We start from the raw sequence: 57,671 nt of genomic DNA, 5'->3' as shown, positions 1-57,671 counted from the left end.
GAAAAAATGCTGAACGAGTGGTGGAAAGAAAAGGAAGCAACGGGTATAAAGCTGGTCATAGCTCCCCATGAAATTCATAATAGCCATATTGCCGCTATCATTCAGCTGTTTCCGGAGGCCATTAAATACTCAGAATGGCAGCCCGGTGCTACTGCCAACGTAATGATTATCGATAACATTGGTATGCTTACCACCTTGTACCGCTATGCTACCATCGCTTATGTCGGCGGCGGTTTGGCCAAAGGCGGCATCCATAATATACTGGAACCGGCGGTATACAGTAAGCCGGTGTTGATAGGTCCGGAGTTTGAAAAATACTTTGAAGCCGTAGAACTGGTAGCCGCTGGTGGTGCTGTAGTGGTGAAACATTCCAGGGATCTGCAGGCAGCTGTGGAATTATGGCTCCGCGACAAAGGAGCGTATGCTAAAACCGCCGCCATTGCAGGAGATTACGTGGTGGCCAATACCGGTGCCACGCAAAAAGTATTACGTTATATTCAGGAAAACCGCTTTTTAAGCAAAGAATAGAAGTGTTGTACCAGGTGGTGGTCATCTTCCCAGCCCTGTATAATCTTTATTTCGCGTTGTATCCAGTAATCTGCTTCCTGCAGGTTGCCGCATTCGTTAATAGTTTTAATCGAACGCTCATAAAGGTCCTTGTCACCCCGGAAAAGCTCCTGGATGAATTGGTACTTGTCGTTGATGCCGATAGCTGCCCGGAGGTCATTAATGGGCAGTTCTCCCAGCTTTTGGGCTACTTCCACCTGTTGTTGACGCAGACGGTCGTTTAAGGATAGTCCGTTATTGCCTGCCAGCTCGTTCAGATCTTTTCTGAGTTCGCCGGTATTAACGGTTGCATGGCCATTTCCATTACCATTAGTTGGTACATCGTCAAAAAGAGTAGCTGGTCTTGACTTTTCTGTTACCGGTTGATTTGCGGCCAGTGTAGGTATTGGTTGTGCTGTCACCACCGGTTCCGGTTTGGGAGGTGCCAGATCCGCTGCAGGTGGCACTTCTGCGGCCGCCGGGAAAACGGGTTCCGGTGTAGCCGGAGGTGTAGGCTGCCCCGTTGCGCTGGCTGCCGGTGCTGATATTACCGGAGGTACCGGCTGAACGGCTATTGGTTCGGGTACTTCGGGCAATGTTTGGTTAGCGGGAGCATTGGTAAAAGATTCCTGCGCTTTCGCGGCCCGGGTATTTATATCTTCTGATGTGGTAATATTATTAAACGTAGGATTTGTATTTAGCCTGGCAGCGCGGGTGTTGATGTCTTCTGCTTCGGGCTGCGCTGCTGCTGGTATGGGTGTTTCCCGGATATTGCCTGCTGGTTTAACGGGTACTTCGGGAGCCATCTGGGATGGTTTTACTTCTATTGGTGCGGGTACTTCCGGCTGTTTATTTGGTGGTAATGTTGTAGTTTGCGCCGCAGTAGCTGCTGGTATATTTTCGGCCATCGCAGATTGTGATGGCATAATGACAGCGATATTGCTCTGGGAAGATTGCACCCGCTGCTGATGCTGCTTGTTACGTGCATGCAGCACTTCTGCCTGTAGCAATTGCGCATAATACGAAAGAGCCGAAAGGTCCGCGCCGGAATTTTTTAATTCCTGTAGTTTCTCAATTAATGCATTAATTTTTTCCATGCCTTAATTGTTAACGGGTTAGTGATAGAAATATTTTATTTTCATAAAATTAGAATATTTTAATTAATTAATAATCAAATTAGTATAATATGTTTATTGAACCTTCTCTTGCAGGAGGACGGAGGGGCTGGATTGAAGTAATTTGCGGCTCTATGTTTTCGGGAAAAACCGAGGAACTGATCCGCCGGCTGAAACGGGTGCGTATTGCCAATTTAAAAGTGGAGATATTTAAACCCGCAGTAGATACCCGTTATGATGAAGGTAGTATCACGTCTCATGATGAAAATAAGATCATTTCCACTCCAATAGAGAATTCCCAGCAAATATTACTGCTGGCGCAGGATGTAGATGTGGTGGGCATTGATGAAGCCCAGTTTTTTGATGATGAGTTGCCGAATGTATGTGACCAGCTGGCATTGCGTGGGATACGCGTAATCATTGCAGGGCTGGACATGGATTTTACAGGCAAACCGTTTGGGCAAATGCCTTTCCTGCTGGCCAAAGCAGACTATATCACCAAGCTGCATGCTATTTGCGTGAAGTGCGGACATATTGCCAATTATTCTTATCGTAAATCCGCTTCGAAAGAAACCCTGTTACTGGGAGAGAAGGATTTGTATGAGCCAAGATGCAGGCATTGCTACTACGAGAACGTTCCCTGATATATGAAGATATAAAAGCGGAAACCCCGTCTGGTATGATACCAGACGGGGTTTCCGCTTTTATATCTTCATCTGTTAGAGTTGTTGCTGTTTTACTTTAAACGTAAATTTCTTTTGTGTCAGGTAGCTGAAAACAACGACCAGTGCAGTAGTACATATTTTTCCTACAGTAGGATAAAAATGGAACTGCTCTACAAATACTTTCATTAACACATAGTTCAGTACAATGCAGATGCCCACCAGCACGAAGTAACGGAACAATTGTACCCGTCCGCGTAAGTTGGACTCTGAAAACACCACATATTTACTTAGCAGGAAGCCGGTAGGGAAGGTAACCGCCATAGACATGAACAGAGCGGCAATATGGGGCCCCATGTCAAAAAGGCCAAAATGCACGATTTGCTGACGCAGTATGAAATTGTAACACACAAAATACAGGAGAATATCCAGCACGGTATTACCTCCGCCACACGCCAGGTAGCGGAAGGTTTGCCAGGGCATCACCTTCGAAAAGGGCTGGTAAAAGAACTTAAGAATCTGTAAAATGGTGTTGCGTAACATCATAAAAATTGGCGCAAAGTTATACGTTTTCCTGTTTTTAGGAAATACTTTAACGAAAGTTAACAACTGTTATAGCTTTATCTTAACATATTCCGTTTTTTCCATGCTGAAACGGAAGGAATATTGCTGATAGCTGCTTCCTGTAAATTTATATTGTTTTGCTGCCATACGTACGCAGCCAGTATGGCTGCGAGTTTATTTACGTCGGCTGATTCCGTTTGTAACGATTGTGGGGTGAAGTACTTACTGATAAAGTTCGTATCAAAGTTTCCTGTGATGAAGGCGGGTTGCTGTAAGGCCCAGTGTCCAAAGGGTAAGGTGGTTTTGATACCTTTTACCTGGTATTCTTCGATCGCCCGCATCAGGCGGAGCCTGGCTTCTTCCCGGTCACTGCCCCAGGCAATGAGCTTAGCGATCATCGGATCATAGTAAATAGGAATATCCATGCCCTGTTCATATCCATCGTCTACCCGCACACCATACCCCTGCGGGCGGATATAGGTTTCCAGTTTACCGGTATCAGGTAAGAAGTTGTTGGCAGGATCTTCTGCACAAATACGTAATTCTATGGCGTGGCCATTGATTTTAAGGCTCTCCTGTGTAAAGGAGAGTACTTCGCCTCTGGCTATTTTGATTTGTTCTTTTACGAGGTCCAGTCCGGTGATCAGCTCCGTTACCGGGTGTTCTACCTGCAGGCGGGTATTCATTTCCAGGAAATAGAAGTTCAGTTCCTCATCCACCAGGAATTCTACGGTGCCGGCGCCATAGTAATTACAGGCTTTGGCTACATCTACCGCACATTGTCCCATGGCCGCCCGGATGGCGGGGGTAAGACAGGAAGACGGGGCTTCCTCTATCAGTTTCTGGTGCCGGCGCTGTATGGAACACTCTCTTTCAAATAAATAAACACAGTTGCCATGGCGGTCGCCCAGCACCTGTATTTCTATATGTCGTGGGGATCCCACATATTTTTCTATAAATACGGCATCATCGCCAAAAGCATTCAGGGCTTCACTTTTAGCCATCCTGATCTGTTCTTCCAGTTCTTCGGGATTGTTGACCACCCGCATCCCTTTACCACCACCACCCGCAGAGGCTTTGATGAGAATAGGAAATCCTGTTTTCTGCACTACTTCCCGGGCTTCTTCTACACTACGTAGAGGCGTTTCCGTTCCCGGCACCATTGGCACGCCGAATTTCTGTGCCGCCTGTTTCGCTGCCAGCTTACTGCCCATCACCTCAATAGAAGCCGCAGAAGGACCTATGAAAGTAATCCCTGCATCAGTGACCTGCTGGGCAAAACGGGCATTTTCGCTCAAAAAACCATACCCCGGATGTATCCCATCAGCGCCTTTTTCTTTGGCTACTGCAATGATTTTTTCGCCCAGTAGATAGGACTGATTGGAAGGTGCAGGGCCTATACAAACGGCTTCATCTGCATATTGTACGAACGGCATGGTACGATCCGCCTCGGAATAAACCGCTACCGTTTTTATTCCCATCTCACGTGCAGAACGCATAATGCGTAAGGCTATTTCCCCCCGATTGGCAACCAGAATTTTGTTCATCGCTACTTTTTATGGAGGGGCTAATATACTTCTTTAAGCGCATAAAGCTGAAAGCATAAAGCAAAAAGCTATTGAAGCGGATGACTTTAGCGAATCTCTTATTGATCATTCGCTTCGATAGCTTTTTGCTTTTTGCTTTTTGCTATCTTTGCGGCGACCATGACCCGAAATAGTTCAATACATCAGACACTCACCCTTGTAAAAAAGGATCTTACGCTGGAATTACGCCAGCAATATGCTTTTTATGGGGTATTGCTCTATATCGTATCCACCGTTTTCGTTATCAACCTGATGATGGGGCGGCCGGAAGATAAGGTATGGAATGCCCTTTTCTGGGTAATACAGCTGTTTGTGGCAGTGAATGCCGTTGCCAAAAGCTTTATGCAGGAAAGCCGGGGGCGTCTTCTGTATTTCTATTCCCTGGTGAACCCGCGTGTGTTTATTGCTGCCAAACTGATCTACAACGTGATATTAATGACCCTGATGAGCCTTATCGCATTGATTTGCAGTATCGCTTTCCTGGGCAATCCCATTATTAATCCCCTCTATTTTATAGGGATGGTGCTGCTGGGGGGCGTTAGCCTATCGCTGTTATTCACCATGCTGGCTGCTATTGCAGCCCAGGCCAACCACAATGCGGCCCTGATGGCCGTAATGGGCTTCCCGCTCATTATGCCGGTGCTGATGCTGCTGGCCAATATCTCTTTATCGGCATTTGTCACCGTATTTCAGCCGGAACTGCCAAAAATGTTCCTGCTGCTGGGAGGAATGGATATCCTCGTAATTGCCCTGACAATGATACTTTTCCCATTCCTGTGGAAAGACTGATATTAGAAATATCAAACAAAAAGCGCACTTCTGTAAAGGATATTTAACAGGGATTTACTGCTGTTGGATAAACTTAAAATCCCCGAAAATCTTTGTGATTAGGTTTAAAACGTGTAGGTTTGCCCCCGAATATAGCTGTTAAAAAATGGCCAGACATTGGTGGAAAGCATTAGCGATACTGCTTCTTATATATGTAATTATCGCTGGGTTCACTGTTAAAATACCTATAATAGGAACCAATGGACAATCATCCCGCGGATTGTTCTTTCACGTACCGATGTGGATATGTATGTATACCATGTTCACCATATCGATCATCAACTCCCTGCTTTATCTGTCGAAATATGATTTAAAGAAAGATGTGATTGCCGCCAGTGCTGCGGGAGTAGGCACCTTCTTTGGCGTATTGGGATTTGCTACGGGAACACTTTGGGCCACTTATACCTGGGGCGGAACGCTCACGGATGATCCCAAACAGATGTGTACGGCCATTGCCATACTGATCTATATGGCTTACCTGGTATTGCGTATGTCTATCCATGACCTGGACAAACGGGCACGCATATCCGCAGTTTTTAACGTGTTTGCTTTTGCGTTATTAATACCACTCACTTATATCATTCCCCGCATGGTAGATTCCCTGCATCCGGGAAGCGCCTCCACACCGGGTTTTGCCTCAAAAGACACGTCCGGCTCCATGAAAATGGTGTTGTATCCTGCTTTTATCGGGTGGACCTTACTGAGTGTCTGGATATTTTCACTGGTGGTACGTTACAAGAAATTACAGCTTAAAAATATTTTTAAATGATCAACAAAGCGTTTTCATTTTGCCTGACCCTGGCCTTGCTATTCATTACAGTGCTGGCAAATGCACAACAGCAGAATACAGAGAAAGGACCAGTCAACGAATTTTTCCGCAGCAATGACAAGATATATGTGATTGTAGGCGTTTTAGTGATCATCTTTTTAGGAATTGTATTATTTCTTATCAGGTTGGACAGAAAGATCGGTAAGCTGGAAGAAAGAGAAAAGAATAATCCGTTATAGCATAAAATCTAATCGTTATACCAAAACAATAATTTATGTCGCAAGATCAGCATTATAGCTTCTTCCAGAGTGTGGAAAAAAGCTTCGACAAAGCAGCTGCGTTCACCAAATGGGACAAGGGTATCCTGGAGCAGATCAAAGCCTGCAACGCCGTTTACCAGATTAAATTCCCGGTGAGAATAGGCGATTCTGTACAGGTAATTGAAGCTTACCGCGTACAACATTCCCATCATAAACTCCCTTGTAAGGGTGGTATCCGCTTCAGTGAAGAAGTAAACCAGGACGAAGTAATGGCGCTGGCATCTCTGATGACCTACAAATGTGCCATTGTGAATGTGCCATTCGGTGGTGCCAAAGGTGGTTTGAAGATCAATCCCCGCAACTATACTCCTTTCCAGCTGGAAGCGATTACCCGTCGTTACACAGCGGAACTGGTGAAGAAAAACTTTATCGGCCCGGGTACAGACGTTCCTGCTCCTGATTACGGCACCGGCGAGAGAGAAATGAGCTGGATCCTGGATACCTACATGAGCTTACGTCCGGGTGAAATTGACGGTTATGGTTGCGTTACCGGTAAGCCCATTTCTCAGGGCGGTGTACGTGGTCGTACAGAAGCTACTGGTTTGGGTGTATTCTATGGTTTGCGCGAACTGTGCAATATCAAGGAAGATATGGACCGTTTAGGTCTGACTACCGGTATTGAAGGTAAGAGAGTAATTGTACAGGGTATGGGTAATGTGGGTTACCACGCTGCCAAATACTTCCATGAAGCCGGTGCTAAAGTAATTTGCCTGATCGAGTGGGATGGTGCTATCTATAACGAACAGGGGCTGAATCCTGATGAAGTACTGATGCACAAAAAAGCGACCGGTTCTATCGTGAACTTCCCGGGTGCTTCCAATCTGAATAAAAATACAGACGGTCTGGAACTGGATTGCGAAATCCTGATCCCGGCTGCACTGGAGAATGTAATTCATAAGCATAACGCACCTAACGTTAAGGCTAAAATCATCGGAGAAGCTGCCAACGGTCCGTTAACACCGGAAGCAGATGAAATCCTGAATAAGAAAGGTGTAATCGTTGTTCCGGATATGTTCCTGAATGCCGGTGGTGTAACCGTTTCTTATTTCGAGTGGTTGAAGAACCTGAGCCACGTGCGTTATGGCCGTTTAGGTAAACGTTTCGATGAGAATATGAACATTCATATACTGCAAACCATCGAAGACCTGACTGGTAAAAAAGTTTCGGATAACGAAAGGAAATTTATTGCACACGGTGCGGATGAAGTGGATCTGGTATATTCCGGTCTGGAAGAAACCATGCACGCTGCACTCCACGAAGTACGCGATGTAATGATGGCCAACCCGCAAATCCATGATATGCGTACAGCCGCTTACGTAGTAGCGATAAATAAAGTAGGTGCTGCTTACGAGCAACTGGGTATTTTCCCTTGATGCACGGCGATAGATAATTTTTGTAGAAGCCTCCGCCTCCGGCGGGGGCTTTTTTATGCAGATGAGGCCCCTCAGGTAAAGGCCGGCAACGCATGTAAGAACCGCCACTTTCCTTCACTGGCTATGTAATTGCCGCAAAAAGTATTGGTACCATTCGTAATTACCAGGTAGGTGGCTGGTATCACCATATTGTAGCGGATCACCTGCTGCATGGTTTGTTCTGTGAGTGGTACATTCATTTCTTTACATTCTACCAGCATCCAGGGTTGCATAGCACGATTGTAGATTACGATATCATACCGCTTCTTCATCTCTCCCAAAAATATTTCCTTTTCAATACCTATCAGGGAAGCCGGGTATTGTAACACCTGAACCAGGTAGTTCAGGAAATTTTGTCTCACCCACTCTTCTGGTGTCAGTACCACATATTTTTTACGATAGCGGTCAAAGATCAGCTCTTTACTGCCTTCTCTTGTAATTTTAAAATCCGGTGGTGGGAAGCTGATAGCGATCAAGTTGCAATTGATTTTAATACTGTTGCGAAGATAGTTACATTAGGATAATATTGCCGTTAGCGAACAAAACCTTATATTTGCTTGTCAAAAGGCTATGAAGACAAAAGAAGAAATTGTAGCTAATTGGCTGCCCCGCTACACGGGTGAGAAACTGGAGCACTTCGGCTCTCACATCCTCCTCACCAATTTCAGTAATTATGTGACCATGTTTGCCGAATGGAACAACGTAGAAATCGTTGGCCAGGGTAGACCTATGCAATGCGCCACTGCAGGCGATATTACCATTATTAACTTCGGTATGGGAAGTCCTGGAGCGGCTACCGTCATGGACCTGCTCTCCGCCATTACGCCCAAAGCCGTATTATTTCTCGGTAAATGCGGCGGTCTTAAAAAGAAAAACAACATCGGCGATCTGATACTTCCTATTGCGGCTATTCGCGGAGAAGGAACCAGCAATGATTATTTTCCACCAGAAGTACCTGCACTGCCAGCATTTGCGCTGCAAAAAGCGATTTCCACCACCATCCGCGATTCCGGTCACGACTATTGGACAGGCACCTGTTATACCACCAACCGTCGGGTGTGGGAACATGACGCAGAATTCAAGGCCTATCTGGAGAAAATCAGGGCTATGGCAGTAGATATGGAAACAGCCACTATTTTTTCTGTGGGTTTCTATAATAAAATTCCAACCGGTGCATTGTTGCTGGTATCTGATCAGCCAATGGTTCCCGAAGGTGTGAAAACAGAAGAAAGCGATAAAAAAGTAACCACCAAATTTGTAGAGCGTCATTTGAAAGTAGGCATTGATTCTTTACAGAAGCTGATTGAAAGTCATCAGACAGTAAGACATCTGCGTTTTTAGAATTGTTGTATCTTCCGGGTATGCTTTCCACGCGGGTAGAGATACAGGACCTGGAAGTTACTTTCCAGGCCGGCCAAACAAGAACAACAGCTGTTAATCAGATTTCCCTTTCTATAGGCAAGGGCGAAATAGTGGGCGTAGTAGGAGAATCCGGCTCGGGTAAATCCGTTACCGCCCTCTCGCTCATGCGGCTGATAGATTTGCCAGGCACCATCTCCGGTGGAAAGATCCTATACCAGGCAGCAACCGATACAGCAGTAAACCTGCTACAGTTGCCCGATGCCGATATGCGCAGCTATCGGGGCAACGAAATAGCCATGATATTTCAGGAACCCATGACCGCCCTTAATCCACTGCATACCTGCGGGGAACAGGTGGGAGAGGTGATCCGTTTACATCAGCGCAGCACACATAAAGTAGCGCGGGAACAGGTGATAGCCCTGTTTGAAAAAGTGAAATTACCTGATCCGGCCGGCATCATGGATCGTTATCCACATGAACTCTCCGGCGGACAAAAGCAACGGGTGATGATTGCGATGGCCATTTCCTGCCATCCCCGGCTGTTGATAGCCGATGAACCTACCACCGCATTGGACGTTACTGTTCAGAAAGCGATCCTGGAATTGCTCCGGGAGCTGCAGCAGCAAATGGATATGAGTGTCATTTTCATTACACATGACCTGGGCGTGGTAGCAGAAATTGCCAGCAGGGTAGTAGTGATGTACAAAGGAAATATTGTGGAAGAAGGAAATGTCAGGGACGTATTCCTGCATCCGCAACACCCATATACCAAGGGATTGCTGGCTTGCCGCCCTCCACTGGATAAGCGTTTGGTAAGACTACCCGTTATCCGTGATTTTATGGAAACAGACTCACATGGACAGATATACGAAAAAGCCGGAGCCATACAGGAGCTGGTGCATTCACTGGTGATTCCGGAAGCTGCTTTGCGTCAACGGGAACAGCAGCTGGCTGCAGCCGCACCTTTGCTGGAAGTAACCGGCCTTAAAACCTGGTTTCCAGTTAAAAGAAGTATTACCGGCAAAGTTTTACAATGGGCAAAAGCAGTAGATGATGTGAGCTTTACTGTAAGAACAGGGGAAACCCTGGGCCTGGTGGGTGAATCCGGTTGTGGCAAAACTACGCTCGGCAGATCTTTATTAAGATTAATAGAACCAACAGCAGGCAGTATTATTTATAAGGGACAGGATGTGCGGAGTTTATCAGCCGGTGATATGCGCGCGCTGCGCAAGGATATGCAGCTTATCTTCCAGGATCCTTATGCCTCGTTGAATCCCAGGCAAACTATTGGTGCCGCTATCCTGGAACCTATGCAGGTCCATGGATTATATGGCGATACCCGCAGGCAAAAAGAAAAAGTACTGGAGTTACTGGAGAAGGTAAACCTTCAGGCTGATCATTATAACCGTTATCCGCACGAGTTCTCAGGTGGACAGCGGCAGCGGATTGTGATTGCTCGTGCACTGGCGGTGGAGCCATCGTTTATTATCTGTGATGAGTCTGTAGCCGCACTGGATGTAAGTATCCAGGCACAGGTATTGAATTTGCTGATCCGTTTGAGAGAGGAGTTGGGCTTCACCTGTATTTTTATTTCGCATGACCTTTCCGTAGTGCGGTTTATCAGTGACCGGATGATGGTGATGCAGCGGGGCAGGATCGTAGAAACCGGGGCGGCAGATGCCGTTTACAACCATCCCGGAAACACTTACACACAACAACTGATTGCAGCCATTCCTAAAGGAATATAATATATAATTATTTGATTAGTATGCTATTTATATCATTTTTTGATGATATAAATAATAATCGGTAGCTTTGCACCTCTAAAATTCATTCATACCGTAATATGAAACTATCACAGTTCAAATTCGATCTTCCTTTAAATCTGATCGCCCAGCACCCTACCAAGACAAGAGATGAGTCACGCTTAATGGTGGTACATCGTAATACCGGCAAAATTGAACACAAAGTATTCAAGGACATCCTCGGTTATTTCAATGACAAGGACGTAATGATAGTGAACAATACCAAGGTATTTCCTGCTAGGTTATATGGCCGTAAAGAGAAAACAGGAGCAAAAATTGAAGTATTTCTGCTGCGTGAGCTGAACAAGCAAAACCGTTTGTGGGATGTAATTGTTGACCCGGCGCGTAAAATCCGTGTGGGTAACAAATTGTATTTTGGCGATGACGAGACATTGGTGGCAGAGGTAATTGATAATACTACTTCAAGAGGCCGTACTATTCGTTTCTTATTTGAAGGCAATGACGAAGAATTCAAACAGGTGTTAGATCAGCTGGGTGAAACTCCGTTGCCTAAGTATATCAAACGTAAGCCGGAAGATGAAGATAAGGAACGTTATCAGACTGTGTATGCCAAGTATGAAGGCGCTGTAGCTGCACCTACTGCAGGCTTGCACTTCAGCCGTGAGTTGATCAAGCGTTTGGAAATTAAAGGTGTTAAGTTTGCAGAAGTAACGCTGCACACAGGTTTGGGTACTTTCCGCCCGATTGAGGTAGAAGATCTGAGCAAACACAAAATGGATGCGGAGTATTTTCACATCGAAGATCACGCAGTGAAAGTGGTAAACAAAGCAAAAGAAGAAAACCGCAAGATCTGCGCTATTGGTACTACTTCAGTACGTGCAGTAGAATCTTCTGTAACTGCCCAAAACCACCTGAAAGCAGCTGAAGGATGGACTAACACGTTCATTCATCCGCCGTACGAATTTGCTATTCCAAATGCGTTGGTAACTAACTTCCACCTGCCTAAGACCAGTTTATTGATTATGACCTGTGCATTTGCAGGATATGATCTGATCATGGAAGCTTATCAGCAGGCGATTAAAGAAAAATATCGCTTCTTCAGCTATGGCGATGCTATGCTGATCGTTTAAAAAATTACGAATTACGAATTATGCATTTCAAATTACACACCCGTAGTTTGAAATGCATAATTCGTAATTCTTTTTTATATGGAATATAAAAAAGTAGCCATCATCGTTGCCGGAGGTTCCGGTACCCGGATGCAGAGCGCTGTTCCAAAACAGTTCCTGGACCTGTCAGGAAAACCTGTATTATACCATACTATAGCTGCTTTCGCCAGCGCTTTCCCTGATATGGAAATTGTGCTGGTACTGCCGGAAGCCCATTTCACTTTTGCCAATCATTTATTGCTGGCTTTTGATCAGTTGCCAACTATTACCATTGTAAAAGGTGGAGAAACGCGTTTTCATTCTGTGAAAAACGGTTTACAGCAAGTGACGGAGCCGTCTGTAGTATTTATACATGATGGGGTTCGGCCGTTGGTATCTACTACGTTGATCCGTGCCTGTTATGAAGCTGCACTCAGCCATGGCAGTGCTATTCCTGTAATTGATATGAAAGATAGTATCCGGGAGATAACAGCCGGCGCTAATGCTGCTGTGGACCGCGATCGTTTCAAAATCATTCAGACTCCGCAAACTTTTCTCTCTGAACTGATTCTGCCTGCTTTTGAACTGCCTTATGATCCGTTATTTACGGATGAAGCTACGGTAGTGGAGCGACTGGGACATCCCGTATACCTGTTGGCAGGAGAGGAGTCTAATATCAAAATTACCAAACCGCTGGACCTTACTATTGCTGAGGCGTTGCTGAAGGAAAGGGGGTAAGTTATATTTCCTGCTACATCCACGAGTATTTTACGCTGCAGCGTATGGGCGTTGTTATTAGCTAATAGTCAGTTTTAAAACCAGCTGCCTTGGCTTTTGCAGTATCTGCAAAGATAATGTCAGCCCTTATTAGCCGGTTAGTAAAGGTATCGCAGTTGCTATGATTGGCGGCACCCGGAAATATTTCTCTGTAGATAGAAACTTCGAAGTATTTAATATTTTGTTTGTGAAGCCAGGTGGCTACGGTGTCGCTGCTGGTAGTGAGTGCTTTGCCCCAGGGATCGTTGCAAAGAGTTTCTTTATACCACATGTGTTGGGAAATAATGGGAGTAGTGGGAGGGTCTGTAATACAGGAGGTGAATGATAAAGCCGCTGTCAGCACCAAAAGAATACGTTTCATAAATATTGGTTGTTGTATGAAAACGGGCAGACAGCGGCTTTTGTTACAGTAAGCTTATTTTGCAGCGGCTGTTTCGGACAGTCCCTTATTTATTTTCGCTAAAATCTGATGTGCTACATCCATTGCCTGCAGGCCATCAATCGCATTCACGACTACTGGTTTGTTTTGCAGGATGCTGTCCCGGAACATTTCCAGTTCCATACGGATAGCATTGGATTGTTTGATTTCCGGATTGTCGATCGCGATGGTTTTTTTGCCGTTGTTGGTTTCGATGTCCAGGGTAAATAATCCTTCGTCTTCCGGTGTTTTCAGTTTGATGATCTCTGCTTTTTTATCCAGGAAGTCGATGCCGATGTAGGCGTCTTTCTGAAAGAGGCGCATTTTGCGCATTTTCTTCAGGGAAATGCGGCTGGAGGTGAGATTGGCTACGCAACCATTATGGAACTCGATACGTACGTTGGCAATATCCGGTGTGTCGCTCATTACGGCTACGCCACTGGCGGAAATGCGGCTTACGGTAGATTTCACGATACTTAGTATGATATCGATATCATGGATCATCAGATCCAGGATCACGCTTACATCGGTGCCACGGGGATTGAATTCCGCCAGGCGATGTACTTCAATGAACATGGGTTTAAGATCATATCCCTTGAGCGCCAGGAAGGCAGGGTTGAAGCGTTCCACATGTCCTACCTGGAATTTGATATTCGCTTCATCCACCAGTTTTACCAGTGTTTTGGCTTCATCCATGGTGTTGGTCATGGGCTTTTCCACGAATATGTGTTTACCGTTCCGGATAGCCTGTTCACATAATTTGAAGTGCAGGGTGGTAGGTGCCACAATGTCTATGGCATCTACGATCTGTATTAGTTCTTCCGCCACGGTAAAGCGCGGAATATTATATTGCTCGGAGATGCTGGCTGCGTTTGCATTGCTTGGATCATAGAAGCCTACAACTTCTACGTCTTTCATGGTGGCCAGTTGAGAGAGGTGTATTTTACCTAAATGTCCTACGCCGAAGAGTCCTATTTTGAGCATATGGAAAATGAATAAATATGTGCGAAAGTAAACAAATATCATCATCTCAGATCATCCCTTCTTCCACGAGGCTGCAATAGCCTGTTTCGGAAACGATGATATGGTCCATTACGTCAATATCGAAGAGGAGGCCTACATCTTTTATTTTGTGGGTAATGCGGATATCTGCCTGGCTGGGGCGTAAACTGCCGGAGGGGTGATTATGGCAAAGGAGTAATTTGGTGGCATTGGCATCGAGGGCTTCGCGGAAAATGATGCGTGGATCTACTACGGTGCTGGTCATGCCGCCGCTGCTCATGCAGCGGTAACGGAGTACCTTATTGGCGTGATTAAGGAACATGACATAGAAGGTTTCATGGCACTGGTCGGCCAGTAAAGGTTTGAAGAACATGGCGGCGTCGGAGCCGTTGTTGATCACGGTTTTTTTGTGAATGGAACCTGCCTGTCTTCTGCGGGCCAGTTCCATGGCGGCTAAAACCGTTACTGCTTTGGCATGGCCCATGCCATTGAGCTGCTGTAGCTGTTTCACGTTTATTTTTCCGAGTTCTGAGAGGTTGTTGTGGGCCAGACGCAGGATTTCTGTGGCCAGTTCCAGGGCAGATTTATTTTTATGTCCTGTGTGTAGTAAAATGGCTAATAATTCCGCGTCACTAAGTGCGGCAGCGCCAATATTTACTAACTTTTCTCTGGGCTTTTCGTTTTCGGGCCATTGACGCATGGCCAGGTGGGGAGCTGGTTTAACGTTAACAAACATGACTTATTCCATTTACTCAAATATACGATCACTCTTCCGGAATTATGCGGCCACCCACCACATTTTTGTCCCATTTTCTCCCGGATCGTTATAAAATTGTTATATTGGGTATCGATCGTTATGGGAATTTTTCGGGGCGATTTACCTTTCCGAATAATTTGATACAATGTAGTTTATAGTTGTTTTAAAACAGCTATATGATTTGTATTTCAAAAAAAATCAGGCTGGTACTCCCAAAAATCATAGTTTTGCAACCTCTTTTCCACTAGTATCTAGTATGCAACCTTCAGTAAAAATTTTCACAGGCAACAGCAATCCGGCATTGGCCGAGAAAATTGCCAAGAAATATGGCAAGGGTCTTAATGGCGGTCTTGGCAAAGTAAAAATTCAGAAATTCAGCGATGGCGAGATCCAGCCTGTATTCCTGGAGAGTATCCGTGGCGACTATGTTTTCCTGATTCAGGGCACCAGTGCGCCATCCGATAATCTGCTGGAACTACTGTTAATGATCGATGCCGCCAAACGCGCTTCTGCCGGCTATATTACAGCAGTCATCCCTTATTTCGGCTACGCCCGCCAGGACAGAAAAGATAAGCCCCGTGTGGCTATCGGATCTAAACTGTTAGCAAATCTGCTTACTTCGGCAGGAGCTAACAGGGTGATAACCATGGATTTACATGCGCCGCAGATTCAAGGGTTCTTTGATATCCCGGTAGATCACCTGGATAGTTCCGCTATTTTTATTCCTTATATAGAGAATTTAAGGTTAGAAAATCTTACCTTTGCGTCCCCTGACGTAGGTAGCACTAATAGAGTGCGTGAGGTTGCGTCTTACTTTAATGCTGAGATGGTTATTTGCGACAAACATCGTAAACGTGCCAATGAAATAGCATCAATGGTAGTGATCGGGGATGTGAAAGACAGGGATATTGTGCTGATTGACGACATCTGTGATACTGCAGGAACACTTTCCAAAGCCGCTAACCTGTTAATGGAAAAAGGCGCCAGAAGTGTACGTGCATTTTGTACTCACCCGGTATTTAGCGGGAATGCGTACGAAAACATCCAGAATTCAGTACTGCAGGAGATAGTGGTATGTGATACCATTCCTATCAAACCGCAGGGGCCGGATTCCAAGATCAAGGTGATTTCAGTAGCAGAGCTTTTTGCGGTAGCTATCCGTAATATGCACGAAAACAAATCGATCACCAGTCTGTTTATTCACAGCCATCGCCGGGGAGATTCATAACGTATTTTAATCATCAATATAAATTGTCTAAACAATGAACACAATAACCATCGAAGGACAACTCAGGAGCGAATTCGGCAAAAAAGCCACCCGCCAGATCCGTTCTGAGGAAAAAGTGCCTTGCGTTATTTACGGGGGTGCAGAAACTGTTAATTTTTCAGCTCCTGCCAAAGCATTCAAAACACTGGTTTACACTGCAGCCTTCCAGATTGCAGAAATTAAACTGGGCGCTAAAACTTACAGATGCGTATTGAAAGATATGCAGTTTGACGTAGTTACTGACTCTCTCGCTCACATCGATTTCATGGAGCTGGTAGAAGACAAGCAAGTAGCCGTTACTATTCCTATCAAACTGGTAGGTTCTTCTGTAGGTGTTAAAGCCGGTGGTAAACTGGTTAGCAAACTGAAAGCGCTGAAAGTAAAAGCTTTACCTAAGCACCTGGTTGAAAATATCGAAGTTAACATCGATAACCTGGAACTGAACGCGAACATCCGCGTAGAAGACGTGAAAATTGAAGGTATTGAAGTTACCAACTCTCCACGTATTCCTATCGCTTCTGTAGTAATGACTCGTCAGCTCCGTCAGGAAGAAGCAACTGCTGAAAAAGACGCTAAAAAGAAATAATTTTTTAGGAATATTTTTTCAAAAAGCCTCTCTACTTTTAGAGGGGCTTTTTAATTTAGAATTGCGAATTACAAATTACGAATTGCGGATTTGTGGGTAGATGGTTAACGGGAAGATATCCGCTATTTATCTCCTCATAAATCCGTAATTCGTAATTTGTAATTCGTAATTCTAACGTTGTAATTGATCTGAGAAATGAAATACTTAATTGCAGGATTAGGCAATATCGGAGACGAATACAAACATACCCGGCATAATATCGGGTTTGATGTGGCAGATGCTTTTGCTGCCAAACATAAAGCAGCATTTAATAACGATCGCCTCGCAGATGTAGCTGAATGCAAATGGAAAGGCAAAACATTTATCGTTATAAAGCCTACCACCTACATGAATCTCAGTGGCAGAGCCATCAAATACTGGCTGGATAAGGAAAAGATCCCGGTTGAAAACCTGCTCGTGATCCTGGATGATCTGGCCCTTCCGCTGGATGTAATCAGACTCCGTCCCGGAGGCAGTGATGCCGGACACAATGGACTGAAAAGTATTCAGGAATCATTGGGCACCAACCAGTATCCCCGCCTGCGTTTTGGTGTGGGGAACAATTATCCCAAAGGCAGACAAGTGGAGTTTGTACTCAGTAAATGGAAAAATACAGAGGAACCTGTTGTGCAGGAAAAGATTAATAAAAGCACGGAAATTATCGAGAATTTTGCCAGCATTGGTATTGCCCGTACTATGAATGAATGTAACAAACTGACTTTCCTGTTGTAACGTAAATTTGTATAGCTGATACCTATCTGTTTTTTTTATCTTTAAAAACAAACGCATTATGAAAATTATTTGCGTAGGCAGGAACTATGCCGACCATGCCAAAGAATTAAAGAATGAAGTGCCTACTGAACCGGTATTGTTCATGAAACCTAAGAATGCACTCCTTCAGAATGGCCATCCCTTCTATTATCCTGAATTTACCAGCAACCTGCATTACGAATGTGAACTGGTGCTGAGAGTGAGCAAGAACGGTAAGCATATACAGGAAAAGTTTGCAGATAAATATTACGATCATATTTCCGTTGGTATAGACTTTACTGCCCGCGATCTGCAGGACAAGCAAAAAGCCAAAGGATTGCCCTGGGAAATCGCCAAAGCTTTCGATAACTCTGCAGTAGTGGGGAACTTCATTCCAATTACCCCGGAAATGGATAAGAAGGATATTAATTTCGTTCTTTATAAAAATAAGGAACTGGCACAATCAGGTAATACCCAGGATCTCTTATTCTCCTTTGATTTCCTGGTAGCCTATATTTCCCGCTTTTTTACCCTGAATATCGGTGACCTGATCTTTACTGGTACACCCGCTGGTGTAGGACCCACTGAAATAGGAGATGCTTTCGAAGCTTTTATTGAAAACGACAGCCTCCTGGAGTTTTCTGTGAAATAAGTGCTGTTTGTCTGTTTCACAATAAAGCAGCGGCGGAAGATTGCGCGATTTGATCTTTTTTGATAAAAAAATTAGCGAAGACTGGCAAAATATATCCTGCTGGTCTTCGCTAATTTTTTATCTGATAAATGGAAAAGTGACCTGAAAACGGAAAAAATGATCAAAATTGATGTTGTTTCCTATAAAGGCTGGGGATGATGCCTGCCATATTTGTCTGTATTACCAGCGTATTCTGATAATGGCTCCTCCTCTTTAATGACTATAGCCCCTATTCCCGCCTTTATTACCCTGATCATCCACCAAGCCACATGCTTCACATCAAGTGCGATGATGCTTTTTATAGAAAATAAAGGTGATAAAGTTTTTTGTGAAGTATATTTTAGAATATACTCATTATCAAATAGATAAATAGTATTCGATTATAGCACTTAGAGCTGAAAACCCTCAAATAAGTATGTTTTTACCATTTCCTGATTTTCTACACTCAAAAAGGGCTTAAAATATGAAAATGCACTAAAAACGGAAAAAATAGAAGAAAATAGGCATGGTTAAGGGATATTCGCATAAATGGTATCCAAAATCCTTGTCAGCTCCACATAATCTGTTTCGGTCAGCGTTTTCCAGCCAATCTTCCGCATATCATATACCAGCGATTTAACGTCTTTATACTTTTCCACACCCGCCGGGGTTAGTTGTAAATATACTTTGCGCCGGTCGATTACATCTGCCTCTCTTTTTACCAATCCTTTTTTGACCAGCAGTTCAATAATGCGCGAAATGGTGGTAATATCCTTGGAGGTATTACGGGCCAGCTCGTTGTGGGTAGTTTTTTTATGTTTATATAAATTCTCTATCAGCAGCCATTGATCCACGGTAATGTCCTTCTGTTGGGCATCGAACATTTTTTGCCAATAGTTGCGCAATTTTTTGAGCGTAGCATCCAACTTAAAAAAAGAGGGATTACTGACGAAAGTATCAGGCATATTATTTAATTTGCATTAGCAACTGTTGCTATGGCAACTATTGTTTTTGAACCACCATCATCACCAAAACAGTCTTATTGTGTTTAAAGATAGCACAAGCGTTTCAACTTTAAAAACGCCTGCCTCCAATCCGGACGGCAACAGCGGCGAAATGGCTGAATTATTAACAGCCTGGCGCCTGATGTGTGAGGCTGGCAGTATGGCCGCTACCTATGAGGCTAACAGGGCCATCTGCAAATATGTTCACTCCACTTCCCGCGGTCATGAAGCCATACAAATAGCCACTGGTCTGCAATTGCGGCCATGGGATTTCGTAAGTCCCTACTACCGCGATGAAAGCATGCTGCTGGCCATGGGCTTTACTCCATATGAGTTAATGCTGCAGTTGCTGGCAAAAGCAGACGACCCGTTTTCCGCCGGGAGGTCTTATTACAGTCACCCTAACAGCCGGGAAGCCGGCAAACCACAAATTCCCCACCAGAGCAGCGCTACTGGTATGCAGGTGATTCCTACTACCGGGATGGCACAAGGAATACAATACCTGGAACAGATACATTCTGACTTGCTGAAAATGGGGCCGGATAGAGAAATGCCCGTTGTATTATGTTCTCTCGGCGATGGTAGTGTAACAGAAGGAGAAGTTAGTGAAGCCTTTCAGTTTGCGGTATTGAAACAGCTGCCGGTTATTTACTTGGTACAGGACAACGACTGGGGGATTTCCGCCACCGCCGCAGAAGTACGCACCATGGATGCTTATGAGTATGCTGCAGGTTTCAAAGGACTGGAACGTATGCGGGTGGATGGCAGTGATTTCACGGCCAGCTACGCTGCTATGGAAACAGCGATCCATTATGTTCGCCAGGAACGCCGGCCTATATTGGTGCAGGCAAATGTGCCGCTATTGGGACATCATACTTCCGGTGTGCGGAAGGAGTGGTATCGTACGGCGGAGGACCTGGAAAAGCATGCTGCTAATGATCCGCAGCCTAAGCTGAGGGCATTGCTGGAGAAACATGGTATAAGCACAGATGTACTGGATCAGATAGCAGAAACTGCCGCTGCCGATATACAGGCAGCTTTTGATAAAGCGGTGGCTGCACCTGAGCCTTCACCGGAAACGGTGCAGGAGCATGTATTTGCTCCCACTGCTGTTACAGCAGAAAGTGGTACCCGTACCCCCGATAGTAAAACCAAAGTAGTTATGGTGGATGCGGCCTTGCATGCAGTAGAAGAAATTATGCAGCAACATCCGGAGGCTATTTTTTTCGGACAGGATGTAGGGCGCAGACTGGGAGGCGTTTTCAGAGAAGCCGCTACACTTGGTGATAAATTTGGCGCTCATCGTGTATACAACACCGCTATACAGGAAGCGTATATTATAGGAGCTACTGCGGGGCTTTCTGCCGTAGGCGTAAAACCTATAGTAGAAGTGCAGTTCGCGGACTACATCTATCCCGGATTCAACCAGCTGGTGACAGAAATATCCAAATCATGTTATTTAAGTAATGGCAAATACCCGGTACAAACGCTGATACGCGTGCCTATTGGTGCTTATGGCGGTGGTGGGCCTTACCATTCCGGTAGCGTGGAATCTACTTTGCTGAGCATTAAAGGCATCAAGGTGGTGTACCCTTCCAATGCGGCCGACATGAAAGGTTTGATGAAGGCTGCTTTCCTGGATCCCAACCCAGTAGTGATGCTGGAACATAAAGGGTTGTACTGGAGTAAAGTACCCGGTACCCTCGATGCCATGATGGTGGAACCTGCAGCAGATTACGTGCTGCCAATGGGAAAAGGTAACGTGGTATTACACGCGCATCCTAAAGATGTTGCACAGGGAAATGCTTTGTGTGTGATTACATACGGTATGGGAGTATATTGGGCCAAAGCTGCTGCCAAAGCCTATCCTGGCAATGTTACTATTGTAGATCTGCGCACATTGTTTCCGCTGGACGAAGCCCTTGTTTTTGACATGGTACAACAACATGGCAAATGCCTGATTCTGACAGAAGAACAACTCAATAACTCTTTCGCGCAGGCCCTTGCCGGCCGCATTCAAAAAGCCTGCTTCCGGTTCCTGGATGCGCCTGTATTTACGATAGGGGCCATGGATTTACCGGCAGTACCTTTAAACACCGGTCTGGAAGCCGCCATGCTACCAACACCTGCAAAAGTGGAAGCGGCTATCAAAGAATTATTGGCCTATTAATAGTTATGCAAAATATATGGGCGCAAATTTACAAGCTCCCATATATTTTGTTAAAAAGCGATGCCTGCATGAGGCAACACAATATTCTTTCTATCTTTTGGCGATGAAAGCCAATGTTACTGACCTTGAAATAGAAAAGCAATTACTACCACTGTTTGATTTTACCGGCAATACCTATGCCCGTAAAAAGCTGGCTGGCATATTATCTGAGCTACCTGATACGCAGGAAGGCGTATATGAAAGACAAGCCCTCATTAAATCGTTTATTGATAACGGTTACGCATATACGGAAATCACCTATTCGACACACGACTTTGAAGAAGTACTACATTCCTTTACACGAATAAATGACCAGTATTATTATTACGACAGCAATCATATAATTGCCACCGTTCAATTGTTGTGGCGTCGTCGTTACCGGCATTCTATGAGAAGCCGACTGGCGCAGCTGGCGCTTTTTATGGCGCAGTTACATGCCTATTTTGAAGCAATAGATCCGGAAGTATTCCCGCTTGTATTTGGGGAACGCATGGCCTCATTAAAGCAATACCTGTCTATGTTCCGCGCCAGGGAAATTGCTCATCGTATCCGTAAGGATCGATTTGGTATAAAGGATCAGTTATTTTTATTAGACCTGCTGAATCGTAAAATTGACGAAAAGACTGCCAAAGGGCATTGGGAAACTTTTTACGCCTATGAGGCATGGTTGTCGATGGCGAAAGGTATCGTAAAACATGGATTCGTTTTTCCTGAGTTTACTGACAGTGGATTTCAGATGCAAGACTTTTATCATCCTGCATTACGTGAGCCTGTCAAAAATGACCTCGATACCAATGGTCCGGTGATGCTGCTGACAGGCCCTAATATGTCGGGGAAATCAACCCTGCTGAAGGCCATAGGCATTTGCGTTTACCTGGCGCACGCCGGTATGGGTGTGCCAGCCAGCCTTTGCCGCTTACCGTATTTCGATTCCATTACCGTGATCATTAATCTCTCGGATGACCTGAAACACGGTTATAGCCATTTTATGATGGAAGTGCAGCACCTGAAGAATGTGGTGCAGGAGGCGCATACAGGTAAGCGTTGTTTCGCCGTATTTGATGAATTATTCAGGGGGACCAATGTAGATGATGCCCTCGATATTTCTCAAGAAACGATCAATGGATTGCATCATTTTAAAGGCAGTTTTTTTGTGATCTCTACACACCTGTACCAGTTACAACCTTTGTTGAAAGAAGCGAATGCGTGGTATATTGATTGTATGTTGAAAGACCATGTACCCCAGTTTCTTTACCGGTTGCGTGCAGGCTGGTCTGATTTAAAAATAGGAAGAATTATTTTTGAGAAAGAAGGATTACCCGCGTTATTGCAATCGAAATAAAGAAAGTTATCTTACAGCTTTCGGAGTGGTGCCTAAAGTGAAGTTTACAGTTGCTGTTAAGCGTTTCATGGCAATTGCCAATTGGTTTTCCACTGTTTTAACAGAGAGGTTGAGCACAGATGCGACTTCTTTGTACTTCATACCATTTTGCTTGATCAGCGTAAATACCATTCTGCATTTTGGTGGAAGTTGTTGCACGGCAAATTCCATTTTACGAATCATCTCTGCAGAAATCATGAGTTGTTCGGGATTGCTGTCAAATGCAATTTCCATTTTTTCATCTTCCTCAAAAAATACCTGCCTGGATGCCGCTTGTTTACGGAGATGGTCGATAGCCTTGTTTTTGGCGATGACAAAAAGATAGACCTGCGGATTTTTTATGTGAGAAAGAGCAGCTCTTTTTTGCCAGCAATGCATAAAAACATCGTTGGTAATTTCTTCTGCTACTTCTTTGGAATGTGTGAGCGTATAGGAAAAACGGAGCAGCGTCACAAAGAAATGATTGTAGAAAGCCCGAAAGGCAGTCTGATCATTGTTCCCTGTGATGTTGTTGAAAAGTTCACTTATTGTACTCTCGTCCATTCCTTTGTCCGCTGATAATGGTTGCAAATTATATAACGTAGATTACGCTAAAGTTAACAAAATTAATTATCCCGTAAACTTTTCTCCATCGATATTATTTTGCCTGAAAATTGCTGTATTTTCTCCCTCTTGCTGGTTGTGGCTGTTCCAATATCAACAGGAAATTATTTTTAAAATCTTTTTGGGGGTTTTTCTCTTTCTTTTCGTCCTTCATGTGTAATACGTACAAAATAGATGACAGAGGATCACCGGATCAATATATTGCTGGCCAGAAAGCTTGCCGGAGAGGCTTCTCCGGAAGAGCTGACAGAACTGGATGAATTGCTGCTGCAATTCCCCGGGCTTCATTATGCTTATACAATAGTAGAAGATATTACTATTCTGAAAGAAAATAATGGATTTTCTGCTACAGAAGAACAGCAGTTATTACAGGAGGGGTTATCTAATATAAGCAGGCTGATGGAGACGCCGGCATCTGGAAAGATAAAACGGATGTTTCCGTGGAAAGCGGTACTGGGAGTGGCTGCGTGCGTAGCCGTATTGGTGACTGCATACAGTGTATGGCAATTACCGGGGAAGCATAATTTCCGCAACGAAGTAGTCACCAGGAATGGTTCTAAAACTGCTGTGGTACTGCCCGATGGTACCAGCGTGGTGCTGAATGCCTGCAGCCATTTACGCTATGATGTGAATAGGTTCCTGAATGGCGACCGGGAGGTAACGCTGGTAGGAGAAGCTTACTTTGATGTAAAGCATGATCCGCAGCATCCTTTTATTATTCAAACAGAGCACGCCAATATAAGAGTGCTGGGCACCGTGTTTAACGTAAAAGCCTATGCAGAAGATGCGACCGTAGAAGCCACTTTGCTGAGTGGCAAAGTAGAGGTAAGCTTTACTGAAGGAGCAGCTGCCGGCGCACATAAAGTAGTAGTGCTGCAACCAGAACAAAAACTAATCATTGATAAAAAAAATATGACTGCTTTACCCGTGAAAGCAGTGAATGCCAACAATAGTAATTATACCATTACACCTGTAAAGTTAAGCCAGGAGGGGGATTCCGCTGCCAGTCAGACGACCGCCTGGATGAATGACCGTTTTGAGTTTGATAAAATAACGTTTGAACAACTATCACACGACCTGGAGCGCTGGTACAATGTGACGGTACGGTTTAAAAACGACCGTTACAAGCACGAAGTATTTAGTGGCGCCTTCCGCAAACAGCGCATAGATGGGATATTGCAGGCGTTGCAATTAACATCCGGATTTCATTATGAAGTGAACAACAAGGAAAATGTTATTGACATATGGTAAACATCTTTTAGACATATAAATCATATTACTTTTTTTACGGCAGTCAGCAAATAAAAAAAGGGAAATGCTCGAACATTCCCCTTTCAAAATTGCTGGCTAAAACAACTAAACCGATCCACACAATCTGGTAATGGCCTAATTATTTAACCTAACGAAACAAATTTATGAAAAAAAGTCATTGGTGGCCTTCTCATATTCCGCGCCGGCGTATGAGGAAATTGTTACTAAGTATGAAACTAACTTCTGTATTGCTTTGTGCAGGTTTTCTGCAATTGAGCGCACATGGATTTTCACAGGAAAAGATCACTGTTGATTACAAAAACATCAACATTGCGAAACTCCTGACTTTAATCGGGAAACAAAGCGATTATACATTCCTGTATAAAAACGCTATCATTCCTGATAAGAAGATATCCATCAGCATGAAGGATGCTCCGGTGCGGGCTATCCTGGATAATGCACTGGCAGGCACTTCACTGGATTATAAGGTGATGAAAGATAACCTGGTGGTGATTGTGGAGGCAGGAGATAAAGTGCTGAATATTAACATAAAAGGTAAAGTGACCGATGAAGCGGGTAATCCACTTGTTGGGGTAACGGTGTTGGTAAAAGGCACTACCCATGGGGCGCATACTGATGAAAACGGCCGTTTTGCGCTGGATGCTCCTGAAAATGCCCTGTTGGAATTTTCCTATGTGGGATATGAAAGCTTGCAGATGACCGCCAAGGCGGATCAACACTATAATATAGTGATGAAAGCCAATTCCAGTGGTTTGAATGAAGTAGTGGTGGTGGGTTATGGTAAGCAAAAAAGAGTAAACCTCAGTGGTGCAGTAGATGCTATTTCCGGTAAAGAGTTGGAAAGCCGCCCTATCACCAACGTGGGTACTGGTTTACAGGGATTGATTCCTAACCTGAATATTACCAATAGTGATGGCCGGTCTTCTTCCGCAGCAAAGTTCAACCTGCGTGGCGTGACCTCTATCAATGGTGGTGATCCTTTTATCCTGGTAGACAATATTCCATTTACCAGTGATGAAGTATCCAGGATTAATCCGGCGGATATACAAAGTGTAACCGTACTGAAAGATGCGGCTTCTGCTGCTATCTACGGTGCCCGTGCTGCTTTTGGGGTAATATTGATTACCACCAAATCCGGAAAAGACGGCCGCATTGCAGTAACTGCTAACACCAACTATGCGGTGCGTACTTTGGGCAGGGTACCTAAAATTATCACAGATCCGTTAACGGTGATGCAATACAAGCACGATGCCGCTACTCCGTTATATAATCTTTATCCACAGCCGGACAGAGATTATGCTGCACAACTCCTCAAGGATCCTTCTTTACCAAGAGTAATTGTGAATCCAAACGATCCTAAATCATATAGTTACTACGGAGAAACGGATTGGTTGCATGAAGTGTACAGTAAATCTGCACCCGCCTACACCGCTAATTTCAGTGTATCCCGTGGTGATGAAAAACTGAATTATTATTTATCAGGTGAATATTATTCACAGGAGGGTATGTTAAAGAGCAACCCGGATAAATACGAGCGTTATAACCTGCGTGCCAAGGCTACCTATACCTTTAATGACCGCTTTAAGTTGGGTACAAATACGATGTACACCAATACTACCTATGATCAGCCTTTTGCTACCAGCACCTCTGACGCCAGTATATATAGTGGTAGTACCAATAATTCTTTTTTCAATGCGGTTAACCGTACGCCTTCTTTGTCTGTATTGCATAATCCGGATGGCACCTGGACACAGGATGGTGCTAATCTCTTAGGTGTATTACAGAGTGGTGGACGTAAAGCGGATACCTGGAGTGAGTTTATGACTACATTGAATGCAGAACTGGGATTGATTAAAGATGTATGGACTTTAAAAGCAGATGCAACGTGGAGACGTGGAAATGATGTTGGTAAAGGATTCAGCATCCCGGTGCCCTATAGTACCGGTCCGGGGCAGCCATTAAATTATACTGGTGGTAACCTGTCTTCCGCTTCCAATAGCAGTAATTCGGTGAAGTACAATGTATTTAACGTATACACTGATTTTCATAAAACATTCAACAGGAAGCATGCAGTGGGCGCCCTGGTGGGTTTCAACCAGGAATATCACTACTATAATAATTTCTTCTTAACAGCTAATGGGTTAATCAGTCCGAGTTTACCTACTTCACAGCTGACAACTGGTTTGGTTAAGCAGGAGCAACATATTAAGGATTGGGCAGTAAGAGGTATCTATTATCGTTTGAATTATACTTTTGATGATAAATATATTGTAGAGCTGAATGCCCGTAATGATGGTTCTTCCCGTTTCCGCGCAGATAACCGCTGGGGCTTTTTCCCTTCCGCTTCAGCTGCATGGGTGCTGTCTAAAGAAAAATTCTTTGACGGCATAAAGAAAACGATTGGAATGGATTTCCTGAAACTCCGTGGTTCTTATGGATCCTTAGGTGATCAGCAATGGGGAGAATATGGTTACATGTCATTGATGAATCCGGGTAATATTTCCACTATTCTGGATGGTAAATTGCCGGTGGCAGTATATGACCCAACCCCTGTAACAGCTACCTATACCTGGCAGCAGGTAAAAACGGTCAACGGTGGTATTGATGTAAGTTTCCTGAAAGAAAGATTATCGTTTAGCTATGACCGTTATACGCGTTATACCAATGGTATGTTTGCCAAAAGCCAGGAATTGCCGAATGTGTATGGTGCAACAGCGCCTAAAACCAACTCTGCTGACCTGAAAACACGTGGCTGGGAAATGACTTTGTCCTGGAGAGATCAGTTCAACATTGGTAAGGATCCTTTTAGTTATGGTGTGAAATTATTGCTGGCAGACAGCCGTTCCTTCATTACACGCTTTGCGAATCCGAGTGGATCATTGAAAAACTATGATGCAGGTATAGATAACAGGAACTATTATAATGGTCAGGAATTGGGTGATATCTGGGGGCTGGAAACAGAAGGATTTTTCCAGAATGAAACAGAGTTGAAAAATCATGCTGATCAGACAGCAGTGGGGTCCGATGATCAGAACTATCTCTTTTACGTAGGTGATCTGAAGTTCAGAGATCTCAATCATGATGGTAAAATCAATTATGGTGATAACACGATTTCCAATCCCGGTGACAGAAGGATCATTGGTAATACCGCTCCCCGTTTCCCTTACAGCGTGGATCTGACTGCATCTTATAAAGGTTTTGATATCCGTGCACTGATACAGGGCATTGGTAAAAGAGACTGGTATCCTGGCCCGAGCAATCACTACTTCTGGGGTGTATATGCACAACCATGGACCAACGTACAAATCCATAACCTGGATCGCTGGACACCGGAAACACCGAATGGCTACTTTCCCCGTTTGAAATCATATATCGCGGAAGATGCGTCGGAGCTGGGTGCACCGCAAACCAGATACCTGCAGAATGCTGCCTATACCCGCTTAAAGAACGTAACGCTGGGCTATACGCTACCAAAGAATCTGACAGACCGGATCAAACTGAATCGTGTTCGTTTCTACTTCAGTGCAGAAAACATTTTCACGATTTCTCATCTGAAGGCCAACATTGATCCGGAAGGCCTGGATGGAGCCTTGTATCCTTATCAGAAAACCTATTCATGTGGTCTGAACCTGAACTTTTAATGAATTCTAAAATGTGCAACATGAAAAATAAGTGGCTTTTATTATCACTCACCATATTAGGAGTTACCGCAGCTTCCTGTAGTAAGGACTTTCTGCAACGTAATCCGCAAACGGAAATTTCTCCGGATGCATTCTTTAATACACCCACTGATCTCAATACCTATGTAAATGGGTTTTATGATAATCAGTTATCCTCTCCTTTTGATGATGCCAATTCGGATAACATCTCCAGCTATACCGGCAGTGAAATGGATAAACTGGTACATAACGGTATTACTCCTTCCACTATTGGTGGTTGGGAAGACTGGGATCAGTTGCGCCGTGTAAACTTTATGCTGGACAATGTTTATAAAACACAGGGAGATGCAGCAGAGATTGCTCACTATGTAGGTGTAGCCCGTTATTTCCGTGCGAAATTTTATTTTGCGAAGATTGCCGCCTACTCTGATGTTCCTTATTATGGTCATGCATTGTCTGATGTAGACAGTTCTATGTATAAAGCACGTGATCCACGTGCCGTGGTAGCTGATTCTGTGTTGGATGATCTGCAATACGCGGTAGATCATCTGAAAGAAAAGGATGGTAACGGTACCCGTGTAAATAAATATGCAGCACTGGTATTGATGTCCCGTTTCTGCCTTTTTGAAGGCACTTTCCGTAAATACCATGACGAATTAAATCTGCAAAGCAGTGCTAATAAATTCCTGGAAAAGGCAGCATGGGCGGCTCAGCAGGTAATGGATAGCAAAAAGTTCAGTGTATATACCGGTGGCAATGGTGCGGCGTCTTATCGTGCATTATTTGTGAGCACCGCACTGGATAATAACCCTGAAATTATTCAGTGGCGCGATTACCAGGCTGCCCTGGGTATTGGTAATAACTCACATACGGTATTAGGATGGGTATGGTCGCTGAGTCAGAGTCTGGTGAATACCTACCTCATGAAAGATGGTACTCCGTTTACAGCTATTGCCGGATATGATAAAATTGGTTTCCTTGGTAGCTTCAGTAATCGTGACCCACGTTTAGCTGAAACCGTTGCTTATCCTGGATTTTCTACTACCATGGATAATATTTTATACGTTGCCAAACCTAACTTAGGCGGTTATGATCAGCTGAAATTTTACCCACGTGACCCGGCATTACGTAAAGGCTGGAACCTGAACTATACTGCTTTGCCGATCTATCGTTTTGGTGAAGTGCTGTTGAACTATGCAGAGGCAAAAGCTGAGCTGGGTACTATTACGCAAGCGGATATTGATGCTACCATTAACAAATTACGCAGTCGTGTGCAGATGCCTGATATGAATATGGCAGCAGCTAATACCAATATTGATCCGGTATTGGCAACAGCCTATGCTAATGTAAGTGGCGCCAGCAAGGGTGTGATCCTGGAAGTTAGAAGGGAAAGAAGAGTAGAACTGGCTTGTGAAGGATTACGCGCTAATGATGTGAACAGATGGAAAGCGGGCAACCTGCTGAAGGAAGCTCCTAAAGGAATGTATGTTCCTGCAGTGGGTGCAATAGATATGACCGGTGATAATGTACCGGATATAGCTATTCTTCCGACTCTGGCGGATTCATCTTCCATTGATAACATCCCCTGGAGTATTAAGAAAAATATGGGTCGTTATTATCTGAATGAGAATTTTTACCTGGAGAATGGCAACAGTGGGCATATTATGTTTGCAGCTGATCGTAATGGTCGCACATTCATAGAGCCTAAGTTCTACTATCGTCCTATTCCGTTGGATCAAACGGTATTGAACGGCAGATTGAAACAGATTTTTGGCTGGTAATAAAATGTGTAAATAGCAAAGGGAGGGCCATGGCCTTCCCTTTGCTATTTACATCTATGCTGAGTTTTGAAAAAACAACAGGTATGTATAAAAATATATTAGGCACTGCGATGATGCTGCTCTTTACGCAGGCGGTGATGGCCCAGGGCTTTTCCGGTAAAGTATTTATAGACAAGAATGGGAATGAATCCTGTGATGCAGGCGAGACTGGTCTTGCCGGCGTACGGGTATCCAATGGTTTACAGGTAGCCGTGACCGATGCCGCCGGGAAATTTTATTTACCAACACATCAGAAAGCAAGGTTTGTATATATTACCACTCCGGCGGGTTATCGTTTTGCCAAATCATTTTATATTAAAACAGACAGCAGCAAAACTGCTTATGATTTTGCACTGACGCCGGTGAGGCAGTCGCAGCAAAGCATGGCTAAGTTTGTGCGGTTAACAGATACAGAAACTGCGGTATATAATAACTGGATCACCGAAGCAAAAGATTATGCAAAGAATGAAAATGCTGATTTTATTGTGCATACCGGTGATATCTGTTATGAAGAAGGATTGAAGTTTCATGCAAAACAGGTGAATACTGCTACGATGGGATTACCCGTGTATTATTGCATCGGTAATCATGACCTGGTAAAAGGTCCTTACGGCGAAGCGCTGTATGAGTCGTTGTTTGGACCCGTGTTTTATTCTTTCGAGGCAGGGCCTGCGCATTTTATCGTAACGCCAATGTGGTATGGCGATTATACACCGTCCTATACCGTGGATGATGTATTACAGTGGATCAAAAATGACCTGGCACATACTGATCCGGCTAAACCGGTAATCATCTTTAACCATGACCTGCTTACTTATGATACGCTGTTTGCGATCCGCGCCGGCAAGGATAGTATTAACCTGAATGATCATCACCTGAAAGCGTGGATTTATGGACACTGGCATATTAACTTTGCACGGACGCATGGTAATACCGGCATCCGCTCCCTTTGTTCTGCCCCGGCGGCAGACGGCGGAATAGATAACTCTGCGAGCAATTTTGATGTGATCAATGTAGATAAAGCTGGTATCTCCGCAGTTCAAAGACGTTATACCTATGTGAGCAATCAAATTACACAGGTGTCGCCTGCTGCCACTGGTGTAGCTTTTGAAGGCAATAAGATGTTGATCAGTGTGAATACCTATCACACTTCTGCCAATGTACGGCAGGTGCTTTTCAGTTTGTACAACAAAAAGGGACAATTATTGAAACAGTTACCGCTGCAACCCCGTACCGACTGGAACTGGGCTACTATCACGGAGATTCCTGCTGCCTGGTTAAATAACGTATATACTTCTACGGTAGAAGCAACTATGAGTACGGGCAATGTTCTGTTCAGAAGGGATACCTTCTCCCTGGAAAAAAGTAAAGTACCTGCCCTTACCGGGCAGGTATGGCCGGAAGTGTTACAGAATGAACAGCGAACAGGTGTAGTCAACAATGCACCTGACGGTAATGAATTGCACCTGGTGTGGTCTGCCAATACAGGTGGAAATGTGTGGAAGTCATCTCCGGTATGCGCGGAAGGAAAAGTATTTGTGGGTAATATCGATGATGAAGGAAATAAGCACTGCGGTATTACAGCCATGGATGCCAGGACTGGTAAAGTAGTATGGCAGTTTCCTACTAAAAATTCTATCAAACACAGCATCAGTTACAGCGATCATTTGTTAGTTGCTACCGATGCAGAAGGTATTACTTATGCGCTGGAAGCTGCCACTGGTAAACTTCGCTGGCAACATGCCGGTGATATGAGAAGTTTACCTTCTTACAATTCCGGTGGTGTGGTGAAAGCAGGTGTGTATTATACCGGTGCCGGAAAGTATATGCAGGCGCTGGACCTGTACACCGGTGCGGTGAAATGGACCAATCATGACTGGAGCGGGGGAGAAGGCACGCCGGCGGCGATGGCGGTACAGGGCGATTGCCTGATTACTTCTTCCAACTGGAACCATTTATTTGCCCACGATCTGGCTACGGGTAAATTACGCTGGAAACGCAGCGATGAAGGCATCCGTTTCCGTAGTGGTACTGCGGCGTTTTATGACGGCAAATTATATGTACATGGACTGAATAAGCTACATATTATTGATCCGGCGAATGGTAAAACGATTGATAGTATCCCGGTAGAAGAGGCGCTGAAGACAATGACGGCGCCGGTGGTAACCAATCAGTTGATACTCATTTGTACCGCCACTAATGGCCTGGCAGCTTACGATAAAAAGACGAAGCAACTGATGTGGCGTTTTGTGCCAGGTGAAGCGTTGTTTTATACCGCTCCCTATACGCTGCCTTCTTCCGCAACAATTGAGTCTACACCGCTTTGTGCTGGTAGCCGCGTTTATATTGGTGCTTCTGACGGATATGTGTATGTGGCGGATCTGAAAACGGGTAAGCTATTATCACGTTTCCATACAGGGGCTCCTGTATTTGCTGAAATGGCGATATGCAACGGTTTGTTGTATGTAGCAGATTTCTCAGGAAATGTGAATGCATTTAGTCTGTAGTAATAACCAGCTAAAAAGAAAAGGCCATCTCCACAAAAGAGATGGCCTTTCTTGTCTTCCGCACTCAGACAGGCATCGTTTACTACACCTGTCCAATGAGATGTATCAGTAACCCGGATTTTGTACCAGGTTAGGATTGATGCTGGTTTGTTTGAATGGAATAGGGAACAGCTTGTACTTGTCTGATGAAGGCTGGTGATCCCACCAGGAAGCGGTGGTGAACTTACCGAAGCGGATCATATCCGAGCGGCGCTTGCCCTCAAATATAAATTCGCGGCCTCTTTCAGCCAGTAATTCGTCCATGGTGAGACTTGTAGTTGTATAAGCTTCCTTAGACCAGTCTTCAGCCTTAAAAGCGCGTTTTTTGCAGGTGTTGATCAGGTCTACTGCTTCCTGGGTGGCGATACCGCCTCCTTTGCGCATGAGGGCTTCCGCCTTGTTGAAATATATTTCTGTGAGGCGGTATAATACGAAGTCGTTGCCCCAGTAATTGGCATCGGTTTGTTTGCCCGGCAGGTATTTGGCGAAACGTGCGCCGCTGTTTTCTTCTCCCTGGGTCATGCCACCAGCACCGGTTTCACCGGTAGAGTTTCTACGTATCTCTTTTACAAAAATGAGTGGTTTGTCGGCGTATTCCTCTGTACCTAAAACAAGGCTGTCACCAATGCCGGTACGCAGGGCCGGATCTTTTTTCTGTTGTCCGATGAGCATCCAGTTTTGTTTGCGGAGATCATTGTCCTTGAAAGCATCGTATGCAGATGGAATGACTACAATACCGTTGTTGCCGTCTACATCAGCGTTGTAGATCTGACGTTGACGGTAGTGCCAGAAATCGCCCTGCCATCCGAAGCGGGAGTTACCGGCTCTCAGGTCATAGGTGAGCTGGAACAGGTCTTCCGCAGAGGTGCTGTTGGTGTTGGCGAAAGCACGGAAAATATCTGGTTCCAATGCGGGGACAGTACCATTCAGAGAGCCACCTTCACCGGCTATGATTTTATTACAGTAGGTGATACAATCATCCCAGCGTGGAGTACCGGTCCATTCCTGGGCATTGAGATACAGTTCTACCAGCATCGAGTAAGCAGCAGCTTTGGTAGTACGGCCGACCATGGCAGCAGACAGTGGTTGCAGCTGATCCATGTTGTCCTTGATTTCTTTTTCCACGAATGCAAATACTTCTTTGCGGGACTTAGTAGCCGGCGAAGCTGAATTGTTTACTACTGTTTCGACGGGAATATTTCCATACAGGTCCATCAGTTTCAGGTAATGCCAGGCGCGCACTACTTTTGTTTCTGCCAGCAGGGTGGTTTTATCAGCTTCTGTCATACCGATTTTGGTAAAATCCAGTGGCGTCAGATCTTTAATGGTATTGTTGCAGAAGCCCATACCCCAGAACATTAGTCTCCATGGATTCCAGGCATTGTCTTCATTGGCAATCCAGGTATGGTCATGCAGGCGGATCCAGTTACCGCCGTCATAGCCATGCCGGCCTTTCTGAGGCCATGCCAGCTGGTCGGCAGAGAGTTCCTGTAAGCGCCAGTAGCCGGTTTGGCCGGTAGGTGCAGCCCATGCACCCGCATGGGTGTAAGGACGCAGGATAGCGGACATTACTTCCTGCTTGTTATTATAAAACTGGTCTGAAATAATTTCGCTGTATGGTTTTTCTTCGAGCTTGGTGCAGGCGCTCATACCGAGTGCCAGCAGGGCTGCGCTGATATATACTTTACTTTTTTTCATACGTTACAATTTTGCTGCTTTTAAAATCCAAGGTTCAATCCGATAGTATAGGAGCGGGTACGTGGGTAAAACCCTCTGCCATCTATACCGGAATCCAGGGCTGTATCCTGTAATTCAGGATCAAGACCGCTGTATTTGGTGATGGTAGCAATATTACGCCCGCTGGCATATACGCGCAGACTGCGGATATATTTGGTTTTCAGCTGGAAGTTATAGCCCAGGGTGATGTTATCCAGTTTAACGAAATCTCCTTTTTCGAGGTAGTAATCGGAGAACTGTGGATCAGCATTCAGCTGGGCATTTTTGCCAATGGCATAACTGAGCATGTTGTTTGGTGCCCATTTTTTGTTACCGAAGTACATATCCTGCAGGTTCAGGATATCGAAACCAAATTTGCCACGGAAGAAAATACTCAGGTCAAAGTTTTTATAACGGAAAGTATTGTTCCAGGAAGCCATGTATTTAGGAATACCATTTCCAATCACAGTTTTATCATCCGGATTAACGGTGGAGATATCTCCTATGCTGCCATCTTTTTTATAGAATTGCCATTTACCATCTTTGGTAAGACCAGCATAACGGTATCCAAAGAAAGTACCCAAAGGTCCACCTTCGACTACGCGGATAGCGGAACCAAGGTTACCCGGAGAGGGAAGATCTCCAAAGTATTGCTCTGTGGTTTTAAATATCTGGTTAGAAAAAGAGACCATTTTATTCCGTTGGGAGTTAAAAGTCAGGTCACTGTTCCAGGTGAAATCTTTTGTTTTTACTGGTACAGCATTGATGACTACTTCCACACCATTGTTAGAGATAGCACCTACATTGGTGAAGATGTTATCAAGAATATTGGAAGGCAATTGCGCGGTATAGTTAAACAACAGATCCTGTGTTTTACGGCTATATACATCGATGGAACCACCTAGCCTGTTTTTGAGGAGGGAGAAGTCCAGGCCTACGTTGAATTCTTTTTTCTTTTCCCATTTCAGATCCGGGTTAGGGTTTTTGTTGGGACCATAAGTCTGGATCCATTGACCGTATTGAATGTAAGCGCCACCTGTTCCCAGGGTGAGCAGGGATTGGTAGCTGGGAATGCCCTGGTTACCGGTAATACCATATCCGGCACGCAGTTTCAGGTTATTGATGACTGTCAGGTCCTGCATGAAAGCTTCTTTTGAAATCACCCATCCTGCGGAAACTGCCGGGAAGTTACCCCATTTGTTATTGGCACCGAAGCGGGAAGAACCTTCATGACGCAGGATGGCCTGCAGCATATATTTTTGTTTGTAATTATAGTTGATCCTGCCGAAGAAGGCGATCAGTGTATTATCTATTTTGTTACTGCTTTGCTTTGGAGCAGGGAGGGTTTTGTCAATCAGTGCATTACCGGCAGCGATGTTCCAGTCTTCGAATGCATCGGTGAGGAAGCCGTTGTTGTCCATCGCATATTTTTCCAGAGTACTATATTGGTAGCTATAACCACCGAGCACATTGAAGGTATGATCTGAGTGAATTGTTTTTGTATAGTCAACCGTTGCTTCAAAGGTTTTATCCATAGCTGCGGAATTGGCTTTATATGCGTAGCCACCTCCTTTATAGTCCTGAATAGAAGAGCGGGAGAGTTTACTTTTATATTGGCGATCGTTGTATTCATCGCGGACAATAGCGCCGAATGCAGAAATTTTCAGATCGCGTATAGGCTCCAGCGTTATACGTGCATCGCCGGAATAGGTTTTCTGATCTCTTTCATACAGTTCCTGGTTTAAGCGGGCCAGGGGGTTATAGTTATTGAAACCATTTGTTTCAATGTATTTGCCGTCCGGGCCAAAGATGGGCGCAGTAGGATTGCGTTGTACTGCCTGTTCGAAATCGGCGCCCGCGTTGCCGGCTTTGTTGTCGCCACCGCCGCTGTTGCCACCATTCAGGTTGGCTTTATTAAAGTTACCTGCCAGGTTGAACTGCATGGTGAGTAATCCCTGTAATCCGGTCTGATTTACGTTTACCCGGCCACCATATTGTTTACGGCCGTTCTGAAGGGCAATACCATTTGCATCGTTATAGTAGAGAGATGCACGGTAGTTGCTGTTGGCGGTACCACCGGAAGCGGCGAAGTTGTGATAATGACTGAGGTTGTTTTTGTCCAGCAACAGATCATACATGTCTACATCCGCTCCCTTGTTCTGATCCTGTCCGGCAATTTTTACATATTCCGCTGCGCTTAAGATGCTGGGTCTTTTAGCGACCGCTTCTCTTTGCAGATAGGTAGAGTAGGTGTATTGCGGATCACCGGCTTTCCCTTTTTTAGTGGTGATGAGAATAACACCGTTGTTACCCCTGGTACCATAGATAGCTGCAGCAGAACCATCTTTTAATACATCGAAAGTGGCGATATCATCCTGTTGCAACAGGTCCAGGTTACCGCCCGGAATACCATCAATAACGATTAAAGGATTTTTGTCGCCGGAAAGGGAACCGATGCCTCTGATCTGGATAGAGGCGCCACTGTTAGGATTGTTTCCCTGTGTTCTGGTAACAGATAAACCTGCTACTTTACCCTGGATCAGATCCATCGGAGAGCGGGAGCCGCCCTGGTTAAAGTTTTCCGCTTTCACGGTTGCTACAGAGGTGGTTACTTCATTTCTTTTTTGTGTGCCGTAGCCCACTACGACTACATCCTGCAGTGATTTGGAGGCGGTGACCAGTTTTACATTCAGGGGTACACCTGTAGCAGCAGGTACTTCCTGTGGCTGATATCCTATAAAGGAGAATATCAGGACACTGTTTTCCGGTGCCTGCAGACTGAAACTTCCGTCTGCTTTAGTAATGGTACCGGAACTGGTATTTTTTATCTGTACAGAAACACCCGGTATTGGTGTTTTATCGTTGGCATCCGTCACTTTGCCGGATATAGTTTTGCCCTGTGAAAAGGCAAAGAGCGAAAGAAGCATCAGGAGAGTACTGGCAATACCCCTCCCCGCCCAAAACGTGGATCGTTTGTGCATATACAATTATTGAAGTTGGTTAATAAGAAAAGCCCGGCTGGTCTATTGAAAAAACGATTTAGCAATAAGCCTACAGGCTATTTGTTTAAAGTTTTGATACGATTGAGTACGATTTAAGTGATTTATAAAATGGTAAAATACCTCCCAATGGAGAGCGTCACCTGGCTTCCGGTCAGGTTGGCAATGGTTTCCCTAATGATGTAGCATAAGCAAAAATTACACGATACCTTACAGTACTGATTCTTCAGTAGAATATCGATTTAGCTAACAATTAGAATAACAAGTGTTTAAAAAAATCATTTCCGGAAATCCCCCGGCATAACAAGGTATTGTTTTTTTAGTTTTTTCATACACGCGGGTTTGCGATGCAGTGACTTTCTAATACCGATCGGGTCAGGTATTAAAAAATCGATTTAGCAATGGCTTCCAAAAAAAAGATTCAGGGAATCTTCTATTTCAATAACAAGTTTCAAAAACGTAGCACTTTATCTCTTCTTCAGGAATAAAAGTAATATTTATTTGTATTAAATGAAATCATTTTTAACATTTTTTTTTGGAATGCCCGGAAATACAGGGGTCCACACATGATTATTTAAAACGGGAAATTATTTCCCGGCACAGACCTTTTTAAGGCTGGCAGGCAATCCATATATTATAACAGATTACAAAACAAAGCCTTCAGCAGAATTCCGCTGAAGGCTTTGTTTGCAATGTATCGGAAGTGGTAATGGTGCCTTTAATAGCGCCGGTGTTGTTTTGTGCGATGACATTAACAACGATCAGCGTCAGACTGACCATAAAAAGAACATGCGTTTCATTGGGTGATAAAAGATTTGCTGTCTTATTGGAATGAGGAATGCTTCGATTTAAATTACTGGTTATTCCAGAAGAGCCACGCAAAATTAGCCGTACCATCCTTGTGGGCGGCGGCGAATCAGGAAAAGTATTTATGTATTCCGGAAAAAGGGAGGCCTATTTTTTCTTGTGGGAATTGATGGGGCAGGGATGGGGAAAGTCAACAGGGTGGCTATCACCCTGTTGAAAGAAATTAAAAGTCGGAAGTAGCTGTCTCTTTGGCAACCGGGTTGCTATCTTTCGCAGCCTGGCTATCGCGGGTATTTTTTTGTACAGTAATAGCACCGAAAACGCTGAGCAAAAATGCAAAAGCATAGAATCCTTTTTCACTGGGAGCCAGGGTTGCATTCCATAATCCTACTGTTAACAACAGGATGGTGAGCAGCATAGATACCCAGCTAAGTCCATAATAGATATCGGTAACGGGGATACCTTCGATTCTGTCTCTTACGCATTTTTGTACAGATACGGCGGCAAAGAGGCCGTACATTAAAACGGTGAAGTAATAACCTTTTTCGTTCAGTTGCATAGTGGTGGCATTCCATAAGCCGATGATAAAGCCCAGGATACCTGCAAATACTGCTACCCAGGAGGCTGCAATAAATGCCATAGAAGGTTTTTGTTTCATTGATTGAATCAAATTTTATTGATGGGATTGGGTTGATGGCTAACAAGATTGCGATGTGCATATTGAAGGCCTGCTGTAATAATACTATTTATTTTGCATAAAAAAAGTCCTGAACAATGTGTTCAGGACTTTTAACTTTTTGTAGCGAGGAGCGGATTCGAACCACTGACCTTCGGGTTATGAGCCCGACGAGCTACCTCTGCTCTACCTCGCAATGTGGAGTGCAAATGTAGGTAAATAAATTAAACTGCAAAATTTAAATATTGTTTTTCCTGAGCGTGGCCGCATGTTTCAGGAGGTTGGATATTTTTTTATTGTAGGAGGTATGGCTTGTGATTGTTTGCTGTGGCTTGTTTGGAGGTATATTGTAAAAGTAATTCAGAGATGCTGGTGTGTGAAAAATATTTTTTAAAGATGATGAAATGATAAAAGAATTGTTGAAAATAAACTCATTTATCATTCCATCATCTACCTGAAATACTTAAATTTTATTCCTGCGCAAACGTAATAATGTATTTACGAGGGTGTCAATATCTCCGCAACTATTATAAAATGCCAGTGATGGTCTTACCGTACTTTCTACGCCAAACCTGCGCAGAATGGGTTGTGCGCAGTGGTGACCGGATCTTACTGCAATGCCTTCCTGGTTCAATGCAGCACCTACCTGTTCGGTAGTATAGTCTTTAAAAACAAAAGACAGCACACTGGTTTTATCAGGGGCGGTACCTATTAAACGTAGTCCTGGCACATCTTTCAGCAATTGTGTAGCATATACCAGCAGGTAATGTTCATATTGATATATAACATCAATGCCTATATGATTTACGTAATCGATGGCGGCGCCCAGTCCTACGGCATCGGCTATATTACCGGTGCCTGCTTCAAAACGGCCAGGGGCGGCATGATACTGGGTATGTTCGAAAGTAACGTCCTTAATCATATTGCCACCACCTTGCCAGGGTTGTGTTTCATTGAGCAGTGCTTCTTTACCATAAAGTACGCCGATACCGGTAGGCCCAAAAACTTTATGCCCGGAAAATACGTACCAGTCGCAGTTCAGGCGTTGTACATCTGCACGCATATGAGATACAGCCTGTGCACCATCTACCAGTACTTTGGCGCCGGCCTGATGTGCGAGCTCCACTATCTGCTGTGCCGGTGTAACAGTGCCGAGCGCATTCGATACCTGCGTAAACGAGACCAGCTTTGTTTTAGCACTGAGCAGTTTCTGGTATTCCGACAGGATAATTTGTCCGTCTTCATCTACCGGAATAACTTTAATCACCAAACCTTTTTTGCTGGCCAGCTGTTGCCAGGGAACGATGTTGGCGTGATGTTCGAGGTGGCTGAGGATAATTTCATCGCCGGTCTGCAGGAACTGTTCTCCCCAGCTTTTCGCCACCAGGTTGATGGCTTCGGTGGCTCCGCGTACAAAAACAATTTCATTGACAGAAGCGGCGTTGAGAAAGGCCCTTACTTTTTCGCGGGCGCCTTCATACGCATCTGTGGCACGCGCGGCCAGTTCGTGAGCTGCACGGTGAATATTGGAATTTTCGTGTTCGTAGAAACTACTGATACGATCAATTACCAGTCGCGGTTTCTGCGTGGTGGCGGCATTGTCCAGCCATATCAACCGGCGTCCGTTCACATGTTCCTGCAAAATAGGAAAGTCGGCCCTGATCAGATTTACATCCAGCGGGGGCTGGGAAACGCCGGTGATGCCGGCTTTTTGTTCCGGTAAAAAATAGTACGAAGTGCCGGGTGACGGCAGTTGCGAAGTATACGATGATACCGGAATACTTTTCAGTGCGCGCTGCAGTTCCTTTTCAAAAGACGGGTCATAAGCCGCCGGATGTTGGGAGAGTGCAGACGGAGAAATACCACTGCCAGCTACAGAGGCGGGGATGCCACCATTACCGGAAAAATGTGGGTCCGGTAAACTGGTAGGCGCCTGTGTAACATCTGTTACACTGCCCTGTTGCAGCAGCGGGTCCTGGATGGGGGCAGCAGAGGCGTATGCCGGTGGCAATACCTCATTACCGGATTGCAGGGAGGAAAATAACTGGTTAGCCAGCTTTTCCAATGCAGCAATGTCCGGTAATCCATCAGTATTAAAATTATTTGTATTCATGGTACTTGCCTATTTCTACATCATCCAATACAGCAATGGCATCATCTACCAGCACTGCCAGTGAACAGTAAAGAGAAACCAGATAAGAAGCAATGGCCTGATGGTTAATACCCATGAAGCGTACAGACAGTCCGGGGGATTGTTCTCCGGGCAAATTAGGCTGGTAAAGACCTACCACCCCTTGTCTGCTTTCGCCGGTACGCAATAATATGATTTTTGATTTTCCGTTTTCAATAGGCACCTTATCTGACGGAATCAGCGGAATACCGCGCCAGGTAATAAATTGGGAGCCAAACAGCGAAACAGTGGGTGGAGGCACGCCTCTGCGGGTACATTCGCGGCCAAAAGCAGCGATGGTTAACGGATGCAGCAAAAAGAAGCCTGGCTCCTTCCATACTTTGGTGATGAGTTCATCCAGATCATCCGGAGTAGGCGCGCCGGTGCGTGTTTTAATCCGCTGGGAAGCCACTACACTGTGCAGCAGGCCATACTCCCTGTTGTTGATTAATTCGCTTTCCTGCCTTTCCTTGATAGTTTCAATAATCAGCCGCAACTGTTCACTGATCTGGTTGTAAGGCTTGCTGTAGAGGTCTGAAACACGGGTGTGTACATCCAATACAGTGTTAACTGCGCTGAGATTGTACTCACGGGGATTGTCGATGTAATCCACAAAAGTTTGTGGCAGTTCCCGTTCATCCCTGCCGGAACAATCTACGGTTACATTGCTCTCATCCTTTACTTTGTTAAGGCGGTACACACCTGATTCTACCGGTATCCAGCTCATTAGCTTAGTGAGCCAACGCGGAGTAATGGAGGTCATCTGTGGTACGGTACGCGTAGCGATGGCCAGTTGCCTTGCTGCTACGTCGCCAAGTGCTGTTTGGACCTTTTGTTGAATTTCATCTGCCATGGGGAGTCAGTTTTTGAAATTTTTAAAAATGAAGTTTTTGTAAACAGGGAAAAAATGTGTGGTGGCTCATTTTTTTCCTGCTGGTGGGTGTAATAGGGGTTAAATTAAGTCTTTTTGATTAAAAATCCACGTTAATCATTCATCAATAATAGCGACGAGCGCGGAGACTGTTTGGAGTACTTATTTTTTTGTGAGATGATTACACAGGTTTCCCATCTCCTGCTATAAATAGCGGGATGATGGGAAAAGAAAAATATAAAGATTAGAAAATAGTTCTCAGTAAACCGCCGTCAGCGCGGAGTGCGGCGCCGTTGGTAGCGGCAGAAAGGGGGCTGGCTACATAGGTGACCAGGTTAGCTATTTCTGATACGGTAGCGAAACGCTGGATAAGAGAGCTGGGACGCTTGTTTTTGAAGAAGTCGGCTTCTGCCTGGTCCTGGCTCACATTGTCTGCATCCGCTAATTTTTTGATGAAATCATCCACCCCCTCTGACTTGGTGGGGCCGGGCAGTACGGTGTTGACGGTTACATCCGTGCCTTTGGTTAATTCGGCCAAACCGCGGCTGATAGACAATTGCGCCGTTTTGGTAGTGCCATAATGGATCATTTCTTCCGGGATCATGATGGCCGATTCGCTGGCGATAAAAATAATGCGGCCCCAGTTTTTAGCCAGCATTTTAGGGAAGAAGTAGCGGGAAAGACGAACGCCACTGAGTACATTGACTTCAAAAAAGCGCAGCCATTCTTCATCAGTAATTTCCACAAAAGGTTTAGGCTCAAAAATACCAGCATTGTTTACCAGGATATCCACATCCTTTACCTGATCCAGCAGCTGTTGTACTTCGGCAGCATTCGAAAAATCGGCTGCTACCCCGGTCACGTCTGCTGTTGGAACCTCCTGTTTTAACTTTGCAATCGCTTCATTTATTCTGGCAGTGCTGCGGCCATTGATAATAACAGTAGCACCTTCTTTTAAAAGTTGCAGGGCAATAGCGAAGCCAATTCCCTGTGTGGAACCGCTGACGAGCGCTCTTTTACCCTTTAATTGTAAATCCATAATTGTAATATTTAGTATTGAGGATGCAAATTTACCGCCACTTAATTTATAAATTTAATAATGTGATTTATTTCTAAGTATAAATAAATTTATACTTTTATGCTATGGTAAATTTTGAATGGTACCGGACTTTTAAGGCCATCTACCAGTCAGGTACATTAACAGGCGCCGCACAGGAATTGTTGATTTCACAGCCAAATGTGAGTCAGCACTTATCTGCATTGGAGAACTATATTGGCCATCCGCTGTTTGAGCGCAAGCCCAGGCAGATGGTCCCCACCAGTTACGGGCAGCTGTTTTATACCCAGATCATAGAGGCAGTAGAGAAGCTGGAGAAAATAGAAGGTGACTTCAGCCGCAGTTGTGTGGCCAGGTGCATGACGCTGATCACTATTGGGGCGCCAAAAGAGTTTTTTGACGCGAGGCTAACCAACCAGCTGGACCAGATTGGGGACGCCAACCTGGTAGTGGAGTTCGGGTTGACCAAAGACCTTGTACAGAAACTGCTGAAGGGAGACCTCAACTTTGTGGTATCTACGAGTGCGGTGATGGAAAAGAATATTATTTCGGAGCCGGTGCTCTTTGAAAAATTTGTGCTGGTAGGTAGTCCGGATATAGATCCGCAGCCATTAAGGAAGTATATCAGGAATGAGGACCTGGAAAACATAGAAGCCTGGATGCTGGCGCAAAACTGGTTCGCCTATAGCAGTGATCTGTTGGCCATCCGCCGGTTCTGGCTGCATAACTTTAAGAAGCGGCCTGCCATGCGGGCCCGGTTTACAGTACCTGATTTCAATTCTATATTGAAATCCATGCAGCACATTGAAGGGGTGACGGTTGCCTCTGATTACCTGGTGAAAGACCTGGTACAGCAAAAGAAGCTCAAATTATTATGGAGCGGTAATGAACCTACCACCAATACCATTTACCTGGCTTACGATAAAACCAAGGCTACTGCGCAGAATATTGAAGCAATCAGGAGGATGTTCAGTAAGGAAGTAGCGGTGTAGCCACCGGATAGATAACTGTCCGCAGCCACCTACCCGGTAATTATTATAAATCTGAATAATCAGCAGGTCTTAAAAAGAGGATCTCGGATTTGGATACGTTGTGTGCATATTCTTCCAGTGCCGACAGGCTTTTCCATTTTGCGTCTGCGCTGAAGGCTTTCCAGTGTGCATCCCGGTCTTCCTTACTATTGAAGGTCGTCATGTACATCAGGTTAGGCATACGCGGACCCGAAATAACGGAGGCATAAAAAACGGCATTGAAATTAAGATTTTTGAAGATGCCTATTTCATCTCCGGTATTAAACATCTTTACTTTATTGACATGGTATTTTTCAGAGGGACTTTCATAGCTGCGTAATTCGTATACCCGTTCACTTTTGGGCGACTGCAGCGAAGGGGCCTGCAGTACAGGCATGCCGGGGAATGCCTGCAACAGAATAGACTCAATACGCGTATAAGGAATATTATTCCATACCGCATCCGTATAGTCGACACCGTTAGTCTGTAAGGTTTTGTCTGCCTGCAGTGTTTTATCCAATCCTGCAAATTGCTCCAGTGATTGGAACGGAATGAATACATAGATCCTGATATCGGCAGTATCTGTGACAACGGGTTTAAACACACCGGCTGTTTTGATACCAGCGCGATGCAGGGCAGGCAGATACGCTTTTTCCAGGTAGTTGTCTACCAGCGTTTCCTGAGCAGCTGTTTTCAGGTGATAGATTTTAATCTGGTAAAATTGCCGCTCTTTTGCAAACAGGGTGGTAGTGCTTAAAAGCAGGAGTGCCAATAACAAAGTGGAATATCTCATCATAAAATAATTGTATAATTGACAAAATACAGCAAATAAATCAGGATTTATAGTCCTGTTTGAATGCACTACTTTTGAACGATCTTAAAAAATGTAATTATGTCTGAGCCGGTAATGTTGATAGACCAGCCTAATAACCGAGGAACTTTATATGCAGTGGTAGAGCAGGATGACAGAGTGGCTTATTTCTACCTGTATCCTTCAGAGTTACTTCAATCTAAATATTCTCCCCGTCCCTGCTGGCTGCGTAATTTGCAGGCAGCTCCGGAAAAGAAAGATGTGGCCGCCATGAAGGAAGGGATGGCGCCTATGCTGGAAGCAGCTTTTTGTAATCATCCGCAGGGAAAGGAACCGTTGGAGAAAGAACGTATTTCTATTATATGGATGGAAGAAGGCGATGGTGCAGCGGTGATGTATGATGGTGAAATATTGGGCGTCATTCCCGGCTGGAGTTTATATAATGACGAACATGCGGTGGCCTATGCCGCGGATTGTATAGGGGCTGCTGAAAATGACCGCCTGATGCCACTGGGCAAGCGCGGGGCTAATGCCATGTATGAGCGGGTAGATCAGGCAATGGCTTTCTGGAATGAGTGGTCTGATGAAACTTCCCAGGCGTGGGGTGTCTTACAAGATAAATATATTACTGCCTATGAGGCGGAATACGGACCTATTCAACAGTATTACGCCATTGATGGCGGGCAGTGGCCTCCTATGGCATTGGGTAAATTTGAAAAAGAAGGCGTGGTATACCTGTTCACCATGGGGGTGAGCATACGGCCTATGCCCTGGGTAGAATTGTTGTACAACGACCGGGCGCCCGGTTTCCGCCGGATGGAACTCGCCATGGCAGTGAGTAAAGCAGATTTCACAGATAAAGAGATTATGACCATGGCAGGATTAATGTCCGGCCTGGCAGACAGGCCATGGAAACAGGTTACCTGGCTGGGAGAGGGGCATACTGTGAGCGCGGAAGACCTGCCGGCGCCTTATGAAAGCGTAGTGATATCTGCAGCCTTATATAATGGACCAGCCATTCAGCTACCGGAAGTATATGGCGACAAAGTAAACCTGTATTGGTTATCACCGATCACCAAACTGGAACGTGAGTTTGCTCACTTCCGACCAAATGCAGGATATGATTTACTGGAGAAAATGATTCATCATAACCTGAATCACGTTGTTACAAAAAGAGCAGAACTGCCTTTTGAATAAAAAATATACTTTTATATAGTCATTAAGGCCTGCTGATTGCAGGCCTTTTCCTTGTCTACCCTTTATTTTATGATTTTTCTAAAAAAAGTTTGAAAAATCTGTAACGAAATGATTCCACCGGTTACTAATCCTAAAAAGAAATTTAAAAGCATATGAAAATCATCTTCCGGAATATCGCAGCAATTACGTTTGTATTAACCAGTTTATTTGCCGGCAAAGCGCAGGCGCAGCAATCCGTATCTGACAAATCGCTTCTCTGGGAAGTGAGTGGTAACGGATTGGAAAAACCTTCCTATATCTATGGTACTATTCACATGATCTGCGACAGTGATTTCAAGATAATGGATAAGGTGAAAAAAGCTTTTGGTCAATCATCTCAGCTGGTACTCGAAGCGGATATCTTTAATCCTGAAATGGGAAATTTAGTAAAAAAAGAAATGATGTCTGACGTGCCACTCAGCAAAAAGTTATCAGCTGCCGACTATGCATCGGTAGATTCTATTATGCAGTTGAAATGTGGAATGCCGCTGAAGGCGTTGGATAATTTCAAGCTGTCGATGGTATTATCGCTGGTCTCTGTTAAATTATTTCCCTGCGCCGTTCCGCAGTCTTTTGAAGCAGCATTTGATAAAATGGCGAAAGAGAAGAATATGCATAGAAATGTATTGGAAGAAGTAGTTGCGCAGATGGAGTTTCTGAACAAAGCCTTTACGGATTCACAAATCATATCACAGGTAAAATCCTTTGATAGTGCAGCCGTGGGGACTAAGGAAATGGTAGCTATGTATAAAGCAGAAGATATTAATGGGCTATATAAGTATATGACCAAACCGGATTTGATGGATGAAAATACCATGCGCTGGATGCTGATAGAAAGAAATAATAACTGGGCGGAAAAAATGCCTGCCATGATGAAGAAGGAAAGCAGCTTCTTTGCAGTAGGAGCGGCGCACCTGCCTGGATCTATTGGCATTCTCTCTCTCTTAAAAGCAAAAGGCTATACGGTTAAACCTATTATGAAATAAAGCATCCTATTTTGAAAAGCAAGGAAAAGGAATTTCTTGAGCTGATTGAAATCCATAAAGGAATTATTCATAAGATTTCCAAAATGTACATGGATGCGGAAGATGATCAGCAGGACTTAACGCAGGAAATCATCTATCAATTATGGAAATCTTTTGACTCCTTCCAGCAACAAAGCCGCTTTTCTACCTGGATGTACAGGGTTGCACTGAATACAGCATTGGTATTCTTCAAAAAAGAAAAAAAGAAAATGGCAGTTACTGACATCATGTCGGAGCATATTGCGATGGAAGAAAATGTAACGGCTACCAAAGAACTGCAACTGTCGCACTTTTACAAGGCGGTACAAAAACTGGAAAGATTGGAAAAGGCGCTGGTTTTCCTTCATCTCGAAAACTATTCACACAAGGAAATAGGAGAGAACCTGGGGATTTCAGAAGGCAATGCAAGAACAAAGCTCAGCAGAGCAAAAGACAAATTAAAAGAACTGATTAAACAACAAGGTTATGAATTTTGATGATATAAAATCAGCGTGGAACAGCGAAGAGGAGGATCATGTAGTAGTACCTTCCAGTGTAGACCAGCTGAAAACCTTGCAAACGCCGATAGAGAAGATCCGCACAAACATGCAGTATGAATTTTACATACAGTTGTTCGCTTTAGTTGTGATCGGATTTGTACCCAGGTATACCTATTTCAATCCGGTATTGGTAATACCTTTTTATGTGGTGTATTTTGTAGCCCTGATTATTTCCGGGTATTATTTTTTCAAATTTTATCTTTTCTATAAACGTCTTAGTACAAATACACTCCGCTCCAGGGACCATTTATATGCACTGTATTACGAAGCCAGGCTGAATATTGAAATGTATAAATCATTCGCCTATACGTTAATTCCACTGGCATTAATCGGGGCAGCCCTGTATGTAGTGAGTCAGCCGGATGGCAAATTGAAGGACGTATTTCAGATAGCTGTCACCCGGCAAGGGGTAGCAGTGTCGTTGGTTGTTCTCTTTTTGCTGGTGGTGTTATTGATAATGGTGATAACAGAGCTTTGGGTGAGAAGCTATTATGGAAGATACCTGGATCAGATAAAGAGAGTATTGGACGAGTTTAAAGAAAACGAGTAATCTTTTTAATAAAGTAAGAAGGGTTGGTCATTTGTACATGACCAACCCTTCTTTATTATTGCTGGTAGCTACCAGCTACTTTAATCAGTTTATCCGGTGCATTGGTAATGATGCCATCTACGCCATCTGCTATCAGTTTTTTGAAATCACTGTCTTCATCTACTGTCCATGGAAGTACGGCTACTTTTTTAGCATGTGCTTCTTTTACCAGGTCAGCTGTTACCAGCAGGTAGTAAGGGCTGTAGATGTTTGGTGTGAATCCCAGCTTTTCCAGGTTAGCGTTAAAGCTGTCTTTATTGCCAATCAGTAAAGCTGTTTTTTGCTTCGGAAAAGTTTCATGCAACACCTGTAAAGTACGTATATCAAAAGATTGAATAATTACCCTATCGGTAATTTTCTTTTCCTTGATCACCTGCATCAGCAGTGCTACAAATTCCTTTGGTGCAGGATTGTAGGTACCATCGCCATCCGGAGAACTTTTTGTTTCCATATTGTAGTACACCGGTTTCAGGTGATGCGCTTTTACATAGGCTTCCACGCTGTCAATCAAGGCCGACAGTAACGGTTTATGAACCATCATTTTTTCCTGTTGTGGAAAACGGGGATGAGGTTTGGTACCGGCATCATATTTTTGGATACTGTCGTAGGTCATTTTATAGAGTGCAAGCCCTTTCTCTTCCGCTTTGGTGACATCTGATCCATCTGGCTTACGCATAAATTCGGCCGACATGTAAGCATCATGTGATACGGCTACTTTGTTATCTGCGGTAATGATACAATCCAGTTCCAGTGTTCTGGCGCCCAGTTTCACCGCATTGAGCATAGCGGGAATGGTATTTTCCGGCATGAGTGCCATACCGCCGCGGTGTGCCTGTACATCGATCGATTGTTGTGCAAAGGCAGCACTACACAGCATTGTACTACATAAAGTTAAAATTAAACTACGGTTCATATCAACAGTGATTTTTTAAGATTATTTCAATAACCACATTTGTCCATTGATGTCAGTTCATTGATATGAACGGAAAGGGTGGCTTGCAGATTGTTTTGTCGTGCAATATCATGGAGTTTGTTTCCTTTTGAGGAAGCAGTGAAATAGTTTGATGTGAAACAGGTTATATAGCTGTTTAAACGCTTTTTCGTTTCTATCCTTTACTAGTGAAATGTTGAGCATTTAGATATAAATATTGCAGCAGTTTATTTATGGATCAGGATCATGCAAAGTGAATTATAAATGATTAATCGACAAGGTTATTTTAATGTTAAGTGGGGTATGGAGCAATATTTTCTTATCATGTTAAGCCTTGGGGAATAGTCGGTTGTATATCAATATATTAACATCTTCCCGATTAAAAATTTATATTTAGGGAGTGTTAACTTTTATTCATCCAATACCTATCGGTTAAATATGTTCGAAACGATCGCTTTTCTGTTACTGGTGGCTATTTTCATTGTGTTGTTAGTCTTCAAAGGAGAAACAGCTACCTCTATACTTGTTTTAAAGGCCCAGATAATGGACCTGCAAAAACAGTTACTCGAATTAAAGTCGCCATCCCTGCCAGCATCTGTTGTGGAAAAAGCCCTGGATGTTTCAACGCGGGCATCGGCGCCTCCGCCTGTAAGGCCGCCGGAAGACATGTTGCCGCCGAAACCGGAGGTGATATTCAGGGAACCGGAACCAGCTCCTAAGCCGGTGCCCGATGCCGCTATTCCTGAGCCAGCGTATATTCCCGAACCGGAAATCGTGATACCTCCCGTTGCTGCCGTGGAAGCTACTACCTGGTCGGTATCGCCGGATGTGCTGGCGCATCTGGAACCTAAACATAAAGAACCAGCACCAGATAAACCTGGCTTCTGGGAAAAGAACCCGGATATTGAAAAATTCATTGGGGAGAACCTGTTTAATAAAATTGGTATCGCCGTGTTGGTACTGGGTATCGGTTTTTTCCTGAAATATGCCATAGATAAAGACTGGATCAATGAAATAGGCCGTACGTTTATTGGCATAGTTTGCGGTGGTTTATTAATCGGGTTATCCTACAAAATGCGCAAAACCTTTGCCGCATTTAGTTCTGTGCTGGTAGGAGGCGGAGTGTCTGTACTTTATTTTACGATCACAATTGCCTTTCATCAATATCACCTGATCAGTCAGGCGTTGGCTTTTATACTCACTATTTTTATTACCGCATTTACTGTATTGTTATCGCTGAATTACAACAGGAAAGAGCTGGCGGTCATTGCTATTATCGGCGGATTCTCCGCACCTTTTATGGTGAGCACCGGCGAAGGAAATGTGGTGGTGCTGTTTACATACATCCTGATCCTGAACATAGGAATGCTGGTATTGGCCTATTATAAAAAGTGGAATATTGTAAATATCATTTGTTACCTCGCTACTATATTATTGTATGGTGGCTGGGTGTCGTATCATCTTACGGAAGACCATCCTGCTAAGCCGGTGCCTTATGGTGTTGCCCTGGTATATGGCACATTATATTATTTCGTGTTTTTTGCCATGAATGTGATTAACAATGTGCGTAATAAGAAATCCTTTAATGCACTCGATATCTGCATCCTGCTGAGCAATACTTTCCTGTACTATGCTGCGGGCATGGGCATCCTGAACGAATTGAGCGGCGACACCTGGCAGGGGTTGTTTACGGCTTTGATGGCGGTGTTCAATTGTGTTTTTGCGTATAGTCTTTACCGTAATCAACGTGCAGATCGTACTTTGATATTTTTGCTGATAGGATTGGTATTGTCTTTTGTGAGTCTTACTGCACCTATACAATTGCATGGTAACTATATTACTTTATTCTGGGCAGCGGAAACGGTATTGTTGTTATGGTTATGGCAGAAGTCCGGTATTGTTCTGATGAAATATGTTTCGGTACTTGTATTGGCGTTGATGACCATCAGCCTGATGCTCGACTGGAGCCAATTATACGCTGGGTCACTGCGTCACTTTATGCCCTTCATTAACAAGGCTTTTATAACGGGCACCGTAGCCATAATTGCTTTGCTTTTACTTAGAAAATTATGTAAAGCAGAAGATCGGGAGAAACCTTTTATCATAGATCTGTCGGTATCTTTTTACCGGACAGCCCTGATGTTGTTCTCAGTGGTCCTGATTTATGTGGTGTTGTTACTGGAGTTGTTATACCAGAGTAATTACTATTTCCAACTATTGACCCCGGTATTGGCAGGTGCTTATAATTACCTGTTTATAGCGGTATTGCTGTATTTCAGCCGCGATAAATTTGATTCGGCACAGTTGCCGTTGCTGGGACTTGCGTTGGTATTGGTGTTGGCATTCCCGATATATTACAACCCGGCTATCATCAATGTAAGAACAGAAGTACTGGCAGGTAAAGCGCCGGCAGCTTATTTCTTCACACACTATTTGTTGATGGTATTGCTGGTAGGTTTTATTTACCAGGCGTGGAAAACAGTGGCCTCCTTTAATCGGGAGGACTATCAGCGGGTATTCCAGTGGATTAGTTCCGCAGTGATTTTATATATTATCAGTGCCAGCCTGGATCACCTGGTAGTATTTACGGGGAATAGTGCATCTGCCGAAGCCGCATTGTACAATACCCACCGGGTTGGTTATGCTATCCTGTGGGGGGCATTTGCCTTTGTGTTGATTTACCTCGGGCTGCGCTGGAAATCAAAGGCGGTGCGTATTATTTCCATTTCTGTATTCGGACTTACCTTATTGAAATTATTCCTGTTTGATTTTGCCGGTTTGGGAGAAGGAGGAAAAATTGCTGCCTTCATTTCATTGGGTGTCATTCTGCTGATTATTTCGTTTATGTATCAGCGTTTGAAAAAAATATTATTTGCAGATGATCAACAACAACAACAAAGTGTTCCGGACAACAATGAGTAAATATATACTTCTCCTGTTACTGCTGACGGGTGGGCAGGTAACTGCGCAACAGCCGGGGGCAAAGTTCACCTGGCAGGCAGCTTTGCCCCCGGTGGCACAGTCGGGATTTTATCATATTGCCCTGACCCCGGCGGTAGCAGCAAAGCTGAACAATGATGTTACTCCCAATTTCCGTATTTACCAGGGCAGCAAAGAAGTTCCTTATTTGCTGCAGGAACAGGTAGGTGGCTATGATGTATCCAGCTTTGAATCTTTTGAGGTAACGGATAACATTCGTTCGGCCGGAAAAAATTCCACTATAGTGTTTCATAACACCAATGGATATACGCTGGATCATTTTGAAATGGTATTCAAAAATGCCCGCGTAATTAAAACCATGCGTATTAGTGGTAGCAACGATAATAAAAACTGGTATGGCGTAACGGATACTTTTGTTTTTGATCCGGCCAGTGCAGTGCAGGATTCTTCCAGTACTACGCTGGTAAAAACAATTGGTATTCCTTCTTCTAACTATGCCTGGTACCAGTTAATCATTGACGATTCTACCAGTGCGCCGGTATTTATTGAAAAGATTGGTCGTTACCGCACGAACAGCCGCGCTAAGGAATATACACCGGTGCCGGCTCCCACAGTAAGTATAGTCGCTGTTGATAAGTATCCGCGTGAAACCAGGGTACAACTGAACTTCGACCAGCCTTACCTGATCAACAAGTTGTCTTTCAATATTACCGCGCCGGCATTGTATCGCCGCAGGGCAGTGATGATGGTGGAAAGGGAATTGTTTGACGGGAAAAAGACGATTATCCAACCGGAGGATATTGCTTCCTTCGAGCTATCTTCAGATCAGCCTGCACAGGTGGTTTTGCCGAGCCCCGGCAATTACAGGCGGCTTTTACTGGTGGTGCAGAATGATGATAATCCGCCATTGCAATTCGGTGCTGTGAGTGCCTGGCAGCAAACGATCTGGCTTACGGCCAGCCTGCAACAGGGCCAGTCTTACCTGGTCAAAGGCGGTGATGTTAATTTGCCCGCACCGGTATACGACCTGGCTTATTTTAAGGATAGTGTCCCCGCCAATATTCCGCTGATCCAGCCGGAGCAGCCTGTTAATATCGCGGTAGCAGTAACAGCAGAAGCGACGCCCACTGTGTTTAAAAGCAAATGGTGGATATGGTTGGGGATTATCGCAATCGCCGTTTTCCTGGTGTTTATTGCGTTTAAAATGCTCAAAGAAATGCAGGGAAAGCAATAGCTGTACACAGGATATTTAAGAGAAAGGGTGGCTAAGCGTTTACATTTTGTGAACTTTTAGCCATCCTTTTACATTTTACGAGATACGACGAACTATAATTTATTTTTCCTACATTAGTCTGCTATTCACACTAACATTCCACTACCAGGCTTACCAGCGCATGCACGACCACCTATACAGCGACAGAGAACTATTCCAGCTGATCTCTGAAGGCGATGAATCGGCCTTCAGGCAACTCTTTTATACGTATGGTCCGCAGTTTCAGCCTTTAGTGATCCATCTTACCAAAACGACGGCTGTAACGGAAGATATTATCCAGGAAACCTTTCTGCGGGTGTGGATGAGCCGGGATAAATTGCCCGGTATTGAAAATCCGCGGTCCTGGATGTTGCGCATCTTATTTCATCAATCTTTTAGTTACTTACGGCATCAGGCAGTGCGCCACAAAGCGATGGATGCGATGGGGGCAGATCCCGATATGCATAGTGCCACAGAGGAGGCAGTAGCCTTTACGGCTACGTTGCGCCTGATTGGAGAAGCCGTGCATAAATTGCCTCCGCAGGCAAAGCGTATTTATTTACTGAGCCGGGAGAAGGGATTGAAGATCCCGGAAATAGCGGAAGAGTTGTCGCTGTCTCCCAGCACCGTTAAAAATTCGCTCGTAAGGTCTCTTCATGCTATCCGTAAGCACCTGGAGGGGGCTGGATATATAATACCATTCTGGCTGCTGTGGCTGTTTTACGGCCAATAGAAATTTTTTTAAATAGTAGTAGGTCCTAAATGTTCTGTTATGCGTCTGTTAGGTAGAGAGAAATTACCACGTTAAACTGAAAAACGATACCAATTGATCATCCACGAACGCCTGGTGTACCTTATTCACCAGGTTGAAAATCAATCCGCTACCGCCGAAGAGTTGCGGGAACTGTCTGATCTTATGTTGGAAGACAGTACCGGCGTGCTTGCTGCTCAGATTGAGCAACTGCTGCATGTATCCCCGGTTCCGGTGGATGCTCCCCTCAATTGGGATCAGCTGGCGGATAATATCCTGCGGGCAGATCGTCCGAAGGTGGTACGCATGCGGACGTGGAGCTGGGTAGCAGCAGCGGCAGTGCTGGCCTTTATCAGCATAAGCAGTTATTTCCTCCTGCAACAGCGCCCTACTACAAAAGTGCCGGTGGTAGCACAAAAGAAAAATACAGATATCCAGCCAGGCGGAAATAAAGCAATACTTACATTGGCAGACGGAACGGAGATATCATTGGATAGCGCGGCCAATGGTACCCTTGCGCAACAGGCAGGAACGCAGGTAGTCAAATCTGCCGGCGGGCAGCTGTTGTATCGTTCTTCGGAAAAAGAAAATCCCAACACCACTTTACTCTTCAATAAAATTTCGACGCCCCGCGGCGGCCAATACCAGCTTACTTTACCGGACAGTACCCGTGTGTGGCTGAATGCATCCAGCACATTACGCTATCCGGCCACCTTTGCAGGACATACAAGAAAAGTACAACTCACCGGTGAAGCCTATTTTGAAGTGGCGAAAAATGCCGCCATGCCTTTTACCGTGCAAGTGGAAGACCTGGAAGTACAGGTATTAGGCACACATTTCAACATCATGGCGTATGCTGATGAAGCACAGATTAAAACAACTTTGCTGGAAGGCGCCGTGAAAGTAAATAAGGACGGTAATAGTAAACGACTGGCTCCCGGAGAAGCAGCGCATCTTAGCCGGAACAGCGGCATGCTGGCGCTGTTGAAAGACGTAGATACGGAAGAAGCCATTGCCTGGAAGAACGGATATATTCAGTTGGAAGGAAACGACCTCCACGCCGTGATGCGGCAAATTGCCCGCTGGTACAATGTAGATGTCATATACAAAAGTAATGTGCCTGCGCACTTCAGAGGCATTATCCCGAGGAATGTACCTATATCCCAGGTACTGAAAATGATGGAATTAACAGGAGAAGTACATTTTGAAATCAAGGAGCACCAAATCATCGTATCACCATAAAACCAACATAAAGACTAAAAAACCGGAAGTGGTTCGAAGCACTCCCGGTAAGTAAGGGTCTATAAACCATAATCGTTTCAGCAATCATTTTTCATTTACCCAAACCATACAAATGTATGTATTTAAGGCTTTTTTTCCAAAGCAGGGCTCCCCGTGTGATATGGAGTCAAGAACGTTTTTCGCGATTGTCAGCAAAAATTTTACGGATCATGAAACTGATAGTGCTTTTAATGACCATAGCCCTCACGCAGGGACATGCGACAGGATATGCACAAACCGTATCCATTTCCCAACGGAATGTATCTCTTGAAAAAATTTTCCGGGAAATCAGGAAACAAACGGGCTATGCTTTTCTTTGTACCAGCGAACAAATGGAACAAGCGCATAACGTGAGTATGCAGGTGAAAAATGTTCCCCTGAAAACTGCCCTGGACCTATGTTTCGAAAATCAATCCCTTACCTATGTTATTTCTGATAAAACAATCATTGTTAAAAGAAAAGCAATGGTGGAAACAGCAGAACGGGTAGCAGATATCATCGTAAAAGGAAAAGTACTGAATGATAAAGGAGAACCACTTCCAGGTATTACCATTCAACTGAAAGGCACGGCGAAAGGTGTGATGACTAATGATCAGGGCGCATTTGAAATTGCGGTGCCGAACAGTAATGCTATACTGGTGATCTCTTCTATCGGTTTTGACCGGCAGGAAGTAAGCGTAAATGGCAGGCAATACCTGGATATTACGTTGCAACCAGCAGCATCAAAGATGACGGAACTGGTAGTAGTAGGATATGGAGAACAAAAGAAAAGGTCCGTTACCAGCGCTATCTCTTCTATCTCTGCAAAAGATTTTGAAGGGCAGCCTGTTAATCGCCTGGACCAGGTATTACAGGGAAGAGCACCAGGTGTACAGGTCACCAATGCTGCTGGTTCACCCGGTGGAAGTGTCAGGATCCGTATCCGCGGTACCAACTCCATTAACGGTGATAACAGCCCCCTGTATGTAGTGGATGGATTTGTTGGTGCAGAGTTTTTTGCCATCAATCCGGATGATATTGAATCTGTACAGGTGCTCAAAGATGCCTCTGCTACTGCTATTTATGGCAGTCGTGGTTCTAATGGTGTGATTATCGTAACCACCAAAAAAGGCAGTAAAGGTGGTTTGAAAGTGAATGTTTCTACCCGCTTGTCTTCCTCAGAAGTGATTAAGAAATTAGACCTGCTGGATGCGTCAGAATTTGCGCAAACCGCCAATGCGCATGCTGCCGCCATTGGTACCGCATTGCCTTTCTCTGATGCGCAACTAAAAGAGATTGCTGCAAAAGGCGGTACCAACTGGCAGGATGAAATATTCAGACGTGCCTTTGGGCAAGAGTATATGCTGAGTCTTTCCGGTGGTAACGATAAAACCGGCTACTTCATTTCCGGTAATTATCTTAACCAGGATGGCGTGATTAATAATTCCTCATTCAAACGTTACACCATCCGGTCGAACATTAATTCAAAACTCACCAACAAGATTACCGCGCTGCTCAATATCACAGGTTCTTACAGTGATGCCCTGAATATAGATATTCCTGCAGATGGCCCCCATAGCCCGCTTGCACAGGCCATTACCTGGTCGCCTACAGTGCCGGTAAGGAAAGCAGATGGTACCTACACCGTCACAGATCCTGTGAGTTCAGTATTCTTTAACCCGGTGGCCATCACTACAGAACAGCTGGCAGTGCGGGAAAGAATGCTGGCAAACCTGATCGGTGGATTTAAATTCGATGATGTCATTGTACCCGGACTATCCCTGAACCTGCAATACGGCGCCAACTACCTGGGATATGACGATAAGAGTTTTACCGGGAAAGTGGTGAACTCCGGCACGGCCACAGCAGGTATCAGATCTAACAAAGAGATCCGTTTACAGAACACCAACACGCTGAACTACAAGAAGATATTTAATGATCATAGTCTGGATGTTACCGCTGTAGCGGAGTACCAGCAATCCACTTATAATTATGTATCTGCCGGTGCGTCCAATCTCACCTATGAAAGTTTTCAATGGAATAACCTGGGGTTGGGAACAGCCAGCAGTCCGGGTTCCGGCTATTCAAAATGGAGCATCTTTTCTTTAATGGGCCGCATCAACTATGGATTTAAAGACAGGTATCTGCTCTCCGCCGTAATTCGCAGAGATGGATCTTCCAAATTCGTTGGGA

The 57,671-nt window shown here is 44.5% G+C and carries 47 protein-coding genes and 1 tRNA gene (2 of these 48 cut by a window edge); 30 read left to right on the top strand and 18 right to left on the bottom strand.

The genetic code is table 11. The annotated features are described in order from the left end of the window. Nucleotides 1–528, top strand: partial view of a 3-deoxy-D-manno-octulosonic acid transferase gene (locus AB4Z08_RS05485; RefSeq protein ID WP_441572721.1) — the final stretch only. 729 nt of this gene lie to the left of the window's left edge; only the last 528 of its 1,257 coding nucleotides appear in the window; its start codon lies beyond the left edge, outside the window; its stop codon occupies nt 526–528. On the opposite strand, the gene AB4Z08_RS05480 is transcribed toward AB4Z08_RS05485, so the two are convergent. Then, a complete protein-coding gene (locus tag AB4Z08_RS05480) occupies nt 498–1,643 on the bottom strand; it encodes a hypothetical protein (RefSeq protein ID WP_441572720.1) in 1,146 nt (381 codons plus the stop codon). The genes AB4Z08_RS05485 and AB4Z08_RS05480 overlap by 31 nt on opposite strands. A gap of 89 nt (nt 1,644–1,732) precedes the next feature. Between AB4Z08_RS05480 and AB4Z08_RS05475 the strand changes: the two genes are divergently transcribed. Next, nucleotides 1,733–2,305, top strand: coding sequence for a thymidine kinase (locus AB4Z08_RS05475; RefSeq protein WP_441572719.1), 573 nt, complete (start codon nt 1,733–1,735; stop codon nt 2,303–2,305). Between the two features lie 75 nt (nt 2,306–2,380). Here AB4Z08_RS05475 and AB4Z08_RS05470 read toward each other — a convergent pair whose 3' ends face one another. Further along, nucleotides 2,381–2,869, bottom strand: coding sequence for a GtrA family protein (locus AB4Z08_RS05470; protein ID WP_441572718.1), 489 nt, complete (start codon nt 2,867–2,869; stop codon nt 2,381–2,383). A 74-nt stretch (nt 2,870–2,943) separates the two neighbouring features. After that, nucleotides 2,944–4,434 carry an acetyl-CoA carboxylase biotin carboxylase subunit gene (gene accC, locus AB4Z08_RS05465; protein ID WP_441572717.1) on the bottom strand — a complete coding sequence of 497 codons (1,491 nt, stop codon included), beginning with the start codon at nt 4,432–4,434 and terminating at the stop codon, nt 2,944–2,946. Nucleotides 4,435–4,593: 159 nt separating this feature from the next. Between accC and AB4Z08_RS05460 the strand changes: the two genes are divergently transcribed. From AB4Z08_RS05460 to AB4Z08_RS05445, 4 genes are all read left to right on the top strand, one after another. Then, the gene (locus tag AB4Z08_RS05460) at nt 4,594–5,262 is read left to right on the top strand and encodes a heme exporter protein CcmB (protein ID WP_441572716.1); all 669 of its coding nucleotides are present in this window, start codon (nt 4,594–4,596) and stop codon (nt 5,260–5,262) included. Between the two features lie 145 nt (nt 5,263–5,407). Next, nucleotides 5,408–6,070: a cytochrome c biogenesis protein CcsA gene (ccsA, locus tag AB4Z08_RS05455; RefSeq protein WP_441572715.1), complete on the top strand. Its 663-nt coding sequence runs from the start codon at nt 5,408–5,410 to the stop codon at nt 6,068–6,070. Beyond that, nucleotides 6,067–6,309: a CcmD family protein gene (locus AB4Z08_RS05450; protein ID WP_441572714.1), complete on the top strand. Its 243-nt coding sequence runs from the start codon at nt 6,067–6,069 to the stop codon at nt 6,307–6,309. Before ccsA ends, AB4Z08_RS05450 begins: the two co-directional genes overlap by 4 nt. A gap of 35 nt (nt 6,310–6,344) precedes the next feature. Beyond that, entirely contained in the window at nt 6,345–7,763 is a 1,419-nt protein-coding gene (locus tag AB4Z08_RS05445) for a Glu/Leu/Phe/Val family dehydrogenase (RefSeq protein ID WP_441572713.1), read from the top strand. A gap of 71 nt (nt 7,764–7,834) precedes the next feature. On the opposite strand, the gene AB4Z08_RS05440 is transcribed toward AB4Z08_RS05445, so the two are convergent. Beyond that, nucleotides 7,835–8,278, bottom strand: a complete 444-nt coding sequence (locus AB4Z08_RS05440; RefSeq protein ID WP_441572712.1) for a type I restriction enzyme HsdR N-terminal domain-containing protein — start codon at nt 8,276–8,278, stop codon at nt 7,835–7,837. A gap of 94 nt (nt 8,279–8,372) precedes the next feature. Between AB4Z08_RS05440 and AB4Z08_RS05435 the strand changes: the two genes are divergently transcribed. The 4 genes from AB4Z08_RS05435 (at nt 8,373) to AB4Z08_RS05420 (ending at nt 12,816) form a co-directional block, all read left to right on the top strand. Then, nucleotides 8,373–9,143 carry an AMP nucleosidase gene (locus AB4Z08_RS05435; RefSeq protein WP_441572711.1) on the top strand — a complete coding sequence of 257 codons (771 nt, stop codon included), beginning with the start codon at nt 8,373–8,375 and terminating at the stop codon, nt 9,141–9,143. Between the two features lie 20 nt (nt 9,144–9,163). Beyond that, nucleotides 9,164–10,912, top strand: a complete 1,749-nt coding sequence (locus AB4Z08_RS05430; protein WP_441572710.1) for an ABC transporter ATP-binding protein — start codon at nt 9,164–9,166, stop codon at nt 10,910–10,912. 98 nt (nt 10,913–11,010) lie between these two features. Then, nucleotides 11,011–12,060, top strand: coding sequence for a tRNA preQ1(34) S-adenosylmethionine ribosyltransferase-isomerase QueA (gene queA / locus AB4Z08_RS05425; RefSeq protein ID WP_441572709.1), 1,050 nt, complete (start codon nt 11,011–11,013; stop codon nt 12,058–12,060). Between the two features lie 78 nt (nt 12,061–12,138). Next, entirely contained in the window at nt 12,139–12,816 is a 678-nt protein-coding gene (locus AB4Z08_RS05420) for a 2-C-methyl-D-erythritol 4-phosphate cytidylyltransferase (protein ID WP_441572708.1), read from the top strand. A gap of 61 nt (nt 12,817–12,877) precedes the next feature. On the opposite strand, the gene AB4Z08_RS05415 is transcribed toward AB4Z08_RS05420, so the two are convergent. Genes AB4Z08_RS05415 through radC form a run of 3 tightly spaced genes read right to left on the bottom strand, consistent with a single transcriptional unit; the run spans nt 12,878 to nt 15,011 of the window. Beyond that, nucleotides 12,878–13,216 (bottom strand): hypothetical protein, encoded by a 339-nt coding sequence (locus AB4Z08_RS05415; RefSeq protein WP_441572707.1) that lies wholly within the window; start codon nt 13,214–13,216, stop codon nt 12,878–12,880. A gap of 54 nt (nt 13,217–13,270) precedes the next feature. After that, complete coding sequence (locus AB4Z08_RS05410; protein WP_441572706.1) at nt 13,271–14,257, bottom strand: Gfo/Idh/MocA family protein; 987 nt, start codon at nt 14,255–14,257, stop codon at nt 13,271–13,273. A 46-nt stretch (nt 14,258–14,303) separates the two neighbouring features. Continuing rightward, nucleotides 14,304–15,011 (bottom strand): RadC family protein, encoded by a 708-nt coding sequence (gene radC / locus AB4Z08_RS05405; protein WP_441572705.1) that lies wholly within the window; start codon nt 15,009–15,011, stop codon nt 14,304–14,306. A 277-nt stretch (nt 15,012–15,288) separates the two neighbouring features. On the opposite strand from radC, the gene AB4Z08_RS05400 reads away from it, so the two are divergent. From AB4Z08_RS05400 to AB4Z08_RS05385, 4 genes are all read left to right on the top strand, one after another. Next, on the top strand, nt 15,289–16,260 hold the full coding sequence (locus AB4Z08_RS05400) for a ribose-phosphate pyrophosphokinase (protein WP_441572704.1): 972 nt from the start codon (nt 15,289–15,291) through the stop codon (nt 16,258–16,260). Between the two features lie 34 nt (nt 16,261–16,294). Further along, nucleotides 16,295–16,885: a 50S ribosomal protein L25 gene (locus AB4Z08_RS05395; protein WP_331959269.1), complete on the top strand. Its 591-nt coding sequence runs from the start codon at nt 16,295–16,297 to the stop codon at nt 16,883–16,885. Nucleotides 16,886–17,080: 195 nt separating this feature from the next. Next, nucleotides 17,081–17,656 (top strand): aminoacyl-tRNA hydrolase, encoded by a 576-nt coding sequence (gene pth, locus AB4Z08_RS05390; RefSeq protein WP_441572703.1) that lies wholly within the window; start codon nt 17,081–17,083, stop codon nt 17,654–17,656. Nucleotides 17,657–17,714: 58 nt separating this feature from the next. Continuing rightward, entirely contained in the window at nt 17,715–18,326 is a 612-nt protein-coding gene (locus AB4Z08_RS05385) for a fumarylacetoacetate hydrolase family protein (RefSeq protein ID WP_331959262.1), read from the top strand. 548 nt (nt 18,327–18,874) lie between these two features. Here the strand turns inward: AB4Z08_RS05385 and AB4Z08_RS05380 are convergent. Further along, nucleotides 18,875–19,309: a MarR family winged helix-turn-helix transcriptional regulator gene (locus AB4Z08_RS05380; protein ID WP_441572702.1), complete on the bottom strand. Its 435-nt coding sequence runs from the start codon at nt 19,307–19,309 to the stop codon at nt 18,875–18,877. A 79-nt stretch (nt 19,310–19,388) separates the two neighbouring features. Between AB4Z08_RS05380 and AB4Z08_RS05375 the strand changes: the two genes are divergently transcribed. Both AB4Z08_RS05375 and AB4Z08_RS05370 read left to right on the top strand, forming a co-directional pair. Next, nucleotides 19,389–21,518, top strand: a complete 2,130-nt coding sequence (locus tag AB4Z08_RS05375) for an alpha-ketoacid dehydrogenase subunit alpha/beta (RefSeq protein WP_441572701.1) — start codon at nt 19,389–19,391, stop codon at nt 21,516–21,518. Between the two features lie 103 nt (nt 21,519–21,621). Further along, entirely contained in the window at nt 21,622–22,899 is a 1,278-nt protein-coding gene (locus AB4Z08_RS05370; protein ID WP_441572700.1) for a MutS-related protein, read from the top strand. Nucleotides 22,900–22,905: 6 nt separating this feature from the next. On the opposite strand, the gene AB4Z08_RS05365 is transcribed toward AB4Z08_RS05370, so the two are convergent. Beyond that, a complete protein-coding gene (locus AB4Z08_RS05365; RefSeq protein WP_441572699.1) occupies nt 22,906–23,508 on the bottom strand; it encodes an RNA polymerase sigma-70 factor in 603 nt (200 codons plus the stop codon). Between the two features lie 207 nt (nt 23,509–23,715). On the opposite strand from AB4Z08_RS05365, the gene AB4Z08_RS05360 reads away from it, so the two are divergent. From AB4Z08_RS05360 to AB4Z08_RS05345, 4 genes are all read left to right on the top strand, one after another. Further along, nucleotides 23,716–24,792, top strand: a complete 1,077-nt coding sequence (locus tag AB4Z08_RS05360) for a FecR family protein (protein ID WP_441572698.1) — start codon at nt 23,716–23,718, stop codon at nt 24,790–24,792. Between the two features lie 230 nt (nt 24,793–25,022). Further along, nucleotides 25,023–28,454, top strand: coding sequence for a SusC/RagA family TonB-linked outer membrane protein (locus AB4Z08_RS05355; RefSeq protein WP_441572697.1), 3,432 nt, complete (start codon nt 25,023–25,025; stop codon nt 28,452–28,454). A gap of 20 nt (nt 28,455–28,474) precedes the next feature. After that, nucleotides 28,475–30,253: a RagB/SusD family nutrient uptake outer membrane protein gene (locus AB4Z08_RS05350; RefSeq protein ID WP_441572696.1), complete on the top strand. Its 1,779-nt coding sequence runs from the start codon at nt 28,475–28,477 to the stop codon at nt 30,251–30,253. Between the two features lie 83 nt (nt 30,254–30,336). Then, nucleotides 30,337–32,799 carry an outer membrane protein assembly factor BamB family protein gene (locus tag AB4Z08_RS05345; protein ID WP_441572695.1) on the top strand — a complete coding sequence of 821 codons (2,463 nt, stop codon included), beginning with the start codon at nt 30,337–30,339 and terminating at the stop codon, nt 32,797–32,799. Between the two features lie 105 nt (nt 32,800–32,904). Here AB4Z08_RS05345 and AB4Z08_RS05340 read toward each other — a convergent pair whose 3' ends face one another. From AB4Z08_RS05340 to AB4Z08_RS05310, 7 genes are all read right to left on the bottom strand, one after another. Beyond that, nucleotides 32,905–34,536 (bottom strand): RagB/SusD family nutrient uptake outer membrane protein, encoded by a 1,632-nt coding sequence (locus tag AB4Z08_RS05340; protein ID WP_441572694.1) that lies wholly within the window; start codon nt 34,534–34,536, stop codon nt 32,905–32,907. 20 nt (nt 34,537–34,556) lie between these two features. After that, entirely contained in the window at nt 34,557–37,535 is a 2,979-nt protein-coding gene (locus tag AB4Z08_RS05335) for a SusC/RagA family TonB-linked outer membrane protein (protein ID WP_441572693.1), read from the bottom strand. Between the two features lie 1,048 nt (nt 37,536–38,583). Beyond that, a complete protein-coding gene (gene yiaA / locus AB4Z08_RS05330; RefSeq protein WP_441572692.1) occupies nt 38,584–39,018 on the bottom strand; it encodes an inner membrane protein YiaA in 435 nt (144 codons plus the stop codon). A gap of 142 nt (nt 39,019–39,160) precedes the next feature. Further along, nucleotides 39,161–39,232, bottom strand: a tRNA-Met gene (locus AB4Z08_RS05325). Nucleotides 39,233–39,499: 267 nt separating this feature from the next. Continuing rightward, nucleotides 39,500–41,149 carry a family 2A encapsulin nanocompartment cargo protein cysteine desulfurase gene (locus AB4Z08_RS05320; protein ID WP_441572691.1) on the bottom strand — a complete coding sequence of 550 codons (1,650 nt, stop codon included), beginning with the start codon at nt 41,147–41,149 and terminating at the stop codon, nt 39,500–39,502. After that, nucleotides 41,136–42,059 carry a family 2A encapsulin nanocompartment shell protein gene (locus tag AB4Z08_RS05315; protein ID WP_441572690.1) on the bottom strand — a complete coding sequence of 308 codons (924 nt, stop codon included), beginning with the start codon at nt 42,057–42,059 and terminating at the stop codon, nt 41,136–41,138. The genes AB4Z08_RS05320 and AB4Z08_RS05315 overlap by 14 nt, the downstream gene beginning before the upstream one ends. Before the next feature lie 262 nt (nt 42,060–42,321). After that, nucleotides 42,322–43,116, bottom strand: a complete 795-nt coding sequence (locus AB4Z08_RS05310; RefSeq protein ID WP_441572689.1) for an SDR family NAD(P)-dependent oxidoreductase — start codon at nt 43,114–43,116, stop codon at nt 42,322–42,324. Between the two features lie 104 nt (nt 43,117–43,220). Between AB4Z08_RS05310 and AB4Z08_RS05305 the strand changes: the two genes are divergently transcribed. Then, nucleotides 43,221–44,126, top strand: coding sequence for a LysR family transcriptional regulator (locus tag AB4Z08_RS05305; protein WP_441572688.1), 906 nt, complete (start codon nt 43,221–43,223; stop codon nt 44,124–44,126). Nucleotides 44,127–44,169: 43 nt separating this feature from the next. Here the strand turns inward: AB4Z08_RS05305 and AB4Z08_RS05300 are convergent, their stop codons facing one another. Beyond that, on the bottom strand, nt 44,170–44,940 hold the full coding sequence (locus AB4Z08_RS05300) for an NIPSNAP family protein (protein ID WP_441572687.1): 771 nt from the start codon (nt 44,938–44,940) through the stop codon (nt 44,170–44,172). Nucleotides 44,941–45,036: 96 nt separating this feature from the next. Here AB4Z08_RS05300 and AB4Z08_RS05295 point away from each other — a divergent pair, with 96 nt between their 5' ends. The 4 genes from AB4Z08_RS05295 (at nt 45,037) to AB4Z08_RS05280 (ending at nt 48,305) form a co-directional block, all read left to right on the top strand. Next, nucleotides 45,037–46,152 (top strand): suppressor of fused domain protein, encoded by a 1,116-nt coding sequence (locus AB4Z08_RS05295; RefSeq protein WP_441572686.1) that lies wholly within the window; start codon nt 45,037–45,039, stop codon nt 46,150–46,152. 152 nt (nt 46,153–46,304) lie between these two features. Continuing rightward, nucleotides 46,305–47,177, top strand: a complete 873-nt coding sequence (locus AB4Z08_RS05290) for a TraB/GumN family protein (protein ID WP_441572685.1) — start codon at nt 46,305–46,307, stop codon at nt 47,175–47,177. An 11-nt stretch (nt 47,178–47,188) separates the two neighbouring features. Next, on the top strand, nt 47,189–47,692 hold the full coding sequence (locus tag AB4Z08_RS05285) for an RNA polymerase sigma factor (protein WP_441572684.1): 504 nt from the start codon (nt 47,189–47,191) through the stop codon (nt 47,690–47,692). Continuing rightward, a complete protein-coding gene (locus AB4Z08_RS05280; RefSeq protein WP_441572683.1) occupies nt 47,682–48,305 on the top strand; it encodes a hypothetical protein in 624 nt (207 codons plus the stop codon). The genes AB4Z08_RS05285 and AB4Z08_RS05280 overlap by 11 nt, the downstream gene beginning before the upstream one ends. Nucleotides 48,306–48,360: 55 nt before the next feature. Here the strand turns inward: AB4Z08_RS05280 and AB4Z08_RS05275 are convergent, their stop codons facing one another. Next, nucleotides 48,361–49,257 carry a glycerophosphodiester phosphodiesterase family protein gene (locus AB4Z08_RS05275; protein WP_441572682.1) on the bottom strand — a complete coding sequence of 299 codons (897 nt, stop codon included), beginning with the start codon at nt 49,255–49,257 and terminating at the stop codon, nt 48,361–48,363. A 456-nt stretch (nt 49,258–49,713) separates the two neighbouring features. Here AB4Z08_RS05275 and AB4Z08_RS05270 point away from each other — a divergent pair, with 456 nt between their 5' ends. The 5 genes from AB4Z08_RS05270 to AB4Z08_RS05250 form a co-directional block, all read left to right on the top strand. Beyond that, nucleotides 49,714–52,197, top strand: coding sequence for a DUF2339 domain-containing protein (locus AB4Z08_RS05270; protein WP_441572681.1), 2,484 nt, complete (start codon nt 49,714–49,716; stop codon nt 52,195–52,197). Then, on the top strand, nt 52,154–53,449 hold the full coding sequence (locus AB4Z08_RS05265; RefSeq protein WP_441572680.1) for a hypothetical protein: 1,296 nt from the start codon (nt 52,154–52,156) through the stop codon (nt 53,447–53,449). Before AB4Z08_RS05270 ends, AB4Z08_RS05265 begins: the two co-directional genes overlap by 44 nt. Nucleotides 53,450–53,609: 160 nt before the next feature. Next, nucleotides 53,610–54,200 carry an RNA polymerase sigma factor gene (locus AB4Z08_RS05260; RefSeq protein WP_441572679.1) on the top strand — a complete coding sequence of 197 codons (591 nt, stop codon included), beginning with the start codon at nt 53,610–53,612 and terminating at the stop codon, nt 54,198–54,200. A 93-nt stretch (nt 54,201–54,293) separates the two neighbouring features. Beyond that, on the top strand, nt 54,294–55,460 hold the full coding sequence (locus AB4Z08_RS05255; RefSeq protein ID WP_441572678.1) for a FecR family protein: 1,167 nt from the start codon (nt 54,294–54,296) through the stop codon (nt 55,458–55,460). A 209-nt stretch (nt 55,461–55,669) separates the two neighbouring features. Continuing rightward, nucleotides 55,670–57,671: the 5' portion of a TonB-dependent receptor gene (locus tag AB4Z08_RS05250; protein ID WP_441572677.1), read on the top strand. The gene runs 1,274 nt beyond the window's last position; the window shows 2,002 of its 3,276 coding nt (coding positions 1–2,002); it begins with the start codon at nt 55,670–55,672; its stop codon lies beyond the right edge, outside the window.

This window comes from Chitinophaga sp. RAB17, assembly GCF_052114225.1.
Taxonomy (GTDB): domain Bacteria; phylum Bacteroidota; class Bacteroidia; order Chitinophagales; family Chitinophagaceae; genus Chitinophaga.
Note: the sequence above shows the minus strand (reverse complement) of the source record. Positions and strands in the feature narration are given on the sequence as shown.

Bases quoted from the DNA above. Each gene is read 5' to 3' on its own strand.
- AB4Z08_RS05380 (WP_441572702.1), bottom strand. From the start codon at position 19,309: ATGCCTGATACTTTCGTCAGTAATCCCTCTTTTTTTAAGTTGGATGCT.
- AB4Z08_RS05335 (WP_441572693.1), bottom strand. From the start codon at position 37,535: ATGCACAAACGATCCACGTTTTGGGCGGGGAGGGGTATTGCCAGTACT.
- AB4Z08_RS05370 (WP_441572700.1), top strand. From the start codon at position 21,622: ATGAAAGCCAATGTTACTGACCTTGAAATAGAAAAGCAATTACTACCA.
- AB4Z08_RS05305 (WP_441572688.1), top strand. From the start codon at position 43,221: ATGGTAAATTTTGAATGGTACCGGACTTTTAAGGCCATCTACCAGTCA.
- yiaA (WP_441572692.1), bottom strand. From the start codon at position 39,018: ATGAAACAAAAACCTTCTATGGCATTTATTGCAGCCTCCTGGGTAGCA.
- AB4Z08_RS05475 (WP_441572719.1), top strand. From the start codon at position 1,733: ATGTTTATTGAACCTTCTCTTGCAGGAGGACGGAGGGGCTGGATTGAA.
- pth (WP_441572703.1), top strand. From the start codon at position 17,081: ATGAAATACTTAATTGCAGGATTAGGCAATATCGGAGACGAATACAAA.
- AB4Z08_RS05295 (WP_441572686.1), top strand. From the start codon at position 45,037: ATGTCTGAGCCGGTAATGTTGATAGACCAGCCTAATAACCGAGGAACT.
- AB4Z08_RS05385 (WP_331959262.1), top strand. From the start codon at position 17,715: ATGAAAATTATTTGCGTAGGCAGGAACTATGCCGACCATGCCAAAGAA.
- AB4Z08_RS05410 (WP_441572706.1), bottom strand. From the start codon at position 14,257: ATGCTCAAAATAGGACTCTTCGGCGTAGGACATTTAGGTAAAATACAC.
- AB4Z08_RS05450 (WP_441572714.1), top strand. From the start codon at position 6,067: ATGATCAACAAAGCGTTTTCATTTTGCCTGACCCTGGCCTTGCTATTC.
- AB4Z08_RS05360 (WP_441572698.1), top strand. From the start codon at position 23,716: ATGACAGAGGATCACCGGATCAATATATTGCTGGCCAGAAAGCTTGCC.
- AB4Z08_RS05345 (WP_441572695.1), top strand. From the start codon at position 30,337: ATGTATAAAAATATATTAGGCACTGCGATGATGCTGCTCTTTACGCAG.
- AB4Z08_RS05395 (WP_331959269.1), top strand. From the start codon at position 16,295: ATGAACACAATAACCATCGAAGGACAACTCAGGAGCGAATTCGGCAAA.
- AB4Z08_RS05310 (WP_441572689.1), bottom strand. From the start codon at position 43,116: ATGGATTTACAATTAAAGGGTAAAAGAGCGCTCGTCAGCGGTTCCACA.
- AB4Z08_RS05280 (WP_441572683.1), top strand. From the start codon at position 47,682: ATGAATTTTGATGATATAAAATCAGCGTGGAACAGCGAAGAGGAGGAT.
- accC (WP_441572717.1), bottom strand. From the start codon at position 4,434: ATGAACAAAATTCTGGTTGCCAATCGGGGGGAAATAGCCTTACGCATT.
- AB4Z08_RS05420 (WP_441572708.1), top strand. From the start codon at position 12,139: ATGGAATATAAAAAAGTAGCCATCATCGTTGCCGGAGGTTCCGGTACC.
- AB4Z08_RS05300 (WP_441572687.1), bottom strand. From the start codon at position 44,940: ATGATGAGATATTCCACTTTGTTATTGGCACTCCTGCTTTTAAGCACT.
- AB4Z08_RS05430 (WP_441572710.1), top strand. From the start codon at position 9,164: ATGCTTTCCACGCGGGTAGAGATACAGGACCTGGAAGTTACTTTCCAG.
- AB4Z08_RS05460 (WP_441572716.1), top strand. From the start codon at position 4,594: ATGACCCGAAATAGTTCAATACATCAGACACTCACCCTTGTAAAAAAG.
- AB4Z08_RS05340 (WP_441572694.1), bottom strand. From the start codon at position 34,536: ATGAAAAAAAGTAAAGTATATATCAGCGCAGCCCTGCTGGCACTCGGT.
- AB4Z08_RS05270 (WP_441572681.1), top strand. From the start codon at position 49,714: ATGTTCGAAACGATCGCTTTTCTGTTACTGGTGGCTATTTTCATTGTG.
- queA (WP_441572709.1), top strand. From the start codon at position 11,011: ATGAAACTATCACAGTTCAAATTCGATCTTCCTTTAAATCTGATCGCC.
- AB4Z08_RS05350 (WP_441572696.1), top strand. From the start codon at position 28,475: ATGAAAAATAAGTGGCTTTTATTATCACTCACCATATTAGGAGTTACC.
- ccsA (WP_441572715.1), top strand. From the start codon at position 5,408: ATGGCCAGACATTGGTGGAAAGCATTAGCGATACTGCTTCTTATATAT.
- AB4Z08_RS05260 (WP_441572679.1), top strand. From the start codon at position 53,610: ATGCACGACCACCTATACAGCGACAGAGAACTATTCCAGCTGATCTCT.
- AB4Z08_RS05275 (WP_441572682.1), bottom strand. From the start codon at position 49,257: ATGAACCGTAGTTTAATTTTAACTTTATGTAGTACAATGCTGTGTAGT.
- AB4Z08_RS05320 (WP_441572691.1), bottom strand. From the start codon at position 41,149: ATGAATACAAATAATTTTAATACTGATGGATTACCGGACATTGCTGCA.
- AB4Z08_RS05415 (WP_441572707.1), bottom strand. From the start codon at position 13,216: ATGAAACGTATTCTTTTGGTGCTGACAGCGGCTTTATCATTCACCTCC.
- AB4Z08_RS05355 (WP_441572697.1), top strand. From the start codon at position 25,023: ATGAAACTAACTTCTGTATTGCTTTGTGCAGGTTTTCTGCAATTGAGC.
- AB4Z08_RS05480 (WP_441572720.1), bottom strand. From the start codon at position 1,643: ATGGAAAAAATTAATGCATTAATTGAGAAACTACAGGAATTAAAAAAT.
- AB4Z08_RS05265 (WP_441572680.1), top strand. From the start codon at position 52,154: ATGATCAACAACAACAACAAAGTGTTCCGGACAACAATGAGTAAATAT.
- AB4Z08_RS05290 (WP_441572685.1), top strand. From the start codon at position 46,305: ATGAAAATCATCTTCCGGAATATCGCAGCAATTACGTTTGTATTAACC.
- AB4Z08_RS05445 (WP_441572713.1), top strand. From the start codon at position 6,345: ATGTCGCAAGATCAGCATTATAGCTTCTTCCAGAGTGTGGAAAAAAGC.
- AB4Z08_RS05400 (WP_441572704.1), top strand. From the start codon at position 15,289: ATGCAACCTTCAGTAAAAATTTTCACAGGCAACAGCAATCCGGCATTG.
- radC (WP_441572705.1), bottom strand. From the start codon at position 15,011: ATGTTTGTTAACGTTAAACCAGCTCCCCACCTGGCCATGCGTCAATGG.
- AB4Z08_RS05315 (WP_441572690.1), bottom strand. From the start codon at position 42,059: ATGGCAGATGAAATTCAACAAAAGGTCCAAACAGCACTTGGCGACGTA.
- AB4Z08_RS05435 (WP_441572711.1), top strand. From the start codon at position 8,373: ATGAAGACAAAAGAAGAAATTGTAGCTAATTGGCTGCCCCGCTACACG.
- AB4Z08_RS05470 (WP_441572718.1), bottom strand. From the start codon at position 2,869: ATGATGTTACGCAACACCATTTTACAGATTCTTAAGTTCTTTTACCAG.